The organism is Enterococcus sp. DIV1067f, from assembly GCF_050543505.1.
GTDB classification, from domain to species: Bacteria; Bacillota; Bacilli; order Lactobacillales; family Enterococcaceae; genus Enterococcus_D; species Enterococcus_D entomosocium.
The window spans coordinates 652,501-710,171 of record NZ_CP172940.1 but is presented as its reverse complement, the minus strand read 5'-3'; the positions used below and the strand labels follow the sequence as shown (position 1 = coordinate 710,171).

Sequence of the window (57,671 nt, the reverse complement as noted above, 5' to 3'; positions counted from 1 at the left end):
TATCAATTCTTAGATGAGCAACACTTTACTTTCAAATCATTTATGGCTGCTTACAAGTTTTATTCACAATATGCATTAAAAACGAATGATGGTACCGCGTATCTTGAGCGTTACGAAGATCGGGTGGCGTTCAACGCCCTTTACTTTGCGGATGGGAATGAAGAGTTAGCCATGAGCTTGGCAGATGAAATGATCTACCAACGTTACCAACCAGCAACCCCTTCTTTCTTGAACGCAGGACGCAAACGTCGCGGTGAATTAGTTTCTTGTTTCTTGATCCAAATCACTGATGACATGAACGCGATCGGTCGTGGGATCAACTCCGCACTGCAACTTTCACGGATCGGCGGCGGTGTCGGGATCACATTATCAAACTTGCGGGAAGCTGGCGCGCCTATCAAAGGCTACGAAGGTGCAGCAAGTGGTGTGATGCCTGTAATGAAATTGTTTGAAGATAGCTTCAGCTATTCAAACCAATTGGGTCAACGGCAAGGGGCTGGTGTGGTCTACTTGAACGTCTTCCACCCAGACATCATCAGCTTTTTATCAGCGAAAAAAGAAAATGCAGATGAAAAAATCCGTGTCAAAACCTTATCATTAGGTGTGATCGTACCTGACAAATTTTACGAATTGACGCGTAAAAATGAAGAGATGTATCTCTTTAGTCCGTACAGTGTCGAAAAAGAATATGGCGTACCATTTTCTTATGTCGATATCACCAAGGAATACGACAACTTAGTCATGAATCCACGGATTCACAAGACTAAAATCAGAGCTCGCGATTTAGAAAATGAAATTTCTAAATTACAACAAGAATCTGGTTATCCTTATATCATTAATATCGATACAGCAAACCGCAGCAACCCAATCGATGGCAAGATCATCATGAGTAATCTTTGTTCCGAGATCCTTCAAGTTCAAGCACCATCTGAGATCAACGGCAAGCAAGAATACGAGGTTTTAGGAACAGATATCAGCTGTAACTTAGGTTCCACCAATATCGTGAACTTGATGGACAGCCCTAACTTTGGGAAATCTGTTCGAGCAATGACTCGTGCCTTGACCTTCGTTACTGATGCGTCTGACATTGACGTGGTACCATCGATCCAAAATGGGAATGCCTTGAACCACACGATCGGTTTAGGCGCAATGGGCTTGCATACCTATTTTGCAAAAAATCAAATGGAATACGGTTCACCAGAATCCCTTGAATTTACTGATCTTTATTTCATGTTGTTGAACTATTGGACATTGGTTGAAAGCAATGCCATCGCCAAAGAAAAAGGCGAAGTTTTCCATAACTTTGAAAAATCAGCTTATGCAGATGGCAGCTACTTCACTGATTATATCCAAGGTGACTACCAACCAAAATCGGAAAAAGTCAAAGCATTGTTTGAAGGCGTCTTTTTACCAACTGGTGAAGATTGGGCAGCCTTGGCACAAACCGTCAAAGAAACCGGCTTGTATCACCAAAACCGCTTAGCCGTTGCACCAAATGGTTCGATCTCTTATATCAATGATACGAGTGCCAGCATCCACCCGATCACTCGGATGATCGAAGAACGCCAAGAAAAGAAAATCGGCAAGATCTATTATCCAGCACCTTACTTGAGCAATGAGACGATCGGCTACTACAAATCAGCCTACGATATGGATATGCGCAAAGTGATCGATGTTTACGCAACTGCTCAAAAACACGTCGATCAAGGGATGAGTATGACCTTGTTTATGCGTTCAGATATTCCAGAAGGTCTTTACGAATGGAAAGAAACGACAAAACAAACCACCCGTGATTTGAACATCTTGCGTCACTATGCTTTCCACAAAGGGATCAAATCGATCTACTATGTACGGACCTTTACAGATGATGCAGAAGAGATCGGCAGCAACCAATGTGAAAGCTGTGTCATCTAATCCAACTTTTGCCTGAAAACGAACCAATAGCCTGCCCCTGCTCTCTATTGAGAGCGGGTCGGCTGTTGTCTTGATACGATTATTGGAGGAACCGACTATGGGTAAGACTTACTATGAAGCAATCAACTGGAATGAGATCGAAGATATCATCGATAAATCCACTTGGGAAAAATTAACAGAGCAATTCTGGTTAGATACGCGGATCCCTTTATCAAATGACCTTGATGATTGGCGGACGCTATCACCATTAGAAAAAACGACGGTGGGCTACGTCTTTGGCGGCTTGACCTTATTAGATACCGTTCAATCAGAAAGCGGTATGGATCAACTGCGTAAAGATGTCCGCACCCCACATGAAGAAGCGGTCTTGAACAACATCCAATTTATGGAATCTGTCCATGCAAAAAGCTATTCATCGATTTTCAGCACCTTGAATACAAAAGCGGAGATCGCCGATATTTTTGAATGGACCAATACCAATCCTTACTTACAAAAGAAAGCCGAACGAATCAATGAGATTTACAAAAATGGGACACCGCTAGAGAAAAAAATCGCCAGTGTGTTTCTAGAGACCTTCTTATTCTATTCAGGTTTCTATACACCCCTTTACTACTTAGGTAATAACAAACTAGCGAACGTAGCGGAGATCATCAAATTGATCATTCGTGACGAATCCGTTCACGGCACGTATATCGGCTACAAATTCCAATTAGGTTTCAACGAATTACCAGAAGACGAACAGCAAAAGCTGAAAGACTGGATGTACGACTTGTTGTATGAGTTGTATGAAAATGAAGAGCGTTATACCGAAGAATTATACGATGAGATCGGCTGGACCGAAGAAGTCAAAACCTTCTTGCGTTACAATGCCAATAAGGCTTTGATGAATCTAGGACAAGACCCGCTTTTCCCAGATACCGCCAACGATGTCAATCCAATCGTCATGAACGGTATTTCAACTGGTACCAGCAACCACGACTTCTTCTCACAAGTTGGGAACGGGTATCTGCTTGGTTCCGTGGAAGCGATGAAAGACGATGACTACTTCATCGGACTTGATTGATCTGCTGACAAATAAACACCTTGTTTCTCGCCAATTGAGGGTGAGAAACAAGGTGTTTTTTAGTGAGCCAGCTGGTCTTTGATAAAGGTCAACGTTTCTGTCAAACAGGCCTGTGCTTGGGGCAAGCTATAATCAAATTGGTATTCGTGGGTCACCGTTTCCGAATCCCCTTTGTAAAAGCGACTCGTCACGGGAATATCAAGAGCTTGCAGCTGGTTGGCAAAGGCAATGCCTTGGTCTTCAAAGGAATAGGCATTGCCATCCGTGATATACGTTGGCGGAAAATCAGCCGTCAATTTATCCACCAGTGAGATCTCCTGCAGTTGGGGACTTTCTTGCCATTCTTTTTTGCCTAATAACGACCAAGCCACCGTTTTGACAAAGAATTTCATAAAGCGATCATCTGAAGAAGTCCCGGCGATCTGCTTCAAATCAAGCGGTCCGCAATAGGAAATAAACCCTTTCAGGGCCGATGCAGGAATGTCTTGATCAAAGGACATTTCCTTCGCATACGCTGGATTGGTTTGCAGCGCCACATATTGCCCAGCGATTTGGGCTCCTGCAGAATCCCCGCCGAAGAAGAGTTGATCGAAATCCAGCATGGGGTATGCTTGGGCATCTGCTTTGATCGAGTCTACCGCTTGGGCTAATTGTTTGACCTGTCCCGGATAATGCAGACTTGGTGCCCATTCATAATTAATCGAAACCACAGCGGCTTGGGTTTCATCGACGACATAGGTCGCAAACTCTTTGACCCCTTCTTTATCTCCACCGACATAGCCGCCCCCATGGATCCAAAAAATGACTGGAACAGGGCCTTGTGCCTCTTTGGGATAATATAGATCAAAGGTACTACGTTGATAGTCCGATTGATACGTCAAGTCCTGTTTGACCGTCACATTCGGCAAACTTTTTTGATAAGCTGCCTCACCCTTGATGGTCACTTCTTGGTTAAACAGATGACCGATCAAAAAAGCCCCCGGTCGTGGGGAGAGTTGAAAAGCCAGAAAAACGGCAGCTAAGAGTCCGATCAGGACCATCGCCACCCACATGAAAAAGCGCAGAATTTTTTTCACGCAAAAGCTCCTTCCTTCGTTCTGTTTCAGCTTTTTCATTTAACCATGTTTTTTTAGCAAATTCAATGACAATCGCTAAAGATTAAAAAAGGATGATACCAATAGGTATCATCCTTAAAATAACATCGTTTATAATGGCAACATCATAAACAAACCAGCTGCGATCGCTGCACCGATCATTGGACCGATGATTGGTACTAACGCATAGCCCCAATCGGAAGTCCCTTTGTTTTTGATTGGTAAGATTTGGTGAGCAATCCGTGGTCCTAAGTCCCGTGCCGGGTTGATGGCATAGCCTGTTGGTCCACCAAGAGACAGTCCGATCGCTAAGATCAAGATCCCAACAACGATGGGATTTAATCCATCCGTAAAGGTATTGGCACCAAAAGCCAATAAGCCAAAGACTAAGACAAAGGTACCAATGACTTCAGTGATCGTATTCGATACTAAATTACGAACTGCAGGCCCTGTTGCAAAGGTGCCTAAAATCGCGCCTTGGTCTTTTGTTTCATCCCATAATGGCAAGTAGTTGAGCCAAACAAGGATTGCTCCTACGATCGCACCAGCAATCTGCGCCAGCATAAACGGTATAGCCAAACTCCAAGAAAAATTCCCTGTCATCGCCATGCCTAATGTAACGGCTGGATTCAAGTGAGCAGGTCCCATGTACCCTGAAACGTATACGGCGATGGTCACCGCTGTTGCCCAGCCCATCGCGATCACGATCCAGCCAGAGGCTTCTGCTTTACTCTTTTTCAGATTGACAGCCGCACACACGCCATCCCCTAACAAAACCAAAATAGCCGTTCCTAGAAATTCACTAAAGATCTGGGTTGTTTCATTCATCTTTTTTTCCTCCTTTTAAGGCTGTTAAATCTGATTCTGCGATCACTTGGTTCATTTCTGCTACATAGGCTGCTTTTTCTTCTTCGCTCCAGCCAAAGAAGTCGGTCATAGCTGCGACGACACCGGCTTTGACTTCATCTAAGGTATCTCGCATAAATAGGATATGGTTGGTCCGACGCAATAGATAATCGACAGGCGTCAGAACCATTTCTTCATGCAAGGAATAGTTCAAGGCAGTGCTTTCTTTTTCATCTAAGCCCTCAAACTTCGTCTTGTAGTTCAACACTTGGGGAAGATTCGACCCATAAAGATGAGCCAAATACGTCGCATCTGCTTCATTGAACCCAGCGGCTTGCGCTTCGTCAGCCAACTTCGCTAATTCTCCCTCTACATTGGCTGCATCAAGCTCCCCACCAGAAACTGGGTACGTGGTTGAATCCACTAACTCGAAGGAAGCACCGCTTTCTTGAAGCAATTCATTGATCCGTTTGACTGCTCCTTCCGCCATCAAACGATAGTCGGTGATTTTTCCGCCTGCCAACGTCAATAGTCCGTCTTTTGAGCGTTCCAAACTGCTGCCGCGAGAAACTTGCGATGGATCCACTTTGCTGGCTTCTACTCGTTCTTGTGCTTGTTTTACGGCTTTTTCTACAACTGGTCGCTGCCGCTTATCTGCAAGATATTCTTTGACGCTTTCAACGATCTGCTCAAAGCTTTCATCCGATAGTTTGCCTTTACCGCCGCCATTGTAATCCGAACCACCATTATTCGTAATCAATGGACGTAGACCAGCCCAGCTCGCTTCGATATCATCAAGGGTGATTTGTGCATGTGGGAAGCGTTCATTCACGATGGTCAGTAGATAATCGACATCTTCTTGTGTGACCGTCGGATGGGCAAAATCGCCTTTATAGTCCGTATCGGTTGTGCCAAAATAGGTCTTGTTTTCTCTTGGTACCACGAAAACCATCCGACCATCATTTTTCCCAGTATCAAAATAGGTTGGTTGCGGCACTTTTAGTTTTTCCCGATCGACCACTAAATGGACACCTTTCGTCGGACGCATTTGTGGCGGCAGCTCATCATTCTTGTCTAATTGACGAACGATGTCTGACCAAGGGCCGGTCGTGTTGATCACGACTTTGGCGTGAACCTCAAAGCGCTCGTTTGTCAGTTGATCCTCCACTTCTACCCCATTGATGATGCCTTGCTCATCATGTAAGATGCCGACGACTTTGGCCTTACTGATCATTGCTGCCCCATCGGCTTGTGCTCGTTTGATGTTTTCGATCACCAAGCGGGCATCGTTGTTGCGAAAATCAAGATAGACTCCGCCACCAACTAAGTTTTCCGCCTGCAGCTGTGGTTCGCGTGCTAAGACCTCTTCTTTCGTCAACAGATAATTTTCGTATTTACTGCCTGTCACATTCGCTAAGCGATCATAAAGATCCATCGCCACTTTAACAGAAAACAAGGAGAAGGTTGCCCCCGGTTCATCGTAAATCGGTAAAAGCATCGGATCTGGTTTCGGGATATGTGGAGCAATTTGTTGGACGATCGCCCGTTCCCGCACGGTGTCAGCGACCACTTCCACGTCAAAGGTTTTCAAATAGCGAATACCGCCATGAACGAGTTTCGTGGACCGCGAAGACGTCCCTTCGGCAAAGTCTTGCATTTCCAAAAGAACCGTCTTCATCCCAGCCGCTGCTGTTTGAACGGCAACCCCTGCGCCGGTAATCCCACCACCAATGATCAACACATCATAGGTGGTCTTTGCCGTTTCTTGAATGGTTTCCTTCCGATCTTTCTGAGAAAAGGTCATGGCTTACTCGCCTTCTTTCTTCGCTTTGAATTTGAAGGTCTGAGTAGCCGCCACCGCTTGTTTCCAACCTTCGTACAAATTGTCTCTTTCTTCTGCTGGCATTTCTGGCGTAAACATTTGCCCTTCTTCTGCCATTGATTTCAATTCATCTAAGTCTTTCCAGAAGCCAACCGCTAGTCCTGCCAAATAGGCTGCACCTAATGCGGTTGTTTCCAGATTCGCTGCTCGTTGTACGTCAATGTCTAAAATGTCCGCTTGGAACTGCATCAATAAATCGTTTTTGGCTGCCCCTCCATCGACTTTCAGCAATGGGATATCGATACCGGAATCTTTTTTCATCGTATCGATGACGTCTTTTGATTGATACGCAACAGCTTGCAATGTTGCCCGAACAAAATCTTCCTTCGTCGTCCCACGAGTCAAGCCGAAGACTGCTCCTCTTGCATCTGAATCCCAGTAAGGCGCACCTAATCCAGTAAAGGCAGGTACCACATAGACTTCATTATCACCTTTTGCTTTGGCAGCTAGTTCTTCTGATTGTGGCGATGTCTCGATCATGCGTAGACCATCCCGCAGCCATTGGATCGCTGATCCAGCAACGAAGATACTTCCTTCTAAGGCATAATAGACTTTGCCGTTGATGCCATACCCGATAGTCGTCAGTAGGTCATTGTCAGACAATTGTGGTTCTTCACCAGTATTCATGACAATAAATGCCCCAGTGCCATAAGTATTTTTGATCATACCTTTTTCAAAGGCCATTTGTCCAAAGAGAGCGGCTTGTTGGTCTCCAGCCATTCCAGCGATTGGTACTTCACTGCCGTAAAAATGGTAGCTGCGGGTGTGACCATAGACTTCTGAGTTGCTTTTGACTTCTGGTAGCATCGAGCTTGGAATGTTCAAAAGATCCAAAATTTCTTGATCCCACTCTAATTTATGAATGTTGTAAAGCATCGTCCGACTAGCATTGGAGTAGTCGGTGACATGGACTTGTCCATCTGTCAGTTTCCACACAAGCCATGAATCGATCGTTCCGAAGAGTAGCTCACCATTATCCGCCTTTTCTTGTGCCCCTTCGATATTGTCTAAAAGCCAACGCACCTTGGTCGCTGAGAAATACGCATCAATGACTAACCCAGTTTTTTCATGGATCATCTCTGTATGGCCATCTACTTTTAATTGGTCAGCGATCGGTGAAGATTGACGGGATTGCCAAACGATCGCATTCGCGATTGGCTGCCCTGTCGTTTTATCCCAAACCACTGTCGTTTCACGCTGGTTGGTGATACCAATGCCGGCGATTGCTTCTGGTCGGATACCTGATTCAATAAATGCCCCTGCGATGACTGATTGGACAGAGTTCCAAATTTCGTTGGCGTTGTGTTCTACCCAACCTGATTTTGGAAAGTATTGCGGAAACTCTTTTTGTGAACTGCCGATTTTTTTCCCGTTACGATCAAAAATAATTGCTCTTGAACTAGTGGTTCCTTGGTCGATCGCCATTACATAATTTTTTTCTGCCATTTGATTCGCTCCCTTTGGTTTTATACGCGCTGTTTGTTAGCGCTTTCTGACTTGCTTTTATTTTAGCTGAACTTTTGCTATATGGTTCGTCAATTTTTTTTCAAATCTCTAAGAAATTGACGAAATCCACTATTTAAAGCGTTCACGGATCATTTTTTTGATTGTCTCACGATCATAAGCAGTCCCTAATTCACTGATTCGATAGGTCGGTGTTTTGGTCTCGATGGCGTAATTCGCCAAGATCAAATCATATTCTTGTTCTGGACGATAGCGTTCGACAACTACGCCATTCAAATTTTTGAGATACAGCAGCCACATATAATAGAGGGCTTCTTTAAATAGCTCATCCATTTTCAAGGCGATCCCAACACGAAATTCTCGATTGATTTGATAGTCGATGATCGTGATGACACTCAAGTATTTGACCATCGTCATCATCAGTAGACTATTTTTCTCGGACGGCTTGATATTTAACTCTGTTAAGGCCTTACCTAATAGTTCATGACTGATTTGCTGAATGTTGCGGCTGGATAACTGCGCTTCCAGCTGCCAAATATTTTCTCGATCAAAAACTTCCACATCCCCTTTGAAAAAATAGACGCGGCTGTGGATCTGCAGCAGGTGACCATAGCAAGTGGCTTCCATTTCACGAGGAACAAACGATGGGCGGTAAAGATGCAAAATATGTTCCAAAATCAAGGTATCCGTCAAGGCAGTTGGCGTAAACCGAGAACGCTGCAGCATATACACCTGCAGATCGTGTTCGGATAACACCGAGAACGACAACAAAAAAACAAAATGCAGCATCGCCTCCTCTTCTCTGACTTCTAATGCGTAATGGCCAAAGCCACGAAATACCAACTCACGTAATTGTTGAAACAAAGGGTCTTTCATGTAAGGTGCCATTTTCTCCCGTAAAACTTGAAAGGATTGAGTAGCAATTTTCAGTCGCGCTTTCATGATCCTCAGCCATAGGGACAAGCGCTGCTGGGCTTCTTTCGTAAAACGCATGTTCAGGCCGCGAGTGATCAGACCGACATATTTCTCATCGATCGGCAATGGCTGACTGTCAAAAGAATGAACATACCAAAAGAGTTCAAAATAGAAATAACGAATCTGCGTTTCTTCCCCAATCAGCTTTCCTTGCCAGATCTCTAATTCAAATTCTGCTAGCAAGCCATTTAGCTCTTTGATTTTGCGAAACAAGGATGACTCGCTGACCGCTAATTTTTGTGCCAGCTGGACAGTGGTCACCTCTTGATGCTGCAAAAGATGCTCGAGGATTTGAAATTTCAATGCTGACCGATAAAACGCCCATTCGATTTGATTGAGGGAAAAAGTGGGACTCATTTCAAAGACCAGGACACCTTTTCGATAATACAACTGACACTGCTCTTGGTAGTGAGCCAACTCATCTTGCAGCTCATCCACATACTTTTCCAGAGAAGGCTTACTGATGCCAAGATAGAGCGCTAATTCATGTAGCTCCATTTGACCGCCAACTAGTAAAAGTTTTTTGAGCAGCTGCAATTGTTTTGCTTCTTTTTTTTCTAATAACTGATCAAGTCTCATCGGCATCACTTCCCGACCATATGAAGGTTTGATCCAACACATTCGTGAACCGTGGATGGAAGAAAAAGTCTTTTTGGGTCAGCTCCTCCATCGTTGCCTGCTGCTCGATCGCAAATGCTAGTAAATTGAGTTTTTCCAAAATATTGGCTTTTGATAATAGCTGCGCACCAACGATTCGGCCGCTGGCTTGTTCGATCATCACTTTTCCATGGACCTGCGTCGAATCAAAAAGGGAAACGGTAGTCGTAAAAGTGTGACAAACGATCGGTGATTCATAGAAAAACTGATCCGACTCGGTCAAGCCGGTACTGGCTAAATACCACTCAAACAATTGTGTACCGACTGTCCGCAATCCACCACGAAACGGGGTCGTTTTGTTTGCTAGATTGCGAGCTGCCGCAATCCCTGAGCGAACAGCATTATTGACTAAGGGCATGTAGACCGTGTCTTTCGTAATAGCATTTGGAATTTGGATCAAGTCGCCGACCGCAAAAATATCCGTGGCAGAAGTTTCCAAGTAGGCATCTGTCCAGATAGTTTGATCACTGTGTAATTCAAAGACCGTAAATGCCTCTGGCAAGCGAGGATGAACGTTAACTGTCGTCAATACCAGATCGCTTTCATAACCTTGATCGGCGGTTTCGATCCGAAAGCCTGTTTCCGTTTTAACGACTGCCAAAGTTGGCTCCGACCAATGCAGCTGCAAGTTGGGGCTTTTTTCGATCTCCGTTAAAAAGGGCTGCAAAAAATCGCGATCAAAGTACTTGAACAAAGGATATGACATTGATTCGATCACACTGACTTTTTTTCCGATCGCCGTCAAGGTATTCGCCGCTTCCATCCCCGCTTGACCAGCACCGACGATGGTAATCGACTCTGCTTGGGGCAATTGCTGCAAGAAATGCTTCGCTGCTTCATATTCCTTGTAGGTCAGTGGTGCTTCTTCTGGTTGTGGCAAAACAGTGGAATCTTGACTGGAGCCTGCTGCCAAGACGAGTCGATCATAACTTAGTTCCCGTTTATCCGTTCGAATCCGATGATCCGAAGGAAAAATCTCCAGAAGCGTTTCTTCTAAGGCAACGTCGATCGTTTCTGCCTCCAGCTGCTCCTTCGTACAAAAGAATGCTTCTTCTAGCGAAGCGATCCTGCCTTCGATCAGCAATAACAAGCCGCTTGGAACAAACCCAAGATGGGCTTTTTTTTCTATCAGTAGAATCTCTGCGTCAGGGTATAATCGACGTGCTTCGCGGGCGCAGCTGACACCACCAAAAGACCCACCTATAATTATGATTTTCATTGGATCACCTCTCTCCTTTAGCTTAAATGAAACGCTCTCATTTGACGAGTAAAAAGCTATCTTCCTTACTATTATTTTGTTAACTGCGGTAAAATAAATGAGACCTATGCTACACTATACGCAAAGGAGTGTTCAAATGGTTTTCTTTTATCAATTCATGCTAGGATTGTTTGCCAGCATATTCGTTGCAGCGGCAGCATTCGTCTTTCAGTGGCTGACTATTTCTGGCGCACTGGCTGCGATTCTTTGCGGCACACTGGTTATTGGCTTTGGTCCGTGGTACAGCATCTTTTTGATTGGCTTTTTCTTTGCCAGCTCTGGCATCATTGGTCTTTTAAAGAAAATACGCCGTCAGCCAGAGTCAGCGGTGCTTGCCAAAGGTGCTCGCCGTGATGCAAAACAAGTCTTTGCGAACATCGCACCCAGTATCTTTGCGCTCCTGCTTGCCTTTGGGACGAAAGAACCGCTATTCCTTTGGGGATTTGTGGCGGGAATCGCTAGCTGTACGGCTGACACTTGGGGCTCAGAAATCGGCGTGCTGAGTCCAAGTCCACCGCGTCACTTACTAACGGGAAAAAAATTACCACCGGGACTTTCCGGCGGTGTCAGTTGGTTGGGAACTGCCGCTTCCCTAGCAGGGAGTCTCGCCATCACTGGTTTATTCGCAGCAGCCTTATGGTTGAACGGCAAGCCGTTCTCCCTTGATCTCTGGTTGACTTTGACTGCTTTAGGCTTTTGCGGTAGTCTTTTGGACAGCTTACTGGGCGCAGCGATTCAGGTGCGCTATCAATGCCCAGTCTGTCACCAATACACCGAAAAAAAAGTCCACCACGACGTTGCGACCAAGCAAGTCGGCGGTCTTTCCTTTGTAACGAATGAAGGGGTCAATTTGCTGACTTCAATAGTGATCGTTATTTTGACTGTGTGTCTCTTTTACTTAAAAATGTCTAACGCATCATAAAAAAGCAGCAAGGCATCTCACTAATGTGATGTGTCTTGCTGCTTTTTGATTAATGACTTTAGTCAGTTTCGTTCGCGTAGCGTACGAAACAAAAAAACCGCGCGTTTCTACGCGTGGACGAAATAGCTTTAGCGATAAAAAACTCCTTTCGATATACTAATAGTGGCTACCAACCGCATATCAGATCGAAAGGAGTTTTTTTATGTCTAACGACGATAAAAGTTTAGCACATACCAGATGGAATTGTAAGTATCACATAGTCTTCACCCCGAAGTATCGACGAAAAGTGATTTATGGAAAGTTAAGAGTAAGTATTGGTCAGATATTAAGAAAATTGTGTGAGATGAAGGATGTTGAAATCATTGAAGCTCATGCCATGCCTGACCATATTCATATGTTAGTAAGAATACCACCAAAGATTAGTATTTCTAGTTTTATGGGCTACTTAAAAGGACGAAGTGCAACCTTAATCCATGAAAAACATGCGAATTTGAAATATAAGTATGGGAATAAAAGCTTTTGGTCCAAAGGATACTACGTGAGTACGGTTGGGTTAAATCAAAAAACAATCGAAAAATATATTCGAGAACAAGAAGCAGATGATCGAATAAGAGATAGTATAAGTAAACAAGAGTATGTAGATCCATTTAAATAGTTAAAGAGAGATAGGGCTGTGAGCGGTTGGTGGTCATTTAAAAAGCCCCTTTTAAGGGGCTAGCGAGTGGTGAGCCCTTCTAGGGCTGTTAAAAAGCCACCCGTTTCACGGGTGGATATTTACTCAATACCCGTTAAGCAATATCCACCAAGCGGATCTTCGTGACATTTTTGTAGACAGACAATTCTTCGATCACTTCAGAAAAGCCTAGTCCTCGCGGGAGATCAATCGTATAAATGTTGGTATAAATGCGATAGTCTTCCATGAATTTGACATCAAAATTGACATCTTCGATCACGATATTTTTCTCTTGGAAGTACTCCGTCAAAAACTCTTTGGTCTCGGTGCGATGAATGTACTGGATCTCCAATTTCTTTGCTGTTGGTACGCGGACGATCCGCTTAACGATCGTCAATGCAAAGAAGATCCCGATAAAACTACTTAATGCGATGGTGTAAAAGCCCATCCCGATGGCAATTCCTAAACCGGCGATCGCCCATAAGGAAGCAGCCGTCGTCAACCCCGTCACCGAGCGCTTCGTCACAATGATCGTTCCGGCGCCTAGAAAACCGACCCCGCTGACGACTTGCGCAATCAATCGTGCTTCGTCCGAACGAATCACGCCTGCTAAATCTGGATGATCCAGCGCATCTCGCATGGCACCTGTGGCGATCTCCACTTGGATCAAAGCAATGACACAAGCCCCCATGCAAACCAAGATATGGGTTCTAAGACCAGCTGGTCGGCTTTTGTACTGCCGCTCGTACCCAATCGCGCCACCCATGACCATCGCCAACAGCAACCTCAGTGCTACTTCAGGAATGGATAAATGCATATCAACCATTTGCATCCCTCTTTTCTTCGTATTCTCTCTTTTAACTATAGCATCTCTGATGGAAAAAAGGAAAAAACATCGCTAGAGCAGCCAAATAAAAAAAGCCTCCTCAGAAATAAGCAAGATAGATCCGAACCATCGCTCGCAGCTGCGCTGGCATTACTGCACAAGCACAGGGGGAAGCTGCAAGGATGGCGCGTTTTCCTTCTGACTTATTTCTGAAAAGGGCTGATTTTGTTTTACAGGTTGCTGGCAGCAGCCTCATCGATGATCACGATCACGTCATCATGCTTTTGTAAAACAGAAGCTGGTAATTCGTTGGTTACGGGTCCTTCGATCATTTTTTGGATTGCATCCGCTTTGACTTCGCCAAATGCCATCAAAATGATTTTTTTGCTTTGCATAATTGAACCGATCCCCATGGAAATCGCCGTCGTTGGGACGTCTTCGACTTTATCAAAGTAGCGTTTGTTGGCATTGATGGTTGATTCAGTCAAGTCAACGACTGAGGTCGTTCCTTCAAAGGATGCACCAGGTTCGTTGAAGCCGATATGTCCGTTTTGACCGATACCCAAGATTTGGATATCAACTGGGTGATCCGCAATCACGCTATCGTAGCGTTGGCATTCTGCTTCTAAGTCTTCCGCTTTGCCGTTTGGTACGAAGGTTTCTTTGAATGGTTTTTTATTGAATAAATGAGCATTCATGAAGTAGCGATAGCTTTGTTCGTCTTCGCCGCCTAGTCCTACGTATTCATCTAAGTTGACTGAAGTCATTTCTGAAAAATCAACTTCACTGGCAGTCATTTCTGCATAAAGGGTCTCTGGCGTGCTTCCTGTTGCTAAACCTAGCACTTTGGCGCCATTTGCCATACCTTCTTGTATCAATTCAAAAGCTTTCTTTCCGCCTTGAGCAGCATCTTTAACGCGAATAATTTCCATGATCAGCGCTCCGTTTCTATTTGGTATAGTCCAATAATACCACAGGTTGTGTTTGATTACAATAATTAGTCTAGACCAGATGACGATTTTTTCTTTATCACCAATCAAAAAAAGACGAGCTCTGGAATGAGCTCGTCTCTACTCGTATTCTACTTGCTTACCAATTCGTATAAACATCAATACCGCTATGACCGACACCTGTGTCATAGACTTTATAGGCACCTAAAGATGATTGACCAGTCGATCCTTTCGGTTGATTGTCGCTGGCAACAACGATGTACCCATCGGCATCACGGATCGTTCCGTCAGAGGCTACATGGCGTCCAGGGATGTTCAATCCGCCTCCTGGCAAAACTTTTTGTGAGTAGTACGATTCTCTCACACCATTGAAGTAGTTGATCCCATCCACTGGATTCAAGACTCCAGAACCAGCACCAGGAATGCTTGAACGGGTTTGACTCACGTTAGCAGTCGCTGTAGATTCACTTTTTTCTGTGCTTTCTTTCGTACTTGTTTCTTTGTTTTCTACTGATTGGCCATCGTTAGAAACCAACAATGTTTCGCCATCAAAAATCATATTTGGATTTTCGATCGAATCATTCAAAGCTAAAAGGTCTTCGATCGTTGTTTGATAAGTAGCAGCGATCCCAGATAGGGTGTCTCCTGGTTCGACAACATGGGTTTGTTCTGCTGCTGAAACAACTGTTCCTCCAACGAATAAACCAAATCCTGCAACAACTGTAAATGCAAATTTTTTCAAATGAAAAAACCTCTCTTTTGATTATTTGTCCCGCTATCGGGCACAAGTAAGAGAATAACATTACAATGTTGCAGGAAGGTTTCAGAAATGTTTTTCATTATCACAATTGTTAAACAGAAAATTACAAGCTTTTTGATAATAAACAGTAAACTTACAATATTGTTATCCATTTCGATGAATGATTTTGGCTCCATCATGCTATAGTAAACCCAGTAATTGAAAGGATCGATGCACATGAAAAAACTACTTTTGACGCTTGGCGTTTTGATTTTAGCAGTAGGTGGCTATTTTGGCTACACTTACTATACAACAACTTATCAAGGGATAACGGCCTATGCCATCACGCCCAACAAAGTCCCAGAAAAGACCCAAACGTACAGCGATTCCGGTGAAAAAATCGATGGCTCCTTTACGTATAAGTACACGTTTGAGTTTGTTAAGAAAAACGGCGAGAAAGAACTCATGACCTATGATCTTTCTGGTGAAAATGTGAAGCCATTCGCGCCAAATACCTTAGTCAAAGCAGAGATCAGTAAAACCCGTGTCATCTCGGGTCCCAATGAAGTCCCTCAATCAGAAGTCCCAGCAAAAATACTGTCTGAGCTGGAAACCTTTGACGAATAAGGACTTCTTACAAGAAACTTTCTACTTTTTAAGGTTCATTTTACTTTGACCGGCTATGCTAGCTTTATACCAAAACTATTTTTCTTCCTCTTACCAGTCCTCGCCCGACTGGTATTTTTTTATTTTTTCCCAATGATCAGGCAAAATTTACGCGCCTTATAGACAGAACCGCTCTAGCTTCGCAATGTTTTTCTGTTCAAATTTTGATCAACCAGTTATTGACTATCGGAAATAAATAAACCGAGAATTATTAGGATAAAAGCTGAGTTCATCATAAAAAAACCGCTAGATTGTTTATCTCTAGCGGTTTTCTTGCGATTTTAGTATAGTTCCAAGTATTGTTCTCTTTCCCACTCGGAGACTGTTTGGCGGAAGGCTGCCCATTCTAATCGTTTTGCTTCGACAAAGTTGGCATAGATGTGTTTGCCTAAAGCATCGATCATCACTTGATCTTTGCGCAATGCTTTGATGGCATTGTGGATCGTTGATGGCAGATCTTCGATTTGTGCTTCTGCACGTTCTGTTTCGTTCATGATGTAGATGTTGCGGTCGACTGCTGGTGGTGGTGTCAACTCACGTCTAACGCCATCAAGTCCTGCTTGCAGTAAAACAGCCATTGCTAAGTATGGGTTGGCTGATGGGTCAACCGAACGCAATTCCAAACGCGTTGACAAGCCTCTTGATTCTGGTACCCGAATCAATGGTGAACGGTTGCGTCCTGACCATGCCACGTATACAGGCGCTTCGTAACCTGGCACTAAGCGTTTGTAAGAGTTGACGGTTGGGTTGCAGACAGCTGTGTAAGCACGGGCGTGTTCGATCAAACCGCCTAAGAAGTGATACGCTGTTTGGCTTAATTGCATTGGCCCTTCTTCATCAAAGAAGACATTTTCATCGCCTTTGAACAAGGACATGTTGCAGTGCATGCCTGAACCGTTGATGCCGAATAATGGTTTTGGCATGAAGGTTGCATGCAAGCCGTGTTTACGAGCAATGGTTTTCACGACAAGCTTGAAGGTTTGGATGTTGTCACATGCTTCCACTGCATCCGCATATTTAAAGTCGATCTCGTGTTGCCCTGGTGCCACCTCATGGTGAGACGCTTCAACTTCAAAACCAAGGCTTTCTAATTCTAATACGATATCGCGACGGCAGTTTTCCCCTAGATCGGTTGGGGCAAAATCGAAGTAGCCGCCTTTGTCGTTTAATTCCGTTGTGATTTCGCCTGCTTCATCTAATTTGAATAGGAAAAATTCTGGTTCAGGTCCAAGATTGAAAGAAGTAAAACCAAGGGATTGCATGTCAGCTAATGCCCGTTTTAAGTTGCCGCGAGGGTCGCCTGCAAATGGGGTGCCATCTGGATTGTAGATATCACAGATCAAACGAGCCACTTTGCCATGTTCACTTTCCCAAGGGAAGATCATCCATGTCGACAAATCAGGATACAGATACATGTCACTTTCTTCAATACGGACAAATCCTTCAATAGAAGAACCGTCAAACATCATTTTGTTTTCCAGTACTTTATCTAATTGACTTACAGGTACTTCAACGTTCTTGTTTGTTCCTAAAATATCAGTAAACATCAAGCGTAAAAAGCGCACGTTCTCATCCTTTACGATTTGTTTGATGTCTTCGGCAGTTCTTTCAAATTTTGGCATAGTATCCCTTCCTTTTTCCCAATTCTTTTTTTATATCACAGCAATGATCTACAAATGTTCTACATTCGTGGACCTTTTTGCTGGTATGGCTGTTGTTGATTCAATCCACCTTGAGCCAAGAGTTCATCATAAAAAATTCGACGAACATCTTCATCGGTCAGCGGCGGTTTGTTCTTCGCTTCTTTTTCTTTGGCAACTTTCATTTCATAAACTCGTTTGATCCCAGCCATGTTCAGTCCATCGGAAAGATAGTCTTTGATCTCTAGCAAGGTATCAATATCATTCAGCGAATACATGCGTCGATTGCCATCGCTGCGTTCCGGGTGGATCAATTCTTGTTCTTCGTAATAACGAATTTGACGGGCGGTGAGATCGGTCAATTTCATGACTGTTCCGATAGGAAAGACTGACATTGAGCGCCGCAATTCTTTTTCCCGCATAACTTGGCTCCCCTCCGTTTCAATGATGCTGCGTAACTTTATGGAAACTATACCAATTCTTTTTTTGCGTGTCAACCCCTCATGTTAGAAAAAGTGACATGAATGCAAATTTTTTTGATTTTTTCATTAGGTCCTTGATTTGATCGTATGTTCAAGCAGTTGTTTTTATGGAAGAAATGGTGCTTTAGCCAAAAATGTTCGGTTTTTGCGTTCAAAGCAAGCCAAACCACTTATACTTCATAATTTTGTCACGACAAAAAAACGGTGCATCGGTTGCACCGTTTCTGCTTATTCCTGTTCTTGCGCCATTCTGCGTAGTGGATAGGTATCCTCCAGCGCAAATCCTTTGATATGATAGGTCTGTGTTGCTTCATCGAAGGCATTGCTCAAAACTAGTGACTCCCGTTTTAAACGATTCAGCGCATTGCCTTCATCGGCTTGCAGAACCAGATGATAAGGCTGCATGATCTGCATCAACTCCATTTTGATCGCCTGAGTCAAGCGTTCTTTGCCTTTGGTACTCTTTGCCGAAATCAAGACGTTGGGAAAGAGCGTTGGGACAAACTGATCGGCGTCGATGCGATCCGCCTTATTATAGACCGTCAACATCGGTAATTGGGTCAAAGAAAGTTCTTCCATTAACTTCAAGACGGTCTCCTCTTGCTGAACCCGTTCTTCGGAACTGGCATCGACGACATGCAGCAAGAAGTCCATGTTTTGACTTTCTTCCAGTGTGGAATGAAACGCATCGATCAATTGGGTCGGCAATTCTTGGATAAAGCCAACCGTATCGGTAATGGTGACTTCAAATCCTTCCGGCATCCGCCAGCGTTTCGTCAAAGGATCGAGTGTTGCGAACAGCTGGTCTTGTTCATAGGTATCCGCACTGGTTAAAATATTTAAAATAGTTGATTTTCCGGCATTGGTATAACCAATCAAGCCCATTTGAAAGACTTGGCTGTCTTTGCGCTTTTGGCGTGTCCGGTCTCGATGGGCGGCCACTTCCTTCAATTCCCGTTTGATGATGGTGATGCGGTTGCGGATGTGTCGACGATCGGTCTCCAGCTTGGTTTCCCCTGGCCCTCTCGTTCCGATTCCGCCCCCTAGCCGAGACATGTTCTTTCCTTGCCCTATCAAACGTGGAAGCAAATAATCCAGCTGCGCCAATTCTACTTGTAGCTTTCCTTCTTTGGAACGGGCACGCATCGCAAAAATATCGAGGATCAGCTGGACGCGATCAATCACTGGCACTTCTAGCGCATCACCGATCAACTGGCTTTGCCTTGGTGTCAGTTCATGATTGAAGATCACTAGATCTGCTTCATGTGCTTCTGCCAACTGCTGCAATTCCGCAACTTTCCCCTTGCCAATCACGGTTTGTCGATCGACTTGCTGCCGTTTTTGCACCAGTGAAAAAACAACTTCGCCATTGGCGGTTTTTGTTAAGCTTTTCAATTCTTTCATTGACGAATCAAAATGAAGATAGTTTTTCTCCGTTTCTACTCCGACAAGAATCACACGTTCTTGGCTCATCTTTTCTCCTCCAACCATTGGTTGATTTCTGTTTCAAGGGTACGTTGTTCTTCAGGTTGTCTCACTAAATCAATCCATCGGGGCTGTGCTCGGTTATTGAACCACGTCAGCTGCCGCTTGGCGTAGCGGCGTGAGTTTTGCTTGATTTGCTCAATGGTTTCATCCAATGTGGCCTGCCCGTGAAAATAGGGCAAAAATTCCTTGTAGCCGATCCCTTTTGCGGCTTGCGTTTCTGGATACTGCAAAACAGCTTTTGCTTCTTCGATCAAGCCTTGATCCATCATTAAGTCCACTCGCTGATTGATTCGCTGGTATAACAATTCTCGCTCAGTGGTTAAACCGATCATGAAGAAATCGTACAAAACTTGCGGTGTTTCTTTTGGTGCAGCAATACTTTCGCCAGTCATTTCAAAAACCTCCAACGCACGAATCACTTTCCGCTCATTGTTGTAGTGGATCTTCGCTGCTGCCAAGGGATCGACCGCCTGCAGCTTTTGCCACAGAGCTTCTTTGCCGATGGCTGCTGCTTCTTGTTCATAGCGCTGACGAATCGTTGGGTCGCCTTCTTCTGCCCCTAAACGAAAGTCATACAAAAGCGCTTGGATGTATAGCCCTGTCCCCCCCACAACGATCGGCAGCTTTCCTTGCTGCTGGATCGTCTCAATGGCCTCACGCCCCATTTGCTGGAAATCAGCCGCAGAATACGTTTCCGTCATTGCACGAATATCGATCAAATGATGAGGAATCCCTGCCATTTCTTCCTTCGTCACTTTCGCGGTACCGATATCTAATTGTCGATAAATTTGCATGGAATCCCCGCTGATGATCTCCCCATGGTATTTTTGAGCTAATTGGATACTCAAGGCGGTTTTACCGACTGCGGTCGGTCCCACGATCACTAAGACTTTTTTCATCCTTTTGTTTCCTCGCGGACCTGCTGCACAATTGCCCGAGCGTTTTCTGGAAAATCGGTGATGATCCCGGTCAACCCCAAAGCCAAGCAGGTGCGAATCGCCGCTTCTTCATTGACAGTCCACGGACGGATCGCAATCGGAAAATCAGTCAAGACCGTTGCTGTCTCTTGGACCCAGCGATAGGCCGGATGAATTCCTTCGATATACGGTCGGCTGAGCGCCAACGGTGGTTTGTCTTCCCCGCGTCCCATAATAAAATCAAGGATCGCATCCGGTTCGATCGCATGCATCCGATCCAAAGTCTCGATATTAAAGGAACAATACCAATGAGTAAAAGGCCATTCTTGGCTATTCAATAAATCGGATACTTTGGCTTCGATTCCTTCATACTCATAATGATCGGTTTTTAATTCGATCGTCAAAATGCCACGATAATTCTTCGCTGCAAGTAAATCCAACACTTCTTTTAGCGTGGGGACTTTGGCGGCTTGGAATTCCTCAGAAAACCAGCTGCCGGCATTGAGTTCTTTTAGTTCAGCAACCGTCAGGTCACAGATCCGACCTTTGCCGTTGGTCGTTCGATCAACCGTTTCATCATGCATGACGATCAAGCCGCCATCTTTTGATAGATGTACATCTAACTCAATGATATCAGCTTTGACCCGCACCGCTTCCGCGAATGCCGGTAGCGTGTTTTCAGGTCGGTTGCCGCTACTCCCGCGGTGGGCAACGATTTGTACCATCATTCTTTCACTCCATTCTCACTCTTTATTTTACCATGGAATCTGCTAGAACCAAAAAGCCTCTGTTTGTTTTGATCCTTTTAAGGGGACAGCGCTTTGTTTCGGTCAAAGAAAAACACTCTTACTATGATCGCAGTAAGAGTGTGTGTGATCAGTTGAAAAAGTGCAATCGTCGATACTATGGTTTGGTTACCTTAACCAAGGCGACCGACTGACCAGAAGAATCAAATCGTTTTTGAAAAATAGGTCAACGGTTCGCTCGTCATGTTTTTCATTTGGTTTTTACGCTCATTGACCATTTCAACCAATTGATCAAGGAAATTTTCCATAATGATCCGACCGCCTTTATACGTATACCCACCGATCTTAACGGTTTCCTCTGGCGACAAAATCACCCGACGTGTCCCGATTTTTTTGAAAAATTCTTCCAAGAAAAAATTCGGTAGATAAAAACTGTTTTGCGCCGCAAAAGATTGTAGATAGGCAAAATCATCGATGGTGATATAACAGTCGTCAAAGGCATCAAAGCTGACATACTCATCCATCAGCATGACCCGTTTTTGTAGAATCTCACTGATTTTTTGATTCAATAAAACCAGCGTTTCGATTTCTTTGACTTTATGCTCCAACAAACGGCGTTGTTTTTCTTTTTGTTCCTCATACCGTATGCGTAAATTAAAAATGATGGTTACTAACAATGCGCCCACTAAGACGCCAATCAAACCTGCTATTGCTACTGCCATTCTTCGATCCTTCCTCATTCCTTTTTTAATATTGTATCATATTTGAAAGTTTCGCAAAAAAGATAACGAACTTTTTATTTGACCTTTCTTGACCTAATCGGTATACTATCTCTTAGATATTGCGAAAACTTTATGCTAAACTATATCTATAACGATTTTTAGGAGGACTATCACTATGAATTTAATTCCTACTGTCATTGAACAATCATCTCGCGGTGAAAGAGCGTATGACATCTATTCTCGTCTATTAAAAGACCGGATCATTATGTTGAGTGGTCAAGTAACCGATGACTTAGCAAACTCGATCATTGCTCAGCTTTTATTCTTAGACGCGCAAGATTCTGAAAAAGACATCTACTTGTACATCAACTCGCCTGGCGGAAGCGTTACTGCTGGTCTAGCGATCTTTGATACCATGAACTTTATCAAAGCCGATGTCCAAACCATCGTTATGGGGATGGCTGCTTCTATGGGTTCATTCTTATTGACCGCTGGTGAAAAAGGCAAACGCTTTGCGTTACCAAATGCCGAAATCATGATTCACCAACCATTAGGTGGCGCACAAGGTCAAGCAACTGAGATTGAAATTGCTGCCCGCCACATTTTGGCAACCCGCGAACGTCTGAACAAAATCTTGTCAGAACGTACTGGTCAACCAATCGAAGTGATTGAACGCGATACCGATCGCGACAACTTCATGACCGCACAAGAAGCCAAAGACTACGGCTTGATCGACGAGATCATGGAATCAAACAAATTGAAATAAGCTTGCATAAAAAGGTGTACGAAGCAATTCGTACACCTTTTTGCGTCTTTTGGTTCATCGTCAGACTTCGCCATATTGGCCTTGTTGGTAAGCATGCCCATTTTCCACGTAATGCGTGATGTTTGCCTGATTTTTGGCGATCTCTTCTTCTGTCAACGGACGGATCACTCGTGCCGGACGACCAAACGCCAACACATTAGGAGGAATGACGGTTCCTTCCGTCACTAACGAACCGGCACCTAACAAACTATTTTCGCCGATCACGGCATGATTCAAAACGATCGAGCTCATGCCGACCAGCGCCCCTTTTTTGATGGTACAGCCATGGAGCATACACTGATGCCCAACAGTCACATCGTCTTCAACGATCGTCGGGGCATCGTGATCAACGTGGATGATCGTTCCATCTTGAATATTGGTACGCGCGCCGATTTCGATTCGATTGGCATCGCCTCGAATCACTGCTTGAAACCAGACCGTACTATCTTTTCCTAGAGTCACGTTTCCTACGATCGTCGCATTTTTTGCCACAAAACAAGGTGTCGCTTGCGGCGAGGCGGGCGAAACTGTTTTTTGGGTTTCATTCCCTGATTGTTCTTTGTCCATCAACTTCTCCTTCCAATCCATAAACGGATCTGCGCTTTCTTTTTTCACTATAGCACCACCCTTGCTACAATGCAAAAAGAGCGCCAGTCAGACTGGACGCTCTTTTCGGCTTACTCGGCTTCTTCTGAAAATTGACTTTGATACAGTTGGCTATAAAAGCCGCCAGCTGCCAACAAGGTCTCGTGATTGCCTTTTTCAATGATCGACCCTTGATCCATCACTAAGATCAGATCCGCTTCACGAATCGTTGACAAACGATGGGCGATCACAAAGCTGGTACGACCTTCCATCACTTTATCCATTGCTTTTTGAATCAGCGCTTCTAAGCGGGTATCTACCGAACTGGTGGCTTCATCGAGAATCAAAATCTTCGGATCAGAGATGACTGCCCGGGCGATGGTCAACAATTGTTTTTGTCCCAAAGAGACATTGTCGCCTTCAGAATTGATGATCATCTCGTAGCCATCTGGCATCGTACGAATGAAGTGATCCACATTGGCGGTTTTCGCTGCATCAACGACTTCATAATCGGTGGCATCTAATTTCCCAAAGCGAATGTTATCGCCGATCGTGCCTTCATACAACCACGCATCTTGTAAAACCATCCCAAACAGTGAGCGGACATCGTGACGTTCCATCTTCTTCGTGTCGATGCCGTCGATCTTGATGGCCCCTTCATTGACATCATAAAAACGCATCAACAAATTGATCAAGGTTGTTTTCCCAGCACCTGTTGGTCCAACGATCGCCACAGTTTGTCCAGCTTTGACTTCAAAGTTCAAGTCTTTGATCAATGGTTTTTTCGGATCATAGGCAAAGCCGACATGTTCAAAGGTCACGTCGCCTCTGATTTGTTCCGGCAATTGGATATCGGTTCGATTGACTGGCTCTTCTTCCTCATCTAAGATTTCAAAGACCCGTTTTGCTGCTGCTGAGGCACTTTGCAAGACGGAAGACAACTGGGTAATGTTCCCCATTGGCTGACTGACTTGCCAAATGTATTGAATGAACGCTTGCAGCTGACCAACAACGATCACGCCGCTGATCACGTAAAAACTACCCATGACTGCCATTGCGATATAGGTAAAGTAAGCAGTCATTTGCACCAGTGGCATCATCAATCCTGACACAAAGGCAGAACGAAAGCCATAATAGCGCAACTGGTGGTTAACGTTTTTAAACCCTTCAAGTGTTTGCTTTTCCCGTCCATACACTTTCAACACACTGAATCCAGTCATGTTTTCTTGTACGTAGCCGTTCAGATCTCCTAACGCATTTTGCATGCCTTGGAAGTCCTTTTGCGACTTTTTGACGATTGTGCGAGAAATCAATAAGGAGGCTGGGATCATGATCAATGAAACCAATGCCATGTAAGTATTGATATAAAACATCATAGAAACCGCCATAATGATTCCTAAGAAGGCATTGACGATCCCGATCAAGGCTTGCTGCATCGCACCGCTGACGGCATCCACGTCATTGGTCACCCTTGACAGGATATTCCCTTGCTGGTTGCGGTCGAAGTAAGAAACGGGCAGACGATTGATTTTTTCTTCAATGTCTTGCCGCAAATCTCGCATCGCAGATTGGACAACGTTGGTGATCAGCAGCCCTGACATCAATTGTGAGAAACAGTAACCGACACCAACGACTGCGATCCAGATCAAGCAAAGGATCACGTAATCAAAATTAACGCCTTCGCCTGCAGCGATGTTGCGGCTGATCTCTGTCGTCGGTAATCCAGAAACATACGGCATTGCCGCATTGAAGCCGACGGTTGCAACTGTAAACAGCAAGACTAGGATAAATTGTACTTTGTACGGTTTGATGTAAGCACCTAACCGTTTTAAAGAAGAGATTGCTTTCATTGTGCCAACTCCTCCTCTGATAATTGTGACGCCGCAATGTCGTAGTATACTGGACAAGTTTGCAGCAGTTCTTTGTGGGTACCGATCCCAACCACATCGCCTTCATTCAAGACGACGATCTTATCGGCATTCATGATCGTTCCTACTCGTTGAGCAACGATCAAAACGGTCGATTCCGTGGTTTCTTTTTTCAAGCGTGCCCGCAATTTTGCATCCGTTTGGTAATCCAATGCAGAAAAACTATCATCAAAAATATAGATCTCTGGTTGGCGAATCACCGCACGGGCAATCGCTAGACGTTGTTTTTGTCCGCCAGAGAAGTTGCTTCCGCCTTCTGCCAAATGAGCATCAAAGCCATCTGGTGTGCGAGAAATGAAATCGGCCGCTTGCGCAATCTCGGCTGCTCGTTCCAGCTCTGCTTGCGTGGCATCTTCTTTCCCATAGCGCAGGTTTTCTGCGATCGTCCCTGTAAATAGCAACGCTTTTTGAGGGATAAACCCGATCTTGTTGCGCAAAGTCGTTAAACTGTAATCCCGAACGTCAACGCCATCCACCAAGACTTGGCCTTCACTGACGTTGTAAAAACGCGGAATCAATTGGATCAAGGTCGATTTCCCGCTCCCGGTACTACCGATAAACGCCACAGTTTCACCTGGTGAAGCGGTAAAGCTAACATTACGAATCACTGGACTTTGGGCATGTCCCGGATAAGCAAAGGTAACATTTTTAAATTCCAAGAAACCTTTTGTCTTAGTTTCTGTCACTGGCTGTTCTGACTCTTTGATTTCAGAAGTCGCATCTAACGCTTCTTGGATTCGGCGAGCAGAAACGGCCGCTCGTGGATACATCGTAAAGACGGTCGCAAACAGCATGAAAGAAAACAGCGCATGGAAGATGTATTCGATAAACGCAATCAAGTCACCGACTTGCAGTTGCCCTTGATCGATTTGAATACTTCCCGTCCAAATAATCAAGATCATCACGATATTGAATAAGAAGAAAAAGCCCGGTTGTGCCGTTGCCATCAAGCGAAACAAGCTGCGAGAACTAGACGCATAGGCTTGGTTGACTTTGACAAAGCGTTTTTCTTCAAATTTTTCATTGACGAAGGCACGGATCACTCGTAAACCAGAGAGATTTTCCCGCAAAATGCCATTGATTTTATCTAGATTGGCTTGTTGCTTGGTGGATAATGGTTCCGAGATTTTGGCAATGGCGATGACTGCCATCAGCAATATCGGCAATGCCCCCAAAACATACAACCCTAGTTGTGTACTTGTCCGCATGACCATGTACAAGCTGACCACAAACATCATGGGTGTCATCAAACCCGTCCGTAAGATGCTTTGCATAAACAGCATGATTTGATACGCATCATTGGTCACACGGGTGATCAATGATGAAACCCCGATTTTTTCATATTCAGTATGTGAATAGCCTTGGACTTTTTCAAAAAGATCGTCACGAATATCTGCCACAATGTTAGTGGTGATACGTGACGTGAAATAGCCTAACAAAATGTTCATCGTGATCCCCACAATGGTGATCGCGATCATCGCCGCACCCATTTTCCATATGTAGTCGCGATCACCAGCGGCGATCCCTTTGTCGATCATTCTTGCCAATAACGTCGGCAAACCTAATTCAATCAAAATAAAACCAAAAACACAGATGAAATTAAAAACCAGCAGTTTTTTGTTTTTCATCGTATAGTGCCACATTAATTTCAAAAAATCCCCTCCTTTTTTACTTCATTACTTCTACTATAGCATAGGAATATTCTTATTGTAATGCACTTTCAACGAAAAAAAGTAAACTTCGGAAATAGTCGTTTCATTTTCTTTCAGTAAGCCTTTTCAAAAATGACGTGTTTCTATACTTATTCGTTTTTCTGTGATAAACTAGTGATACTTGTAGTGGAACGACTTACAAACCCGGTGAATTTTTTATGACGACATTTGGAAAGCAAAGACGAGGCTTTCTCTTTTTTCTCACAACGATTGTCTGAAAAAAGCATGCAGCGGCTCTCGAAGCCTTCTTTTCAGGTCACTTTATTCGGACCTCGATTTTGTGATGCAGCGAATTCATCAACCAAATAGACTACTGCGAAAAGCAGATAAAGGAGAAAAGATATGATTTACAAAATTTATTACCAAGAAACAAAAGACCGCAACCCAAAGAGAGAACAAACCCACTCTTTGTACATTGAAGCAGACGATGCAGTGATCGCACGCCGTCTAGTGGAACAAAATACCCCATACAACATCGAGTTCGTTCAAGAACTAGATGAAAAACATTTAGCTTACGAAAAAGAAAACGCTGATTTCAAATTAGCGGAGTTTTAAGATGAAAGTTTCGCTGAAAAATAATGAGACCGGCGTATTCGGCGTCGGTGGACTTGGCGAAATCGGAAAAAACTGTTATGGGGTTCAATTCCAAGATGAGATCATCTTAATTGACGCGGGAATCAAATTCCCCGAAGATGAACTGCTTGGGATCGACTATGTCATTTCCGATTATAGCTACATCGTTCAAAATTTACCGAAAGTCAAAGGCTTGATCGTTACTCATGGTCACGAAGACCATATTGGCGGAATCCCTTACTTGTTGCGGGAAGCCAATATCCCAATCTATGCGGGACCATTGGCACTTGCTTTGATCACCAACAAATTAGATGAGCATGGCTTATTGCGGGACGCGGAATTACACGAAATCAATGAAGATACGGTGATTCGTTTCCGTAAAACGTCCATCAGCTTCTTCCGAACGACCCACAGTATCCCTGATGCTTTAGGTGTCGTTGTCAAAACGCCTTCTGGCAATATCGTCGCAACTGGCGATTTCAAGTTTGACTTTACGCCTGTGGGCGAACCAGCAAACTTGCACAAAATGGCAAAAATTGGTGAAGAAGGCGTCCTTTGCCTCCTTTCCGATAGTACCAATGCAGAAATTCCAACCTTTACCAAATCAGAAAAAACGATCGGCAGCTCGATTCAAAAGATTTTTGAAAAAATCGATGGTCGGATCATTTTTGCCAGCTTTGCTTCCAATATTTTCCGGCTCCAACAAGCTGCAGATGCGGCGGTTGCGACTGGACGTAAAATCGCCGTTTTTGGACGCAGTATGGAAAATGCGATCGTCAATGGACAGCGCCTTGGCTATATCAAGGTGCCAGATGGTACATTTGTGGAATCTCATGAGATCAATCGTTTGCCTGCAAATGAAACGATGATCCTTTGTACGGGTTCTCAAGGAGAGCCGATGGCTGCTTTGAGTCGGATTGCCAACGGGACTCACCGTCAAATCCAAATTCACCCAGATGATACCGTGATTTTCTCAAGCTCACCGATTCCAGGAAATACCACGAGTGTCAATCAGCTGATTAACTTGCTGTTGGAAGCTGGCGCAAACGTGATCCATGGCAAATTGAACAACATCCATACTTCTGGTCATGGTGGCCAAGAAGAACAAAAACTGATGTTGCGTCTAATGAAGCCAAAATTCTTCATGCCTGTCCATGGGGAATTTCGGATGCTGAACATCCACACCCAACTGGCACAAGATGTCGGTGTACCAAAAGAAAATTGTTTCATTATGGAAAATGGTGACATGTTGGCCTTAACAGCGGATACCGCTCGCTTGGCTGGTCATTTCAATGCCAATGATGTTTATGTCGACGGCAGCGGTATCGGTGATATCGGGAATGTCGTCTTACGAGATCGTCGTATTCTTTCAGAAGAAGGCCTCGTCTTAGCGGTAGCGACAGTCGATGTGGCGAAGAAAGAAGTTCTTGCTGGACCAGATATCCTTTCTCGTGGGTTTGTTTACATGCGGGAATCCGGCGAGATGATCAACGAAGCCCAACAAATTCTCTTCCGTGCGTTGCGAGAAGTCTTGAACCAACCAGACCCAACAGAGCACAAATTAAGAGAAGCGATGTCATCGGCTTTACAGCCATTCCTATTTGAAAAAACCGAGCGTCATCCAATGATCCTTTCAATGATCATGACACCGGATGATTTATAGTCTCACATGCAAGGGGAGTTCTCAGGTTACTGGGAACTCCCCTTTTTCCTTTCCGTTGCAAAAAGCAAAAAAAGACCATCGAATCGATGGTCTTTTGGGTTTTTGATTTCAAAGTGCTCTTACTGGCAGTTTGTTTGAAAGCTTACGCTTTGTTTACGTTAACTGCTTGAGGTCCACGATCAGAATCTTCCACGTCGAAAGTTACTGCTTGACCTTCTTCTAAAGTTTTGAATCCTTCACCTTGGATCGCTGAAAAGTGTACAAATACGTCTGTACCGTCTTCGCGAGAGATAAAACCAAACCCTTTTTCAGCATTGAACCATTTTACTGTACCTTGTTCCATTATAAAAAAACCTCCTCGTGCATAAGCACTTAATTATGTGTAACATTGCCTTTGTGCGATAGAGGCCTAACGTGCGTTTCAACATCTATTCAGCAAACAAAATTACAATAATATTTTACACTTGCCCGTATTTTTTTGCAAGACAGACGATTAGACAATTCACCTTTATTTTTAATAATGTTCGCAAATTAGCCGTTGTGTCAGCAAATTTCTTGATGCCAGAGGCCTTCTTCTCGCAAACTAACATAGGCATTGTCGCCAATAATTAAATGATCCAGTAGTTCGATCCCCATCAAGTCTCCGCACTTGATCAAGCGGCGTGTAAACAGCAGATCTGCCTCTGAGGCTTGGGGACTACCGCTGGGATGGTTGTGAACGACGATCACTCGTGCGGCACTGTAGCGTACCGCCCAATGAAAAATCTCCCGTGGGTGAGCGATCGACTGATTCAACGATCCGATGAAGATCGTCTTTTTTTGAATGATCTCATTTTTGGTATTCAAATAAATCCCGAGCAAGTGCTCCTGACGAAAGTCTTTTAATTCTTGGATCAGCTGATGAGCGATCGCCATACTGGAGTTGATCTTGCCGTACTTTGGTTGAACAGACCGCTGGATCCGCACACCTAATTCAATCATCGCTTTGATCTCGATGGCTTTGGTTTGTCCGACGCCGCGAATTTCTTGTAATTCATCGATTGTCGCTTCTTTTAATTCATACAATTCTTCAAAACGATTCAAGACACTAGCCGCTAATTCCAAGACATTTAGGGGCCGTGAGCCAGTCCGCAACAAAATTGCCAACAGTTCTTGGTTCGAAAGGGCATCAACCCCATATTGCACTAAGCGCTCTCGTGGGAACGAGCTTTGGGGAATCTCTGTTTCATTGATCATAAAAAAACTCCTTTGCGTCGGTCTAATAAAAGATACGCAAAGGAGAGAGTATTTCATGAATAAGATGCGCAAAAAATCACAGTTAAATCGAAAAAGCCGTTTCTAGAAAATCTGGGACATCCTCTAGTGAAGGCAAGACTTTCAAGACTTTTTCTTCAATGATGGTCGTCGGCGCGATCAAATCGGGAATCATAATGACTGAGATCCCTGCCCCATGAGCAGCATGAATACCGTTAGCCGAATCCTCAAGGATCACCAATTCTTCTTTTGGTACCGCCAGTAATGCATGAGCTTTTTCAAAAATCTCAGGATCTGGTTTTGCCCGTGTGACATCATCAAAGCAGACGATCTTAGGAAATTCCGCCGTTAAGTCTGCTGCTTCCAGCAAGGTGTCGATCACTTTGCGCTGGTTACTAGACGCCAACACTCGGGGAATCTTTTTCTCATCAAGATAATGCAATAACTCGTGGATCCCTGGCTTCAATTCAGCCTCGCCCCGTTGGAACATTTCCAACGTTTGCTGAAAAGCCGCTTGAATAAATTCTTCAATCATCTGATGACCAAAGGCTTCATCGAATCTCTCATGATAAGCTGCCCAGACTTCTTCATCCGAAACACCTACATAGGCTAGGTATAACTCTTTTGTATAGGGAATACCCATTTGATCCGCCACGATTTGAGTCGCTTGGTAATAAAGCAGCTCCGTGTCAAAAATCAAGCCGTCCATATCGAAAATCACACCACGTAACTTAGCCATTTCTTCCTCCTATTGCCAATAACAATTCACGAACTTCTGAAACAAAATACAAGGATCCTGTCACCAGCAGCAAATCTTCATTGGTCATTTTTTCTAATAATTCTGCCAAGCCAAACTGCCATAAAGAAACGGTTGAGATTCGTTTGCTATCGATTTCCTGATAGCCGTCTGCTAAATGCAATGCTTTGGGAAAATCAAAGGTCGTTAAATAAATCTCGGCTTGGGGAATCGATAGCAATTGCTGAAGCATCTCATTGACGTTTTTGGTTTCAAGCGCTGAAAACAGTACATGGATGCGATAGTCGCTGAACTCTTCTTTCATCGTATCTACTAAACGAGCCATGGCGTGTACGTTATGGGCACCATCGATAATCACTAGTGGCTCACTACTGATTCGTTCCATCCGGGCGGGCCAATAGGCTTTTCGCAAGCCATTGCGAATCTCTTTGGCTGAAAAGGGCAGTTGCCGCAGGTCGCAATACAGGCTGTATAATTGGATCGCAACACCGGCATTTTCTGGTTGATGGCGGCCTAACATCGGTGTTTTCAAGCCTTTGATTTTGCCATGCTCATTTTCAAAATCAAATAATTCACCCCATTCTTCATCGGGACGACGATAGGTCACACGGTACTCTTGCCCTGCATGACAAGCGGGTGCCTGTGCTTCTGTAGCTTTCAAATCGATCACCGAAAGCGCACTTTCAACGATATTGCCAGTAACAAGGGGTGTTTGCGGCTTGATGATCCCTGCCTTATGGGCAGCGATCGCTTCAATGGTATCCCCTAAGACATCCATGTGATCCATGCCGATCGTCGTGATCGCGGTCAAAATAGGAGAAATAACGTTGGTACTATCTAAGAGTCCCCCTAAGCCAACTTCAATAATCGCAACATCGACCTTTTTTTCTTCAAAATAGCCTAATGCCATAGCGGTAATGATCTCGAACTGGGTAATGCCCGTCAACGTTTCATCGCGATCAATTTCAGCAACCAGCGGCTGGATTTTTTCCACCCAAGCGACCAAGTCCTCATCTGATATAAATTGTCCGTTGATTTCAATTCGTTCATTGAACGCTTCAATGTGTGGGGAAGTAAAGGTCCCCACTTGCTGCCCAGCTTCTTCTAAAAGACTGCGCAAATAACTGACGGTCGATCCTTTGCCATTCGTACCGGCGATATGGATCATGGTCACCTTTTTTTCAGGATTACCCATCCGTTTTAATAATGCTTCGACACGCATCAATCCAGGTCTTTGCCCAAATGTCAAACGCGAATGGATCCACGCTGTTGCTTCTTCGCTTGTCATCTCGCTCACCTCGCTCCTATTTTAACAAAAAATGAACGGCTTTCCCAATTTCTTTCCTTTAAACGAGAAAATTGTTCGCCCTGTTTCTATTGAATAAGCAAAAACAAGCATCTCCGAAAGATGCTTGTTTGCGTGTGATGTGCTCATCCTATTGGATTGTGCGTAATTGTTCGATCCGTTCTTGAACGGCTTTTTGTTTTTCAAGATAATCGGCTTCTTTGCTGCGTTCTTGTGCCACGACTTCCTCAGGCGCATTGGCAACGAAGCGTTCGTTCGCCAGTTTGCCTTGTACCCGTTGAACTTCTTGGGTGAACTTCGCTAGTTCTTTCTCCAAACGCGCGATTTCTTCTTCAATGTTGATCAACCCAGCTAGTGGCAAGTAGATCGTCGCACCTGATAGGATGGCAGACATCGCCAATTCAGGGGCTTGCAAGCTGTTAGAGATTTCTAGTTCTTCTGGATTACAGAAGCGTTCGATATAGTTTTTGTTAGCAATCAAGAATTCTTCGATTTCAGGCTCATTTGCTTGGATCAGCAAAGTGATTGGTTTCGAAAGTGGTGTATTTACTTCTGCTCGGATGTTTCGAACCGAACGAATCAATTCTTTCAACACTTCCATCCCTTGCGCCGCTTTTTCATCCGTCCATTCTGGAGCCACTTGTGGATACTCAGCAACGACTAATGATTCCCCTGTATGCGGCAGCTTGCTCCAGATTTCTTCTGTAACAAATGGCATGATTGGGTGCAACAAGCGTAAAATTTGATCAAGAACATGGACTAAGATGCTCTTGTTAACTTGTTTCGCTGCTTCATTGTCACCATATAACGTTTCTTTCGACATTTCAATGTACCAGTCACAGAAATCATCCCAGATAAAGTTGTATAATTGACGACCTGCTTCACCAAATTCGAAGCGTTCAAAAAGGTCAGTGACTTTTTCAATCGTTTCATTCAAGCGCGTCAAGATCCAACGATCCGCCACTGATTTTTCACCAGAAAAATCAATGTCTTCTGCAGTCATTTCGCTGACATTCATTAAGACAAAACGGGAAGCATTCCAAATTTTATTGATGAAGTTCCAAGCAGCATCCATTTTCTCATAGCTGAAACGCACGTCTTGTCCCGGTGCAGAGCCATTTGATAAGAACCAACGCAATGCATCAGCACCGTATTGTTCAATGACTTCCATCGGATCGATCCCGTTTCCAAGAGACTTACTCATTTTGCGACCTTGTTCATCACGGATCAATCCGTGGATCAAGACATTTTCAAATGGTCGTTTGCCAGTAAATTCCAAGCTTTGGAAAATCATACGGCTTACCCAGAAGAAAATGATGTCGTAACCAGTTACTAATGTATTCGTTGGGAAGTAGCGTTGGAAATCTTCATTGTTTTCATCTGGCCACCCCATCGTTGAAAACGGCCATAAAGCAGAACTAAACCATGTATCCAATACGTCTGGATCTTGCTGCCAATTTTCGGCATCTGCTGGCGCTTCAAGTCCTACATACATTTCCCCCGTTTCTTTGTGGTACCAAGCTGGGATTTGATGGCCCCACCACAACTGACGAGAGATAACCCAGTCATGGACATTTTCCATCCAACGTAAGAATGTTTGGTTGAAACGTGGCGGATAAAAGTCCACCGCATCGTCGGTTTCTTGGTTGTCGATGGCTTGTTTTGCTAATGGTTCCATTTTTACGAACCATTGTGTCGATAAACGAGGTTCGACTACTACGCCTGTCCGTTCTGAGTGACCTACGCTATGGACCATTTTTTCGATTTTGATCAGACGACCTAACGCTTCTAAATCTTTCACGATTTGCTTGCGAGCAGCAAAACGATCCATGCCTGCATAGGTACCTGCTAAGTCATTCATTGTTCCGTCATCATTCATGACATTGACCCGTGGTAGGTCATGGCGGTTACCGACCTCGAAGTCATTCGGGTCATGGGCAGGAGTGATTTTTACGACCCCTGTTCCAAATTCTTGGTCCACGTACTCATCAGCGATGATTGGGATCTCTTTATTGACCAAAGGCAAGATCACTTTCTTACCAATCAATGCTTGATAGCGTTCATCTTCTGGATGAACCGCGACTGCTGTATCCCCCAACATCGTTTCTGGGCGAGTCGTTGCGATCTCCACCACGCCGCTGCCATCCGCTAATTCGTAAGACATGTGGTAAAAAGCACCTTCGATGTCTTTGTGGATCACTTCAATATCAGATAATGCCGTGCGGGCTTGCGGATCCCAGTTGATGATGTACTCGCCACGATAGATCAAGCCTTTTTCATATAGCGTCACGAAAACTTTACGAACCGCTTCGGATAATCCATCATCTAATGTGAACCGTTCACGGCTATAGTCTAGGGATAAGCCTAGTTTCGCCCATTGTTCCCGAATGTGACCGGCATATTCTTCTTTCCAATCCCATACTTGTTCAACAAATTTTTCCCGACCAAGGTCATAGCGAGAAATTCCTTGTTCCCGCAGCTTTTCTTCTACTTTGGCTTGGGTAGCGATCCCGGCATGGTCCATTCCTGGCAGCCATAAGGTGTCATACCCTTGCATCCGTTTTTGACGAATGATGATGTCTTGTAACGTGGTATCCCAGGCATGACCTAAGTGCAATTTTCCTGTTACGTTTGGTGGTGGAATCACGATAGAATAAGGTTTTGCTTCTTTGTTGCCGCTTGGTTTAAAACGGTCATGCTCTAACCAATCTTGGTAACGCCCGGCTTCTACTTCTTGGGGATTGTACTTGGTGGATAGATTCTCAGTTTCTGTCATAGTTGGTCCTCCTAAAGTTACGTTTTTTAAACGTAATGGTTGGTGTGGTTTTTTGGTGCCTGTTGCTGGGTAAAGCACGAAAATGTTCGAATCGTTCAGGATGAGTGCAGTGGTAGAGATGATTATCCGTTGTTTGTTGACGCCTCGTTTGTTGTTCGTAAAAAGTACGTTTCTTACAGAGGTCATGGCTCACTTCCGTGATCCTCTATTGTGTCTTAGGGCCTTTGGCAACCGATCTAGCTCGCTTCGTGAACCAATTTTGGTGACTTCGAGTACTGTTCATCATCTGCTCTGTCCCACTTTGTGGGCCAGTCGCAGTGATTCACAGCAAAAAGCGCCCTAATGCCGAGGCATTAGGGCGCTGATACGCGGTACCACCTAAATTGCAGATTGCTCTGCCACTTTGACGTGAGGTAACGTTCACGACGCGCTTGATCTTACTGTGCGGCTTTGTCTGCAAGAAACAAACCGTGGTTCGGATCAAAGACCTTCAAGCTACCTTTTCAGTGTCTGGGGAAGTCTTGCACCGACCGACTTCTCTCTGACCGCCAGGGTCACTGATACTCCTCTTGAACATTGTCTTGCTATCATAGATTCTTGTTTCATCTTGCTACATTCTACAATGAACTTTTTTGAAAGTCAATTAGAGGTTTGCTTTCGCTGCATCGATGGCTGCTTGATAATCTGGTTCGTGGGAGATCTCAGGCACGATCTCAACGTGTTGAATCACGCCTTCACGGTCTAAAACGAAAATTGCTCGGGCAAAATGACCGAAGTCTGGGATCATGATTTGATAGGCCTCACCGAAGGTATTCGCCGGATCATGAAGCATGATCATGTCGACGCCTTCTTGGCCGCACCATTGTGCTTGTTCTTCTTTTGTATTGTTAGAGATCGTTACAAAATTTATATCATCCAATTGACTTGCTTCTTGGTTGAAACGCTTGGTCTGCAACGCACAGACACGTGTCACGATATCGGGAACCACGCTGATGATCGTTGGTTTTCCTAAAAAATCAGTCAGTGTATATTCCTTGTCCTCTAAACTTTTCAAGCGAAAATCAGCTGCTTTATCCCCTACTTTTGGTTGGTTGCCGGGCATCTCATAAACCGTTTCTTTGCGTGTAACTTGCATAACATCTCTCCTATAGCATTTTCTCCCAGTATAAGAAAGATTGTCAAAAAACGAAAAGGATTTGCTCAGACTTTCGATTTTTGCGAGTAGGTCGTATCAAAAAAAATCAATGTTTGCAATTCTGTCGTCAAATCAATGTATTGGATATTGACGTCCTTTGGCACGATGACGGGATCAGGGGCAAAATTTAAAATCGCTGTGATCCCAGCATCCACGATCGCATCGATCGCCATTTGTGAATAACGGCTAGGAACGGTCGAAATCGCTACTGTGATCCCTTTTTCTGCTACGACTCCCGCCAATTGGTCCATTCCATAGACATAACGTCCACTAATGGTCTGGCCAATTATTTCTGGATCATTGTCAAAAACCGCGATGACGGAAAGATTTTCATTTCTGCGAAAATTGTTGTTAGCTAACGCTTTTCCTAAATTTCCATAACCAATCAAGGCAATTTTTTTCTCCTCATTGGTTTCTAAAATATAGCTCAAAACCTCAATCAAATAAGGAACATCATAGCCATAGCCACTTCTGCCTAATTCTCCTAAATGAGAAAAATCTCGGCGGATCGTGGCTGAAGGAACTTGCGTGATTTCTGCAAACTCTTTTGATTTGATTCGCTGAATGCCAGAGGCATCCAGTAATTTTAAATGTCGTAAATAAGCTGGCAAACGTTTTGCCGTTGCTTTTGGAAGTTTTTTATCTCTTAGTGCTTCCATCCTGTCCACCCTCCTTGTTAAATGATTCACATATTGAGTGTAGCATGTTCCATTTTCAATAGCAAGAAAATATTCACAAACTCTCTCACTCGATGAAAAACGACCACAAATGTTCCAAAACAGTTGTGGTCGTAGCATTAAAACCGGGGTTCTATTATAAAAATTCAGCGAATTCGGTTGCTATTTTTTCTTGATTTGCCGTGATTACTTCTAGTTTCAACCCAGCCATCGCACGTTCCATCATCCCTTCGATATCGAGACGCTCTTCATATTGATGTACTTTATCCAGTCTTGGGCGTGTCTTTGGTTGAGGGGGGGCAAAGATTGTGCAGCAATCCTCAAAGGGCTGGACCGATAACTCAAAGGTATCAATGGCTTCGGCAACTTCAATGATCTCCAATTTGTCCATCGTTGCCACTGGGCGCACGATTGGCGTATTGGTTACTTCATTGATGGCGACCATGCTATGCAAAGTTTGTGAAGCGACTTGTCCTAATGATTCACCATTTAAGATAATCAAGCCATGACGAGCCTCACGAATCGCATCTGTCAAACGCAGCATCATCCGACGGGTGATGGTCATCCAATAGCCTTGTGGCACACGGTTTTTGATTTCTTCTTGGATTTCCGTAAACGGAACTTCGATAAATTGGATGCTTCCCACATAAGGCGCAAGCTTCTTCGTTAAATCTTTGGCTTTTTGTAATGCTTGTTCACTCGTATAAGGAGGACTTGCAAAATGGACTGCTTCGATCTCAACACCGCGTTTCATGGCAAAGTAGCCTGCAACTGGCGAATCGATACCACCAGAAAGCATCAACATTCCCTTACCGCTGGTGCCAACGGGTAAGCCGGCTGCTCCTTGGATCGTTTCATAGGACAGATAGGCGCCATCGACCCGTATTTCCACCCGCAGATTGATGTCTGGTTTTTTCATTTGGACTTTGACATCAGGAAAACGGTCGATCACCGCATTACCTAAGGTCAAATTCAACTGGTTGCTATCTTGCACAAACGAGTGATCGCTGCGCTTAGCTGTGATTTTGAAGGTCTCAACACCGGTGTAGATCTCTGCCATAACGTCTTGAACGGCTTTCTTTAATACCTCAATGTCTTTTTCAACCCGAATACTAGGGGAAAAGTTTTGAATCCCAAAGACTTTTTGCAGCTTAGGAATGATCTCTTGGCTGTTTTCACCGTTCAATAGCAAGTGCATGCGATCTCGCTCGGCATGAACTTTGACATGGGGATAATCGGCTAAGGTACGTTTGACGTTTGAAGCTAATTGCATAATAAAACTACGACGATTTTTGCCCTTTGTTGACAGTTCGCCGTAACGAACCATGATTTCTGAATAATTCACGAGAAAACTCCTTTGATTTGGATTGATTTTATAGTGCTATGTCGTGCTTAATTGATTTTCGAAAATTTTTGGTACAACTGGTGGAAGACGATCAGAAACTGCTCGACTTCTGCCATCGTATTGCTCTCATCTAAACTGATACGAACAGCGGATGTCGCTAACTGTTCCGGAACGTGCATCGCATGAAGCGTACTGCTGGCCATCTTTTTACGGGAGGAACAAGCGCTCGTCGTCGAAAGATAGATCTGCTTTTCTTCAAAGGCATGGACTAAGACTTCTCCTCTGATCCCTTTTAATGAGAAACAAAGTATATGTGGCGCAAACCCTTCAGTGCCAGAAAAAAGCGTAACTTTCTCATAGCCAGCCAGTGCTTCTTGCAAATAGCCTTTTAATAATTGAACATGGTTCGGCTTTTCAGCCTTGTGTTCCGTCGCTAAACGTAGGGCTTTTGCCATGGCAACGATTGCTGGTACATTTTCGGTACCGCTGCGCTGGTTTTGCTCTTGCCCACCGCCAGTCATCAATGGCGCCAACTTACGGCCTTGTTTCCAATAGATAAATCCGGCGCCACGAGGTCCGTGAAATTTATGCGCAGAGAACACAGCAAAATCGACCCGCTCATTGAACCATTGCTCTTGCGGCACCTTTGTGATGGCTTGGACAGCATCCACATGGAAATGGATCGTTGGGTAGTCCGCTAGCACGGCTGCGATCTCATGGATCGGTTGGATCGATCCCACCTCATTATTGACCGCCATCACCGAAACCAAAATCGTTTCTTTGCGAATCATGTTTGCTAATTCTGACACGTTGACAAAGCCTTGAGCATCAACAGGGACCACACTGACCTCAAATCCTAATTCGGCTAATTGAGCCGCTGTTTCACTGACGGCAGGGTGTTCAATACTGGAAATAATCAGGTGATTCCCATAGGCTTTTTTCGCTAAAGCAGTCCCTTTGATGACCCAGTTGTCTCCTTCGGTCCCCCCACTGGTAAATGCGATCTCTTTGGAAGAAACGTTTAACAGATCGGCGATCTGCTGACGTGATTGCTGTAGCAGGCGATTGGCTTGATTTCCTAAATCATGCAGGCTTGAGGGATTGCCGATGATTCGCTGACTGACTTGGACATATGTATTTAAAGCTTGTGGATAAATAGCGGTTGTTGCACTGTTGTCAAAATAGATCAATGATAGGACCCTTTCTCTAAAAAAATTCTTTCCCATTATAACTGCTCTTGGGCTGAGTTTCAAGGTGACTCGCTGGCTTTGGCTTTATTTAAAGGAAACTTTCCCTTCCTTCGTAAGCGTTAATCATGCAGCGAGCCATTCTTTCCATGAAAAAAGCCAGTCAGTTTTTCACTGCTGGCTTTCGTATTATACTAAGTCGCGGTTATTGAAGTAGAAGTTTTCGATCCGTTTGAAGGCACCTGGTTCTACTCGTTCCAACGCTGTGCCGATTTCATCTAGCGCATCTTGATAGCGATATTCTTTACTGAACAAGTAAAGTGATTTGTCGATCGCTGCCTTGATATCTGGATGAGAATGACGATAGCGGTTGGCATATTGCATCATTTGCTCAGTCAATGCCGCAGCATCCACCAAGTCTTTCGTTTGTTCATCTAAAAGATCAAGATCTTCTTCACAGACAGAAACCAATTTATTGATTTCTTGCATGTTGATGCGAATCTTGTTCAATTCTTTGCCTAGTTCTTCCACCCGATCTGTTGCCACGAAGAAGAATTCTAAGTACTCACCTGGCAAACCAGGTAAGCGTTGCTTCTCAACAAACCGCTTCAAGTTGCGTAGACGGAATTCGAAGCTTTCCACTTTTTCTTGCGCAACTTTTTCGCCACGACGTAATTCCGCAAGGGAATCATCGATTTCGACTTGCTGGCTTTCCACATCATCCAAAATCTTGTAGGCATCTTTGTAGAAGCTTTGCACTTCTGAATAAGGAATTTCGTGCTTTTCTAATTGTGGTAGGTACTCGTTATTGCGACGAGCCAATTCGTCGACTTCCGTTTGGAAACCACGGACGCGACCTAACTCATTATGATTCAATGTATAGCTTTGTGCCGTATGATCCAACTCGATCAACAACTGACGGTTGTTCTTCGTTGCGTGGTCAATATAGTCTTCAATGATTTGGCGATTTTTCATGACATATTTCTTGGCATTGATCTCACGTTCCATCACCGTATACAAGGCATCGATATCACTTGCAGTATCACGACTTGCCACTTCAACGGAAGCGACTTCTGTTTTCGCTAGATCGTTCATGGAGTTTTCAACTCGTTTTTTCACACGGTTGATTTCTTCTTGGAAGTTTGCTTCTGGGAACACATATTTTTGTTCTAATAATTTTTTGTAGCCATCTTGGATTTCTTTCAACTGATCTGGGAAGGTACGGTTTAATTCTTCGTAGGCCGCTGGGATCCGTTTCATTAAGTCTTCTACTTCATAGGTGTGTTTTTCTGCTTGGTCTAACACTTCCCGTGCTTCCACAGGATCGCCTGAAGTATTTAAGGTAACAAATTGGGTGAACTCAATTTCAATGTTTTTGATTTGTTTTTGCAGCTCATTGTAAGCAGGACCGAATTCTTCGCCTTGATCCCGTAGCTTCTTCTTCAAGTCTTCGTAAACGTCCAACGCTTTTTGGACTTCCAGTGAATTTCGTTCTTCACTTTCTCGTAATTCTTTCAAGCCGGCGCGAATCTCTTCTACTTGGCGTTCCATCTCATCCATGGTCGCTTCCGCTTGAACGATCGCCCCTTTTGCTTTGAAAAAGCGGATGCGTTCGTTTAGTTCTTCCACTTCAAAGATTTGACTCTCAAGTTCAGCAAAAGATTTTGTGGAGATATCTGTCCATTGTTGGTTCCACTCACGGAAGGTGTTTTGACTTTGACCAACCAAGTGCATTCTTTTTACTTCATCGACTTCTTCGATCACCGGTAAGTCAAACAGATTTTCTTTGCGTTTTTCCAAGTCATTTAGCTTTTCTTGGTTTTTCTTCCGCATGAAAAAGCCAATTGCATACAAGACCGCTGCGATGATGATGATGGCAATGACAATTCCAAAGATGATATTAGTTCCCATTTTGTGGTTCCTCCAATTTTCAAATATACATGTTTCGTCTAAAATCTGCTGATCAGCAGATTGATTAATAAGTTCATTGAGTATAAAAAGGACAGACAGTCCCTTTATAAAAAAGCATCTACGCTAGATTATAGCATAAAGAAAAAAATCAAGCATTAGATTGAGGCAAAAAAGATCGACTTTTTTCGCATCGAATAAAATCATTCACGGCTTTTCCATCGATAATGAAAACAAATCGTGAAATTTACATCAACAAGTGACTTTTTTTCTGATTTTTCCGATTTTTTTCAAGAAACCGCTTGATTTCTCCCTATTGAAACTGTACTCTAGTAAAAAGCTTGAACAGGAGTAATGTCAAATGAAAGTAGCGAAATTCGGAGGCAGTTCCCTTGCCTCAGCCGAACAAGTCGAAAAAGTTGTTGCGATAATTGAAAGTGATCCTAAAAGACGGTTTGTTGTTGTTTCAGCGCCTGGTAAGCGTTCCAGCGACGATCAGAAAGTCACCGATCTGTTACTAGCAGTCTGTACCCGTCTGTGTGCCCAAGAAGAAATCACTGATTTAATAGAAGAAATCTATGCCCGCTATACAGCGATCGCCGCCCCCTTTGGTATCGAACAAGTCCATTTAGACCGCATCTGGCAATCATTGGCGGCTTTTCAAACACTGCCTACTCAAGACAATCCGCATCTTTATGATACGGTCTTGGCAAGCGGCGAAGACAACAATGCCAAATTGATCGCTGGGATTTTACAAAGCCGTGGGTTAGCTGCTCGCTACATGAATCCGCAAGAACTTGGGTTGCTAGTGACGGATGAACCCCAAAACGCCCGTATCTTGAACAAATCGTACGCTAAGATCGCACAATGGCGCGATAGTCCTGAAATCTTAGTGATTCCTGGCTTCTTTGGTTACACAGAAGCCGGCGAAATCTGTACCTTCTCTCGAGGGGGATCTGATATTTCTGGTGCCATCGTGGCGGCTGGTCTGCAAGTAGAATTGTACGAAAACTTTACCGATGTCGATGGGATTTTTTCTGCTCATCCAGGCTACGTTCATCATCCAGAGTCCATCAAAGAAGTGACTTACCGAGAAATGCGGGAGCTGTCTTATGCCGGCTTTACTGTTTTGCACGATGAGGCGTTGATGCCTTCATACCATGCGAAAATTCCCGTGGTGATCAAAAACACCAATAACCCAAGTCATCCCGGCACCTTGATCACCAACCAAAGAGACAATTTGGATCAGCCGGTGATCGGCGTTGCCAGTGACGAAGGCTTTTGTATGATCTATATCCGCAAATACTTGATGAACCGCGAAGTTGGGTTCACGTTACGGGTCTTAGAGATTTTCCGGGAATTTGATTTAAATTATGAACACATGCCTTCAGGAATCGATGATATCTCGATCATTATGCGCTCCAACCAGTTGAATCCAGTATTGGAAGAAGAACTGCTGCGCAAGATCGCCTACGAGATCGATCCCGATGAACTGCGAATGACCCACGATCTATCCATGGTCGTCGTCGTTGGTGAAGGGATGCGTCAGCGGGTCGGGATCACTGCCGACAGTACCGCTGCCCTTGCGCGGAAAAATATCAACTTAGAGATGATCAACCAGGGGTCCTCTGAGGTCAGCATCATGTTCGGCATCCACAAAGAACAAGAAAAAGCCGCTGTCAGAACCCTTTACTACACTTTCTTTGATTAAACCAAACGTGCCAGTTGCACCACTCCTTTTGCTGATAAGCAATCGGAACGGGCAACTGGCACGTTTCTTTATTATTCTGACGATTCTTGGGCTTGCGCTTGTTTTTGTGCCAATTGGCGTTTGATTTCTGCCTTGATTCGCGGTTCAGGAGCAAACCGTTCTTCCCAATCGCTAGGCTTCATGACTTTGTGGGTCTCAGGATCATAATGGGGCTGCCCATCTGGAAAAAGTTTCCCCATGTTGGCGTCATGAACGATAGCCAGGATCGGCGCTGGATCGACCCCTACCAGTGAAAAAGAGCCATAGGTAAAATACAGCAGATCACAGAGCGCATCGACTTGTTCTACTAGGGAATCACTGACAGGCTGTTGTTTGGCAGCCAGCTTGGCTTGGGCTTGATCAATTGCTTGATGCAAATGGGTCAACCCTGCTTGAAAGGTCTCTTCGTCATTGTTGCTGGCAGCATAAAGGAACTCAACTAATTCTTCAATTTTAAAACCAGCACGAAACTGGGCTTTTTCCGCTGAAAAAGCTTGTGGATATGGCGGTCGTGTTGGATCAAAGGTTTTATGAAACTCTTCCGTCATTTCAAATGGACTCATTTCTCTCGCTTCTTTCTGCTTTTTCTAATGGTTCTGTTTCATGGTTCTGCGCTGTCTCCTACGTTGCTTCATGGATTGGCTACACCTTGTTTATTTTTTTTAATTCAATCCCTTGCTTGGGCATCCTCGGCAATGATCCCAAAATGGATCAAGGCTTTCTTGATGCCGTCATGATCGTTGGTGTCCGTCACAAAGTCAGCACTGGCTTTGGTGATGGGCTGGGCATTGCCCATCGCAACCCCGATCCCCACACCTTCTAACATTTCCACATCATTAAAATGATCCCCAAAGGCCATCGCTTCTTCCATCGCGATTCCTTCATAGGCCAAAAATTCTTTGATCCCTTTGATTTTCGAACCGTTTTTCGGCACGATATCAACAGAATAGGCATTGGATCGCTTAAAATCACATTGCGGCAGCTTGGAGCGTAATTTTTCGCGCTCTGATTCAGGGCTCAGCATAATGCACTGATAGATTGGCTCTCGTAAAATGTCCAATGATTCATAACGTTTGGCGTTGCGATTGGGACTGAAGCGCTGCAAGACTTTCTTTAAAAAGCCGACGGGAAATTTTTTCGGTACATAGCGCAAATAGCGCTGCATGACGGGTGATTGGCTTAAACGGATCGTCAAGCTGCCAGCCACTTGCGTTTCTCCGCCAAACATGACTTGACGATAATTTTCATCGGCGTATTCTACGATCGCTTCCAGCGTTTGTTTTGGAAAAGGTTTGGCATAAATCAAGGTTTCCTTCGTGTAAACATATTGGCCGTTATAGGTGATAAACATGTCTAACGACAAGTAATCGATCACCTTCTCTAAATCAACCGGACCACGTCCGGTGGCAATGCCGCAGAGGACGCCATTGGCTTGGGCTTGTTTGATGGCTTCACGGGTACTGGCAAGCGCCTTGCCGTTACTGGCAATCAGTGTGCCATCAATATCAAAAAAGATTGCTTTTATCATATGACTCCTCAAAATAATTTCAACTGATTAGGATTTAATGCTTCGTAATCAATCTGCAGCGCATCGATCAATGCGCGAGCATTGTCAGCGGCGTCACGACCGGCATTATTATTGAAGACCACTGCGACTTCTTTGGCATTGGCTTCGATGGCTTGAATCGCTTGTTTTAACTCCGTTAGTTCGGCTTGGTCATAGCGATACAAGGTCCGCAGATTTTTGGCATCTGGCCCCGTCGCTGTCCAGCCGCTGTCGTTGCGTCCATGAAAACGGCACAGGACAAACGCAGGATTGGTCACGGTTGGATCAAGGGGAATCGTGGTCGATAGCTTTTTCGGCTGATCAACGACTACTAAGGAAAACTGTTTTCGCTTCATATAATCGATCATTCCCGGATACAGTTTCGGCTGATACCAGCTGCTGTCTCTCAGCTCAATCGCCACTGGGTAACCCGCAAACCATTCTCGCACTTGATCTAAATAGGCGACATTTTCTTTCGAACATTTAAAGCTGTTGGGAAATTGCGCCAATAGGCAAAACAGTTTGCCCGCTTCTACCATTGGCGCGATCGCTTCTTTATAAAGCTGCAGCGCTTCGGTCATGGTCAACTGATCTGGCAAATCCCCTTGGGTGGTCACACTTTGATGGACTTTCAACACAAAGCGGAAATTTTCGGGAATCTGGGTCAACCAATTGCGCACGTCTTTTTCTTTTGGCAAAAAATGATAGGTGGTATCCAGCTCAACTAACGGAAAATAACGGGCATACTCAAATAATTTCGAGTTTTTTCTTTGCACGAGACTGCCATGTTCACTAAATGTGGTACAACCAATTCGAATCATTTTTTCCCATCGCTCCTTGTTTTCTTATTTTAATAGTATACAATAGTTTTGAGTTAAGAGTAAATAAATCATTGCAGGTGATGAAAAAATGAAACGAATTCTCGTGTTGCACACTGGCGGCACCATCGCCATGAAAGAAGATACCCTGACAGGCGGCGTCAGCCCCGATGTCAGCAATCCGCTGATGGATGCACCGATCCACATTGATGACGATGTTGAATTGATCGTCGAAGACATTTTTAATATTCCCAGCCCTCATATGACGCCAAAAGAAATGCTGCAGCTGAAAGAACGTATCCAGCTGGCGCATTTAAGCGGTGTCGATGGGGTCGTGATCACTCACGGAACCGATACGCTGGAAGAAACGGCCTTCTTTTTAGATACCACGATCGGCGGTCAGTTACCGATCGTGGTGACTGGTGCCATGCGCTCAAGTAATGAAATCGGCAGTGACGGGCTTTATAACTTTGAAAGTGCGATTCGGGTCGCCAAGTCCCCCGATGCCATAGGAAAAGGTGTCTTAGTCGTCATGAACGATGAGATCCATTCCGCACGTTATGTTACGAAAACCCACACCACCAATATTGCGACGTTCCGCACCCCGACATTAGGTCCGATCGGCTTAGTCACAAAGCACCGAATCTTGTTTATGCAAGAGCTGTTAAATAACCGCCATTTGGATGTTGATCGTGTCGATGGTTTGTTTCCGATCGTCAAAGCCTATGCTGGGATGACCGGGGAATTGTTCGATGCTTTAGCCGACTCGCTGATCGATGGACTAGTGATCGAAGCTTTAGGCGCTGGCAATCTGCCGCCTCAAACCATTGAGCCTTTGAAAAAACTGATCGCTAGAAACATTCCGGTCGTCTTAGTTTCTCGCTGCTTCAACGGAGTTGCCGAGCCGGTCTATGACTACTTAGGCGGCGGGATCGAATTGCAAGCTCTTGGGGTGATTTTCTGCAATAGCATCAATAGCCAAAAAGCCCGCATCAAATTGTTGATAGCGAAAAACCGTGGGTTGACCATGGATGAGCTTCCTGATTTCATGGAGAATTGACCAAACAAAAACCCTTTTGCCATTCCGTTAACGGAGGCAAAAGGGTTGTTTTATTTTTCTCGCCAAGTAAAGATGGCTTCGCAGTAAGTATCCTCACCGATCTTGATCTCGTGGATCGTTTGCAGCGGCACAGCCTCGCCGGCTTCATCGACTGTCTTTTCATTGATTTGAAAATGGCTTTCGATCAAATGGCCGTAAGCAACTTCCCGATCAAAGCGGATCGTCACTTGTGTCACTTCATGTTTTGTTAAAAACTCATAGCCTAAGACGTCCATCAGCCAATTGAAATACATGGCGTTGTTGACATGCTGATTGCTATCGATATCGTAGAAACGCACCCGATACGGCAAAAATTGTCCTTGCGTGATAGTGGTGATCTTCGGATAGCGTTTGATTCGCTTAATTTTTTCACTGCCAAAAGGTACCACGATCTCATCCGGAACACTGCTGACTTTGCGCGTCTCCGGGTCCATCAACGCAAAAACCGCTTCGATTTTGACCAATTCCGTTCCGTCTTCTGCCAATAACCAAAAGTAACGGTAGCAGAAAAACTTATTGTATTCTCTCGCCTGGGTCGCCACTTGGATCTGCTCCCCTACGCGCGGCAAACGAGTTACCGTTATATGATAGCTGGTAATGATCCAGGTCAAGCCATAACTAGCGATGACTTCCGGTCCGCGGTTTAACGCCGCACTTTGTTCTTCTGATGTCTTGATGGCAATGCCTAGCATGGCTGGAAACGTCATCGTTTGGTTGACATCACATTCATAATACGCCACTTCATGCGTGGTTTGATACTTTGCTGCCATAGTTCTAATTGCCTCCTAAAAACGACTCAATATTTCATCGACAGTTGGTCCATAACTTTCGCCAAATTGATTCAAATGGACCAATAAATAATACAATTGATACACTGGCAGTCGCTCTTTCCAATTCTCATCTAATGGATAGACTTCTTGATAGCCTTCCAAAAATTCCTGACGAAAACCGCCGAAAAGCTGGGACATCGCAATATCCATTTCTCGATCCCCATAGGCGACTGCCGGATCAAGAAACACTGGTTCTCCTTGTTGATCGAACAGCACATTCCCCCGCCAAAAATCACCGTGTAATAAAGCAGGTGTGACGCTGCGATCACGCCAATTCTCATGCAAAAATTCTTTCAAACGCAGATAAGCGGCTTCCCGTTTGGCATGCCAGTGATTACCCAGCTTCGCTAATTCGACTTGCACATCCAAACGGCAGACTGTGTAAAAATCAAGCCAATCGGTGGTTTTCGGATTGACTTGCGGCAAAAAGCCGATGTAATTGTCTTCGTAAAAACCAAAAGACTCCTGCGTCTGCTGATGAAGCCGAGCCAAGCATTGGCCTAAGCGCCGCTGCTGTCCTTCCCCACTATCGATCCATTCCATCAATAAAAATGCCCCCACTTCGGTCTGACCGAGGCGTTCGATTTTTGGCACCCGCACGAAAGGGGCTAATTCAGCTAAGCCATTGATTTCTGCTTGAAAGAACACCGATGAAACATGAGGATGGATCTTTAAAAAATAGCGATTTTCTGCTGTCGTGAAACGATACGTTTGATTGACATCCCCACCACTGATGGGTGTCAGCGAGCCGGGCATCCCGATTGCTGCGAACAATGCTTCCTCCATACGGATCTCCCTTTCTTTACTCAGTCAGTTGGGCAGTCAAATACGCTTGTTCCTCTTTCGTCACCCCTAGTCCTTGCAGGAGATACTGATCGACCGAACCGAAATACTGATCGATCGCAGCCAAACTTTCCTCAAGAAAACTCTCTTTGGCACTCATCAAAACCGTAATCGCCGTTAACAGCTCTTGCGGCAAATGCTGGGTCATTGGGGCAAATTTTTCTTTTAGCATTGGGGCTAAATAGCGATTGGTCGCTAAATAATCTTCTTTGATCGTCGCTGGTGCCACAGCCAACACATGCAGCAATAAAAAGGCGCCAAAGCCTGTGCGATCTTTGCCCGCGGTACAGTGGAACAAGGTTGCTCCTTTACCTTCCGCATTGTCGATCACATGATCAAAGAACTGCCGATATTGTTGGCGGGCATAGTCGCTTTCAACAAAGTGACGGTAGACTTTTTTCATCTGCTCTTCGGCATCTTCCCCATCTTCCAAGCGCTGCTTCAAGCTTTCTGGCGACAAGGAAACCATCGTTTCGTCTTCTTTGAAAATAGGTAAAAAAAGCTGCTTTGCTGTGGCGATCGGTCGATCAGGCTGTGCATTGGCTTCAGCGATGGAGCGAAAATCAATGACCTGATTGACCCCATAGTTTGCCAGTACTGCTTGATCTGAAGCAGTCAATTCATTGATCGCCGCACTGCGGATCAATTTTTTTCGTTTGATCGTCGTGCCGTTTTTCGTTTGATAGCCGCCAAGTTCTCTGACGTTTGCCGCTCGTTCTAGTTGAATCAATTGTGTCATTGCTTATCCCTCCCGCGATGTTCTAGTTAAAAGTATAGCAGAAACTTCGCTATTAAGGGCACTGAAACCTAGATTTTTCTACAAGCTGAGCTTTAACGGACAAAAAAAGAAAGACCACACGTAGTCTTTCTTTGCTTTCGGTTATTATAAAACCTTTTCTACTCGGCTTCGATCACGGCCGCAGAATCATCTAAGATCGAACGATCCAGTTCGTTGATACGGCTGCTGGTCACCATTCCAGCAACCATACTGTCGCTGACATTAACAAGTGTCCGTGCCATATCGATCAATGGTTCAACGGAAATAACTAAGCCTACGATGGCGATCGGCAAATTCATTGATCCTAAGACGATCAATGAAGCAAAAGTTGCGCCACCGCCGACACCGGCAACGCCGAATGAGCTGATTGTAACAACGGCAACTAACAGCAGGATAAACTGCCAATCAAAGACATTGATTCCAACCGTTGGTGCAACGATCGTTGCCAACATCGCTGGATAAACACCCGCACATCCGTTTTGACCAATCGATAAACCAAAGCTGCCTGCAAAGTTAGCCGTGGCTTCATCAACACCTAACGCTTTGGTTTGGGTTTCGATGTTCAATGGCAAGGCACCGGCACTTGAACGAGAAGTAAAGGCGAAGCTCAAGACTGGAAAAGCCTTTTTGAAATACGTTACTGGATTGACCCGTACAGCGATCAGCAATAATGAATGAACGAGTAAGACCAAAATCAAAGCGGCATAAGAAGCGATGATAAATTTCCCTAAGTTCAAGATGGCTTCAAAATCACTTGAAGCTAATACGTTAGTCATCAATGCCAAAACCCCATAAGGTGTCAGGCGCAAAACTAACGTGACGATACGCATCACGATTTTATATAAGCTGTCCATCAAATTCGCAAAAGTTTCCGCTTCTTTCGGTGATTTGCGTTTGACACCAAGAAAGGCAATCCCAACAAAGGCTGAGAAAATCACGACACCGATCGTACTTGTCGAACGAGTACCAGCAAAGTCGGCGAAGACATTACTTGGGATGAAAGAAACGATTTGTTGTGGGATCGATAGATCTTGGACTTGTGTCGAACGTTCCGCTAATTCTGCGATCCGCGCTGTTTCCGTTGCTCCTTCGGTAAAGCTGGCACCGTCAAGACCAAAGACCATGACCATCACGATCCCGATCAAGGCAGCGATCGCCGTTGTCCCTAGCAAAGTCGCAAGAACCGTAAAACTGATCTTCTTGATTTTTTCGCTTTCTTTCATCTTGGTGAAAGCACCAACGATCGAAACGAAGATCAAGGGCATGATCAGCATTTGCAAGAGGGCCACATAGCCGCTACCGACCATCGTGATCCAGTCAAGAGCTTGCGTGACAACATCAGAGCCTGTCCCAAAAATCAGCTGTAGCACACCACCAAAAACGATCCCGACGAACAACGCCGCAAAGACCCGCGTTGAAAACTTCAGGTGACGCTTTTGCAATAAGTAGAACCCATAAATAAGGGCAGCAAAAAGTAGAACAACAATAATAGTTAACAGATTTGTCATTTGAATCCTCCTTTTGTTCAATAAACATGACAAAGTCTGTCAGAGGAAGTAAAGGTTCCCAGTGACCATTCTTCAACAGTTCACTCTAATGAGACGTGTGGCATCATTAGTGACTATTCCATTTTAAAGAAGTTTGCTTCATCTTACAATAAATAAGTTCCCACTTTTCTGGGATGGTACCGCTTTTTTGTCAGTAAATAAAAAAAGAACCGTTGCCACACTCCCATGCTGCTAGGATTTCTGCTTTCCTAACAGTTAGATTGCGGCAACTGGTTCGTTATTTTTTCATTTCGTCTTTTTGAAAAATTTCAGAAAATATTCAGGCAATCATTAGAAATTGCTGACTTACGCCAAAGCGCCCATTGGATCCCAAGGTGCTAAGACCGTTGGTTCTGCTTCAAAGGCAGCCAATTGTTCTGCTGTCAGGAATTCTTTGCGAACCACGATTTGATAGGTGTATTCATCCATCCATGCATCGCTCATGACGAAGAAGCCATTCGTTCCGACTTTTTCACCCCAGCTGTTTTCGACTTTCCATTTGGTTGATTCGCCGTCGATCAAGTCAACGCCAGTCAAGACCATCGCGTGGGTCATTAAGCTTTCGCCAAAATCTAAGCGTTCTGCTTTGGTCATCGTAAAGTCGATATCAAATAAGTCGTTGATATCATAGGCATCTAATGCCATGATCCCAGTATCTCTGGTAGAAGATTGACCGACATCACAACCGAACCACACGGACTCTCCTTGTTCCAATTGAGCGATCGCTAATTTTTTGAAGGTCGGCATATCGACGTTCAAGTATTTGACTTCTTTGCCGCCAACCACGTTGCCTAGCATTTCTACGGTATACGATTGATTGTAAGGTTTGTCGGCAGTTGGTGCGTTGATGATACTGACATAATCGTCAAGGTCCACCCCGACATATTTTTCATAAAAGCTTTGTGGTGTTAAGTTGCGATCAATATGATAGTTTTTGTCTTCATCACGGTATTCAAAATCAAAGGTTTCTGGCGGTGTGCCTAAAGAAGTCGCTAAGAAACGATAAATGTCTTCCAACATCGCTTCTTTGGCTGTTTGGATGTCTTCAGCTGTTTTGCCTTCTGCTACTAGCTGACGCAAAGCAACCGCATCTTTACGCAGTTTTTTGTTTAAGTAATTGTTTAGATCACGAGAATTAGAAGAGTTGCTGCTTTCTGGCATGACCGTTTTTGGCACGACACCATATTTTTGGAAAATCGAAACGATCATGTCCCATTGCCCACCATCTTGTTGTGGGGTTTGCAATAAGAAAGCAACTTTGCGACTTGTCAAAGGCTCGTTGGCAGTTGCTAAAATATTTTCATAGAAATAGTTGGCTTTTTCGTATTTGTCCCAAAAGAAGGTATGGTTTTGAGACAATTCAAATTCTTTTAAATTGAAATCATTCAACATCTTATGACGGAATGTATTCAATGCGGCAAACATCCAGCAGCGGCCTGATTGTTTTTGGTTTGAGACTTTCCCTGTTGTCACATCGACTGAGAAAACCGGGACATTGTTGACTTTTGCTGACACGTTTTCTGCAGAAGCGGTGATCCCATTTTTCACAACACTCCGTTGCAGTGCCGTTTGTTTATTATTGTCTTGATACGCTTGCGCAAAGGCAGCGGTGGTCTTTTTTGAAATTTCTGACATATTTCTTCATCCTTTCACTTTCCGTTCCTTCCATTTTACGCCTCTGCCTCTCAAATAACAACCTCTCAAATAACAACCGCTCCTAGAAAAATGAAAGGATCATCTTTCTAAGAGCGGTTGCTCGTATCAAGGATTTAAAGGGTTAGCATCAAAAGCAAAAAGCCAAGTAAAACAAAGGATAGTCCTCGTTCAAATCGTGCATACAGGAAGCGGATCGGGCGACTAGCTAGCAAGATCGTCAGTAAAACACTGGCTAACACCAACGTCACAAAGCCTAATACCGACAGATTCAAGTCGGTGATGGCTAATGCCCGCAAGCCCTTGATGAAGATCCCCTGTAAAAGATAGACCAGCAGTGTGTTTTTGCCCCACTTCGTAAAAAACAGGTGCTCTCTGGGCACGAGGCTCAGAAAACCGATGATCCCCATCAGCCCGATCACGAAAAAGACCGCACGCAAGGGACCGCCGAACAACGGGTAGCTCAAGTAATCGTCATAAGGCTTGGAACCAAAAACCATGTACTTGTTCATCCCATGAAAAAACGCGATAAAGGTGTAGATGATCGGTAGGAAAAGCAAACTGATGGTTCGAATCTTTGGTTTCAATAAAAAGCGCATCTCATTTTTGGGAAAATAAAACCCGATAATGAAAAACGGCAAAAAGACAAAGGTCCGCTGCAAGGTCAACACTTGATTTAAAAACGGCACGTAGCCAGCAAAGATGCTCAAGCCAATACTCAGCAGGATCGCCTGCTTTTTGGACATTTTTTGAAAGATCAACAGCGAGAGCTGCCAAAAGAAGATGCTAAGCAAAAACCAAAGTGCCCATTGCGGATTCAACAGTTGGATTTTTAGCGACTCCCGTAGACCGATCAACCAGTAATAGACGGTGTAAAACACCTGAAAGAAGACATAAGGCAGCAAGAACTTTTTCATCAACTCACGAAGCTTGTGTCCCTTCGTCAACGGTTTGGCAAAGTACCCAGCCAGAAAAACAAAAGCTGGCATGTGGAAAGTGAAGATAAAATAATATAGGTCATGATAAAACTTCTGATCGCCGATAAAAGGCTGCAGCAAGTGACTGAAGACGACCAAGATCATCAGTAAAAATTTTGCATTATCAAAGTAAGCCGTTCTTTGCGATTGGCTCATAAAAAGTTCCTCCTCTAAGTTGTATCTGTCAAAGGATACCTGATCCATGAAACAGAACTGTAACAAGCTATTTACTTTTTTCTAACGATTCTTGTTCATTTGATTACCAGTTGCTATTTTGTATAGTTTGTATTAATATATATAATACAAAGGAGCTGTTTTCGATGATATTTGATATTCAAACCCAAAGCAACCAACCCATCTACCAGCAGTTGCGGGAACAGATCATTGTCGGTATCGCAAAAGGCGATTTGGCCGCTGGCGAATTGCTGCCATCCGTCCGTCAATTAGCCGAAGAGATCGGCATCAATACCATGACGATCTCAAAAGCCTACAATTCCCTCAAAGAAGAAGGCTTGTTAGTCACAGATCGACGCAAAGGAACCGCCGTTGCCGCGCCACCACCGTTTACTTCCGGACAAGAAGCGGAGTATCGCCAAAACTTACAGCTACAGCTAGCAACCGCTCTCTTACACGGCAAAAGCAAGCAAGCGCTTTTAACGGATGTTCAACAACTTCTGGACCAATTTCCTGAAAGGAATGAATGCAAATGACTTATCTTTTTTTCATTATTGCCCTCGTCCTCTGTGGGACGACCGCATTTGGTTTACGCTTGATCAGTAAACCCCACAAAAATGTTTTACTCGAAAATACCCTTGCCCCTGAGCATCTGGATGATCCTAGCGTCCACAGCTTGATCACAGAATTTCGCAAGCGTATCTTACAAGTCGTTGGTACATTTAGTGTAGCAAGTCTCCTTTTTTTGTTCAATTTATCTGACTCCATCATCCTTACCCTGTTCTGGCTTTATATGGCCGCTTTGCTGGGGACAGCTTACTTGGTGCAAGTACATTACATCGGAAAAATGCGGCAATTGATCCTTACCAATGGATGGGAACTACCCATCGATCCGATTCGGATCGATACGAAACTCGTTCAAACCAAAAATAAGCGGATGCTGCCGTGGTATAGCCTCGTTCCTGCGGGGATTTTGTTGATGATCAGTTTGTACCAAGCATGGCAGTTGCCTGATCTTTCTACAGGATACTTGATGGGCGGTGTCTCCTTAGCAATTTTTGCGCTGTTCCTCTATCTCTGGGTGATCATCAGCCGCTTACCCGTTCGCGGGATCAGCGGTGATTCAGCTATCGACCAGCACATCAATGATTTAACAAAGCGCTATTGGTCCTTATTGATCGCTGTCACTTGTACCATTACACTGCTCTTATTGACTGTCCCGCTGGCGTCCATGTCCGCCACTGGAGCATTCAGTACTATCCTCTTAGTGCTCTTTGTTGTTTTGGTGGTTTTCTTGATCGTCTTTACCTTCTTCTTGTTGCTAGATCTGCGTAAAAAACAAGATCAGCTCTTAGAACCGGCAGCACAACCGCGCTATTATGGCGAAGATGCTTACTGGCGATATGGTTTTTACATCAATCCTAATGATGCGCGACTGTTCGTTCCTGACCGTGTTGGGATGAATATCGGCATCAATTTAGGCAAACGCAGCGGACAAATCGTCGCAGGCATCACCGCTGTCTTCTTACTTGTGTTAATGGTCGGTACCATCATTCCAATGTACCGCTTAGATTTCGCTCCTGATGCGATCACCGGTGAAGTGCAAGGACAAGAAGTCACCTTTGATGCACCAATGACCGGGAAAACAACGGTCTCTTTGGCAGATATAGAAACGGTGGAATTGATCGAAGCTTTGCCATCGCCTCGTGTTCGTACCATGGGTGTAGGAACCGCCAGTTACCAAATCGGTCAGTTTACCGTTGCCGGTGAGCCTGCCAGAATGTTCGTCGACACAAAGGTGACGCCCATTTTAAAAGTCACTACTAACGATGGCCCAATCGTTTTTTACACAAATAAAAAAGCCGCCGAAACGACGGATTTATACGAGGAACTAGTACAGAAGATTTCCTCAGCGGAGTGAGTGTTCTGGAAAAAAACTGGGGAACCCATTATCCCCAGGCTATCCACAACCAACAAAAGAACGGACTCTTTCCAACAAAAAAACGACCTTCCGAAACGAAGGTCGTTTTTGATACTCCGGCAGTAGGACTCGAACCTACGACATCATGATTAACAGTCATGCGCTACTACCAACTGAGCTATGCCGGAAGAATCTATCTGTACTATACCAAATAGTCAGATAATTTAGCAAGAGCAAAAATCAATTTTTTGATCCTTTTTTTCAAGAAAATCCCCTTTTAGAAACTTCCCTTCCCGCAAAGCGTTTTTCTCAAGAAATATCCGAAAATCTCATTGACAAAGTAGCGCCTTTACGGTATTCTATATCTTGTGTTAAATAACACGCCGCTTTAGCTCAGTTGGTAGAGCGCATCCATGGTAAGGATGAGGTCGACGGTTCAAGCCCGTCAAGTGGCTTTGGTAGGACAACGTTTGTCGAACGTTGTCTTTTTTTGTACATCTAATTCCCAATATATAGCGATAATTTCTAAAGTTAACAATTCGTATTGCCTCTAATTACTTGCGATATACAAAAGAAATAAGATCGTAAAACCCAATAGTACGAAAGATACAACGGCTTTCACCATTCTCGCTGCATCTTTAAATTTGAACAAGAGCGTATAAAGATTAATAAAGTAAATGATCGACAGGACTGCTTCTTGCGAATATTCCTTCACTTGGATCAAGCCTAACCATATACTCAGCAAAAGAATCGAAAAAACAACCTAATAGTTTTCTGCAACACGCTTCATTTCATTCTCCTTTCCAATGATAGCCACTTGCAACCAGCTGAATCATGGAAACTCAGTAAATTATCAGCCCCTCTCTCCAATACTTTTCCTACATCCTTTGCTTATTAAAAGTGTAACAAACTTTCTCTTCTAATGGTCAAACTTGTTCAATTTACATAGTTATTCTTTGTTAAAAAGATTAAAATGGGTTTTCAATCGTTACTCACAGCTCAATTTTAGGCACTTCTTTTTTACAACAAAAAACCCGCTCTCCTAAAGCTAAGAGAGCAGATTTTTCAACTAAACTGAATTTTTTTGAAAGGAGATGCTTGACGCTGACTTAAAAAATAACATATTTTTTCCGTTTAATTTAAATTTTTACTTCACGACCAGCACCGTACATTTCGAATGATTAACGACATAATCGGTGGTTGAGCCCACGACAGCTCGGGTCAATGTGCCTTTACCAGTTGCACCGATAACGATCAAATCAATTGGATACAATTCAGTCGCTGCATGAATGATAAAACGTTTTGGATCACCGACTTCAACGATCACCTCAACATCTTCCACCCCATGTTGATTGGCATCATAGATTTTTTTCAACATATCCGTTTCCACACGTAATTTTTCTTGATCAAAAATTTTCGCAAAAGCATAGGCACTTGTGGATAACTCAGCATTGTTGATAACAGAGAGGACATACAATTTGGCTTTGTTCCTACGGCAAATCGCGAGTGCTTCTTGGAACGCTTTTTCTGACTGATCCGACCCATCTAAGGCTAAAAGTACATTTTGAGAATTACGTAACATCCAAATCGCCTCCTTTTCTTTATTTTACCACAAAAAATGGAAGCGTTACAAAAAAGGACGAGGTCTACTCGTAAGAGACCTAAAACTTCCTTTAAGATTTGTGAAGGTCCTTACTTGGTTCCGCAATTATGCAGTAAAATAAGAAGAACAATGATTCGAGGTGAAAGAAATGCGCTCTTTTTTCCATGCTGCAGTCACTGTGCTCTTGTACTTAGGGCTTTTCTTGCTGATAATCGGTATTATCGCCTTTTTCTTGCTAAAACTTTAAGCTTGGTTTGTTGAAAAGCAAGTTGCTGTCACATCCCTAAGAGGAGTGATACACTTGGTTTATCAACAATTATCGAAACGAACAGCTTGCTGCTCACTCGTTTCAAAAAGGAGATCATGCAAAATGGACTTACATATTACCCCTAATGCCGCTGCTCGCTTTCCAGAAGGACACGACTTATATATTCTGACGAGTAATGACGGATCGAACCAATTTTCTTCAGCAGCTGGATGCTGTATGATCGGCGAACGTTTTTTGATCACACCGATCGACGAACCGTTAGACCCATA

At 44.2% G+C, this 57,671-nt stretch carries 51 protein-coding genes, 2 tRNA genes and 1 other annotated feature (2 of these 54 only partly in view); of the genes, 14 read left to right on the top strand and 39 right to left on the bottom strand.

From position 1 onward, the window contains the following. A protein-coding gene (gene nrdE, locus IGJ42_RS03285) for a class 1b ribonucleoside-diphosphate reductase subunit alpha (RefSeq protein ID WP_086333039.1) crosses the window boundary here: on the top strand, window positions 1-1,914 show its 3' portion. Its footprint begins 246 nt before the window's first position; only the last 1,914 of its 2,160 coding nucleotides appear in the window; its start codon lies off the left edge, out of view; the stop codon is at window positions 1,912-1,914. A 97-nt stretch (window positions 1,915-2,011) separates the two neighbouring features. Next, window positions 2,012-2,977, top strand: coding sequence for a class 1b ribonucleoside-diphosphate reductase subunit beta (nrdF, locus tag IGJ42_RS03280; protein ID WP_005225180.1), 966 nt, complete (start codon window positions 2,012-2,014; stop codon window positions 2,975-2,977). A gap of 59 nt (window positions 2,978-3,036) precedes the next feature. On the opposite strand, the gene IGJ42_RS03275 is transcribed toward nrdF, so the two are convergent. From IGJ42_RS03275 to IGJ42_RS03250, 6 genes are all read right to left on the bottom strand, one after another. Then, window positions 3,037-4,092, bottom strand: a complete 1,056-nt coding sequence (locus IGJ42_RS03275) for an alpha/beta hydrolase (protein ID WP_086333038.1) — start codon at window positions 4,090-4,092, stop codon at window positions 3,037-3,039. Window positions 4,093-4,182: 90 nt separating this feature from the next. Then, complete coding sequence (locus IGJ42_RS03270) at window positions 4,183-4,899, bottom strand: MIP/aquaporin family protein (protein ID WP_005237471.1); 717 nt, start codon at window positions 4,897-4,899, stop codon at window positions 4,183-4,185. Continuing rightward, the gene (gene glpO, locus IGJ42_RS03265; protein WP_086333037.1) at window positions 4,892-6,721 is read right to left on the bottom strand and encodes a type 1 glycerol-3-phosphate oxidase; all 1,830 of its coding nucleotides are present in this window, start codon (window positions 6,719-6,721) and stop codon (window positions 4,892-4,894) included. The genes IGJ42_RS03270 and glpO overlap by 8 nt, the downstream gene beginning before the upstream one ends. A 3-nt stretch (window positions 6,722-6,724) precedes the next feature. Continuing rightward, complete coding sequence (glpK, locus tag IGJ42_RS03260) at window positions 6,725-8,245, bottom strand: glycerol kinase GlpK (protein ID WP_086333036.1); 1,521 nt, start codon at window positions 8,243-8,245, stop codon at window positions 6,725-6,727. A gap of 129 nt (window positions 8,246-8,374) precedes the next feature. Next, window positions 8,375-9,817, bottom strand: coding sequence for a helix-turn-helix domain-containing protein (locus IGJ42_RS03255; RefSeq protein WP_086333035.1), 1,443 nt, complete (start codon window positions 9,815-9,817; stop codon window positions 8,375-8,377). After that, window positions 9,807-11,114 carry an NAD(P)/FAD-dependent oxidoreductase gene (locus tag IGJ42_RS03250; protein WP_086333034.1) on the bottom strand — a complete coding sequence of 436 codons (1,308 nt, stop codon included), beginning with the start codon at window positions 11,112-11,114 and terminating at the stop codon, window positions 9,807-9,809. The genes IGJ42_RS03255 and IGJ42_RS03250 overlap by 11 nt, the downstream gene beginning before the upstream one ends. A gap of 136 nt (window positions 11,115-11,250) precedes the next feature. Here IGJ42_RS03250 and IGJ42_RS03245 point away from each other — a divergent pair, with 136 nt between their 5' ends. Together IGJ42_RS03245 and tnpA are read left to right on the top strand one after the other, a co-directional pair. Continuing rightward, window positions 11,251-12,075 carry a DUF92 domain-containing protein gene (locus IGJ42_RS03245; protein ID WP_086333033.1) on the top strand — a complete coding sequence of 275 codons (825 nt, stop codon included), beginning with the start codon at window positions 11,251-11,253 and terminating at the stop codon, window positions 12,073-12,075. A gap of 202 nt (window positions 12,076-12,277) precedes the next feature. After that, on the top strand, window positions 12,278-12,730 hold the full coding sequence (gene tnpA, locus IGJ42_RS03240) for an IS200/IS605 family transposase (RefSeq protein WP_008382269.1): 453 nt from the start codon (window positions 12,278-12,280) through the stop codon (window positions 12,728-12,730). A 133-nt stretch (window positions 12,731-12,863) separates the two neighbouring features. Here tnpA and IGJ42_RS03235 read toward each other — a convergent pair whose 3' ends face one another. The 3 genes from IGJ42_RS03235 to IGJ42_RS03225 all read right to left on the bottom strand — a co-directional run bounded on the left by IGJ42_RS03235 (window position 12,864) and on the right by IGJ42_RS03225 (window position 15,266). Further along, window positions 12,864-13,574 (bottom strand): MgtC/SapB family protein, encoded by a 711-nt coding sequence (locus IGJ42_RS03235; RefSeq protein ID WP_008377072.1) that lies wholly within the window; start codon window positions 13,572-13,574, stop codon window positions 12,864-12,866. Window positions 13,575-13,804: 230 nt separating this feature from the next. Next, window positions 13,805-14,506, bottom strand: coding sequence for a glucosamine-6-phosphate deaminase (gene nagB, locus IGJ42_RS03230; RefSeq protein WP_005225171.1), 702 nt, complete (start codon window positions 14,504-14,506; stop codon window positions 13,805-13,807). A 157-nt stretch (window positions 14,507-14,663) separates the two neighbouring features. Continuing rightward, window positions 14,664-15,266, bottom strand: coding sequence for a LysM peptidoglycan-binding domain-containing protein (locus tag IGJ42_RS03225; protein WP_016620555.1), 603 nt, complete (start codon window positions 15,264-15,266; stop codon window positions 14,664-14,666). A 234-nt stretch (window positions 15,267-15,500) separates the two neighbouring features. Here IGJ42_RS03225 and IGJ42_RS03220 point away from each other — a divergent pair, with 234 nt between their 5' ends. Further along, complete coding sequence (locus IGJ42_RS03220) at window positions 15,501-15,890, top strand: DUF1093 domain-containing protein (RefSeq protein ID WP_005237494.1); 390 nt, start codon at window positions 15,501-15,503, stop codon at window positions 15,888-15,890. A gap of 320 nt (window positions 15,891-16,210) precedes the next feature. Here the strand turns inward: IGJ42_RS03220 and glnA are convergent, their stop codons facing one another. The 6 genes from glnA to IGJ42_RS03190 form a co-directional block, all read right to left on the bottom strand. Beyond that, window positions 16,211-17,551 (bottom strand): type I glutamate--ammonia ligase, encoded by a 1,341-nt coding sequence (glnA, locus tag IGJ42_RS03215; RefSeq protein ID WP_005225167.1) that lies wholly within the window; start codon window positions 17,549-17,551, stop codon window positions 16,211-16,213. Between the two features lie 59 nt (window positions 17,552-17,610). Further along, entirely contained in the window at window positions 17,611-17,991 is a 381-nt protein-coding gene (locus IGJ42_RS03210; RefSeq protein WP_005225166.1) for a MerR family transcriptional regulator, read from the bottom strand. Between the two features lie 288 nt (window positions 17,992-18,279). Then, on the bottom strand, window positions 18,280-19,524 hold the full coding sequence (gene hflX / locus IGJ42_RS03205; RefSeq protein WP_005225165.1) for a GTPase HflX: 1,245 nt from the start codon (window positions 19,522-19,524) through the stop codon (window positions 18,280-18,282). Continuing rightward, window positions 19,521-20,438 carry a tRNA (adenosine(37)-N6)-dimethylallyltransferase MiaA gene (miaA, locus tag IGJ42_RS03200; protein ID WP_008377061.1) on the bottom strand — a complete coding sequence of 306 codons (918 nt, stop codon included), beginning with the start codon at window positions 20,436-20,438 and terminating at the stop codon, window positions 19,521-19,523. Before miaA ends, hflX begins: the two co-directional genes overlap by 4 nt. Further along, a complete protein-coding gene (locus tag IGJ42_RS03195; RefSeq protein WP_016611940.1) occupies window positions 20,435-21,184 on the bottom strand; it encodes a glycerophosphodiester phosphodiesterase in 750 nt (249 codons plus the stop codon). Before IGJ42_RS03195 ends, miaA begins: the two co-directional genes overlap by 4 nt. 221 nt (window positions 21,185-21,405) lie before the next feature. Continuing rightward, window positions 21,406-21,924: a hypothetical protein gene (locus IGJ42_RS03190; protein WP_008377057.1), complete on the bottom strand. Its 519-nt coding sequence runs from the start codon at window positions 21,922-21,924 to the stop codon at window positions 21,406-21,408. Between the two features lie 175 nt (window positions 21,925-22,099). Here IGJ42_RS03190 and clpP point away from each other — a divergent pair, with 175 nt between their 5' ends. After that, window positions 22,100-22,690 carry an ATP-dependent Clp endopeptidase proteolytic subunit ClpP gene (gene clpP, locus IGJ42_RS03185; RefSeq protein ID WP_005225161.1) on the top strand — a complete coding sequence of 197 codons (591 nt, stop codon included), beginning with the start codon at window positions 22,100-22,102 and terminating at the stop codon, window positions 22,688-22,690. Window positions 22,691-22,750: 60 nt separating this feature from the next. On the opposite strand, the gene IGJ42_RS03180 is transcribed toward clpP, so the two are convergent. The 3 genes from IGJ42_RS03180 to IGJ42_RS03170 form a co-directional block, all read right to left on the bottom strand. After that, on the bottom strand, window positions 22,751-23,344 hold the full coding sequence (locus tag IGJ42_RS03180) for a gamma carbonic anhydrase family protein (RefSeq protein WP_016611938.1): 594 nt from the start codon (window positions 23,342-23,344) through the stop codon (window positions 22,751-22,753). Between the two features lie 62 nt (window positions 23,345-23,406). Next, on the bottom strand, window positions 23,407-25,164 hold the full coding sequence (locus IGJ42_RS03175) for an ABC transporter ATP-binding protein (RefSeq protein ID WP_005237514.1): 1,758 nt from the start codon (window positions 25,162-25,164) through the stop codon (window positions 23,407-23,409). Further along, window positions 25,161-26,894 (bottom strand): ABC transporter ATP-binding protein, encoded by a 1,734-nt coding sequence (locus IGJ42_RS03170; protein WP_430615926.1) that lies wholly within the window; start codon window positions 26,892-26,894, stop codon window positions 25,161-25,163. Before IGJ42_RS03170 ends, IGJ42_RS03175 begins: the two co-directional genes overlap by 4 nt. Window positions 26,895-27,296: 402 nt before the next feature. On the opposite strand from IGJ42_RS03170, the gene IGJ42_RS03165 reads away from it, so the two are divergent. Together IGJ42_RS03165 and rnjA are read left to right on the top strand one after the other, a co-directional pair. Beyond that, window positions 27,297-27,509: a DNA-directed RNA polymerase subunit epsilon gene (locus tag IGJ42_RS03165; RefSeq protein ID WP_005225157.1), complete on the top strand. Its 213-nt coding sequence runs from the start codon at window positions 27,297-27,299 to the stop codon at window positions 27,507-27,509. A gap of 1 nt (window position 27,510) precedes the next feature. Continuing rightward, window positions 27,511-29,190: a ribonuclease J1 gene (rnjA, locus tag IGJ42_RS03160; protein WP_005225156.1), complete on the top strand. Its 1,680-nt coding sequence runs from the start codon at window positions 27,511-27,513 to the stop codon at window positions 29,188-29,190. Window positions 29,191-29,332: 142 nt separating this feature from the next. Here the strand turns inward: rnjA and IGJ42_RS03155 are convergent, their stop codons facing one another. From IGJ42_RS03155 to ezrA, 10 genes are all read right to left on the bottom strand, one after another. Then, entirely contained in the window at window positions 29,333-29,533 is a 201-nt protein-coding gene (locus IGJ42_RS03155; protein ID WP_005225155.1) for a cold-shock protein, read from the bottom strand. Between the two features lie 200 nt (window positions 29,534-29,733). Then, complete coding sequence (radC, locus tag IGJ42_RS03150) at window positions 29,734-30,426, bottom strand: RadC family protein (protein WP_429947066.1); 693 nt, start codon at window positions 30,424-30,426, stop codon at window positions 29,734-29,736. An 82-nt stretch (window positions 30,427-30,508) separates the two neighbouring features. Continuing rightward, window positions 30,509-31,183 carry an HAD family hydrolase gene (locus IGJ42_RS03145; protein ID WP_016611929.1) on the bottom strand — a complete coding sequence of 225 codons (675 nt, stop codon included), beginning with the start codon at window positions 31,181-31,183 and terminating at the stop codon, window positions 30,509-30,511. Beyond that, window positions 31,176-32,489, bottom strand: a complete 1,314-nt coding sequence (locus tag IGJ42_RS03140; RefSeq protein ID WP_139960552.1) for a bifunctional folylpolyglutamate synthase/dihydrofolate synthase — start codon at window positions 32,487-32,489, stop codon at window positions 31,176-31,178. Before IGJ42_RS03140 ends, IGJ42_RS03145 begins: the two co-directional genes overlap by 8 nt. A gap of 148 nt (window positions 32,490-32,637) precedes the next feature. Beyond that, window positions 32,638-35,283: a valine--tRNA ligase gene (locus tag IGJ42_RS03135; protein WP_061053800.1), complete on the bottom strand. Its 2,646-nt coding sequence runs from the start codon at window positions 35,281-35,283 to the stop codon at window positions 32,638-32,640. A gap of 351 nt (window positions 35,284-35,634) precedes the next feature. Next, window positions 35,635-35,869, bottom strand: a binding site (T-box leader). 57 nt (window positions 35,870-35,926) lie between these two features. Continuing rightward, complete coding sequence (tpx, locus tag IGJ42_RS03130) at window positions 35,927-36,418, bottom strand: thiol peroxidase (RefSeq protein ID WP_008377033.1); 492 nt, start codon at window positions 36,416-36,418, stop codon at window positions 35,927-35,929. 65 nt (window positions 36,419-36,483) lie between these two features. Next, window positions 36,484-37,137, bottom strand: coding sequence for a redox-sensing transcriptional repressor Rex (locus IGJ42_RS03125; protein ID WP_061053798.1), 654 nt, complete (start codon window positions 37,135-37,137; stop codon window positions 36,484-36,486). 154 nt (window positions 37,138-37,291) lie between these two features. Next, entirely contained in the window at window positions 37,292-38,500 is a 1,209-nt protein-coding gene (gene thiI / locus IGJ42_RS03120) for a tRNA uracil 4-sulfurtransferase ThiI (protein WP_139960554.1), read from the bottom strand. Window positions 38,501-38,547: 47 nt separating this feature from the next. After that, the gene (locus tag IGJ42_RS03115) at window positions 38,548-39,690 is read right to left on the bottom strand and encodes a cysteine desulfurase family protein (RefSeq protein WP_139960556.1); all 1,143 of its coding nucleotides are present in this window, start codon (window positions 39,688-39,690) and stop codon (window positions 38,548-38,550) included. 186 nt (window positions 39,691-39,876) lie between these two features. Further along, complete coding sequence (gene ezrA / locus IGJ42_RS03110) at window positions 39,877-41,598, bottom strand: septation ring formation regulator EzrA (protein WP_016611694.1); 1,722 nt, start codon at window positions 41,596-41,598, stop codon at window positions 39,877-39,879. A 358-nt stretch (window positions 41,599-41,956) separates the two neighbouring features. On the opposite strand from ezrA, the gene IGJ42_RS03105 reads away from it, so the two are divergent. Continuing rightward, complete coding sequence (locus IGJ42_RS03105; RefSeq protein WP_005237529.1) at window positions 41,957-43,306, top strand: aspartate kinase; 1,350 nt, start codon at window positions 41,957-41,959, stop codon at window positions 43,304-43,306. A gap of 71 nt (window positions 43,307-43,377) precedes the next feature. Here the strand turns inward: IGJ42_RS03105 and IGJ42_RS03100 are convergent, their stop codons facing one another. The 3 genes from IGJ42_RS03100 to IGJ42_RS03090 all read right to left on the bottom strand — a co-directional run bounded on the left by IGJ42_RS03100 (window position 43,378) and on the right by IGJ42_RS03090 (window position 45,712). After that, window positions 43,378-43,908 (bottom strand): haloacid dehalogenase, encoded by a 531-nt coding sequence (locus IGJ42_RS03100; RefSeq protein ID WP_005237530.1) that lies wholly within the window; start codon window positions 43,906-43,908, stop codon window positions 43,378-43,380. 104 nt (window positions 43,909-44,012) lie between these two features. Further along, window positions 44,013-44,873 carry a Cof-type HAD-IIB family hydrolase gene (locus IGJ42_RS03095; RefSeq protein WP_016611697.1) on the bottom strand — a complete coding sequence of 287 codons (861 nt, stop codon included), beginning with the start codon at window positions 44,871-44,873 and terminating at the stop codon, window positions 44,013-44,015. 8 nt (window positions 44,874-44,881) lie between these two features. Continuing rightward, a complete protein-coding gene (locus IGJ42_RS03090) occupies window positions 44,882-45,712 on the bottom strand; it encodes a DUF72 domain-containing protein (protein WP_139960555.1) in 831 nt (276 codons plus the stop codon). A gap of 88 nt (window positions 45,713-45,800) precedes the next feature. Here IGJ42_RS03090 and IGJ42_RS03085 point away from each other — a divergent pair, with 88 nt between their 5' ends. After that, window positions 45,801-46,769: an asparaginase gene (locus IGJ42_RS03085; protein ID WP_005237533.1), complete on the top strand. Its 969-nt coding sequence runs from the start codon at window positions 45,801-45,803 to the stop codon at window positions 46,767-46,769. 50 nt (window positions 46,770-46,819) lie between these two features. Here IGJ42_RS03085 and IGJ42_RS03080 read toward each other — a convergent pair whose 3' ends face one another. The 6 genes from IGJ42_RS03080 to IGJ42_RS03055 all read right to left on the bottom strand — a co-directional run bounded on the left by IGJ42_RS03080 (window position 46,820) and on the right by IGJ42_RS03055 (window position 53,592). After that, on the bottom strand, window positions 46,820-47,578 hold the full coding sequence (locus IGJ42_RS03080; protein WP_086333031.1) for an acyl-ACP thioesterase domain-containing protein: 759 nt from the start codon (window positions 47,576-47,578) through the stop codon (window positions 46,820-46,822). Between the two features lie 15 nt (window positions 47,579-47,593). After that, complete coding sequence (locus IGJ42_RS03075; RefSeq protein ID WP_086333030.1) at window positions 47,594-48,424, bottom strand: fructosamine kinase family protein; 831 nt, start codon at window positions 48,422-48,424, stop codon at window positions 47,594-47,596. Between the two features lie 16 nt (window positions 48,425-48,440). Further along, complete coding sequence (locus IGJ42_RS03070) at window positions 48,441-49,220, bottom strand: tyrosine-protein phosphatase (protein ID WP_086333029.1); 780 nt, start codon at window positions 49,218-49,220, stop codon at window positions 48,441-48,443. Between the two features lie 158 nt (window positions 49,221-49,378). Further along, a complete protein-coding gene (locus tag IGJ42_RS03065) occupies window positions 49,379-50,767 on the bottom strand; it encodes an L-cystine transporter (protein WP_008377011.1) in 1,389 nt (462 codons plus the stop codon). 345 nt (window positions 50,768-51,112) lie between these two features. Beyond that, window positions 51,113-52,441, bottom strand: a complete 1,329-nt coding sequence (locus IGJ42_RS03060) for an aminopeptidase C (RefSeq protein ID WP_005225135.1) — start codon at window positions 52,439-52,441, stop codon at window positions 51,113-51,115. 134 nt (window positions 52,442-52,575) lie between these two features. Continuing rightward, window positions 52,576-53,592 carry an acyltransferase family protein gene (locus IGJ42_RS03055; protein ID WP_422705396.1) on the bottom strand — a complete coding sequence of 339 codons (1,017 nt, stop codon included), beginning with the start codon at window positions 53,590-53,592 and terminating at the stop codon, window positions 52,576-52,578. A 164-nt stretch (window positions 53,593-53,756) separates the two neighbouring features. Between IGJ42_RS03055 and IGJ42_RS03050 the strand changes: the two genes are divergently transcribed. Beyond that, window positions 53,757-54,146: a GntR family transcriptional regulator gene (locus IGJ42_RS03050; RefSeq protein WP_005237540.1), complete on the top strand. Its 390-nt coding sequence runs from the start codon at window positions 53,757-53,759 to the stop codon at window positions 54,144-54,146. Continuing rightward, window positions 54,143-55,531, top strand: coding sequence for a hypothetical protein (locus tag IGJ42_RS03045; protein WP_008377002.1), 1,389 nt, complete (start codon window positions 54,143-54,145; stop codon window positions 55,529-55,531). The genes IGJ42_RS03050 and IGJ42_RS03045 overlap by 4 nt, the downstream gene beginning before the upstream one ends. A gap of 114 nt (window positions 55,532-55,645) precedes the next feature. On the opposite strand, the gene IGJ42_RS03040 is transcribed toward IGJ42_RS03045, so the two are convergent. Continuing rightward, window positions 55,646-55,719, bottom strand: a tRNA-Asn gene (locus tag IGJ42_RS03040). 194 nt (window positions 55,720-55,913) lie between these two features. On the opposite strand from IGJ42_RS03040, the gene IGJ42_RS03035 reads away from it, so the two are divergent. Further along, window positions 55,914-55,986: transfer RNA gene (locus tag IGJ42_RS03035), tRNA-Thr, on the top strand. A 692-nt stretch (window positions 55,987-56,678) separates the two neighbouring features. On the opposite strand, the gene IGJ42_RS03030 is transcribed toward IGJ42_RS03035, so the two are convergent. Next, complete coding sequence (locus IGJ42_RS03030; protein WP_422705397.1) at window positions 56,679-57,113, bottom strand: universal stress protein; 435 nt, start codon at window positions 57,111-57,113, stop codon at window positions 56,679-56,681. A 391-nt stretch (window positions 57,114-57,504) separates the two neighbouring features. On the opposite strand from IGJ42_RS03030, the gene IGJ42_RS03025 reads away from it, so the two are divergent. Continuing rightward, window positions 57,505-57,671, top strand: the 5' end (the start) of a protein-coding gene (locus IGJ42_RS03025) for an iron-sulfur cluster biosynthesis family protein (protein ID WP_008376995.1). Its footprint extends 190 nt past the window's final position; only the first 167 of its 357 coding nucleotides appear in the window; it begins with the start codon at window positions 57,505-57,507; its stop codon lies off the right edge, out of view.

Coding starts and splice junctions, on each gene's coding strand:
- IGJ42_RS03175 (WP_005237514.1), bottom strand. CDS start 25,164: ATGAAAGCAATCTCTTCTTTAAAACGGTTAGGTGCTTACATCAAACCG.
- IGJ42_RS03070 (WP_086333029.1), bottom strand. CDS start 49,220: ATGACACAATTGATTCAACTAGAACGAGCGGCAAACGTCAGAGAACTT.
- IGJ42_RS03140 (WP_139960552.1), bottom strand. CDS start 32,489: ATGACAAGCGAAGAAGCAACAGCGTGGATCCATTCGCGTTTGACATTT.
- IGJ42_RS03050 (WP_005237540.1), top strand. CDS start 53,757: ATGATATTTGATATTCAAACCCAAAGCAACCAACCCATCTACCAGCAG.
- radC (WP_429947066.1), bottom strand. CDS start 30,426: ATGATCAATGAAACAGAGATTCCCCAAAGCTCGTTCCCACGAGAGCGC.
- miaA (WP_008377061.1), bottom strand. CDS start 20,438: ATGAAAAAAGTCTTAGTGATCGTGGGACCGACCGCAGTCGGTAAAACC.
- IGJ42_RS03135 (WP_061053800.1), bottom strand. CDS start 35,283: ATGACAGAAACTGAGAATCTATCCACCAAGTACAATCCCCAAGAAGTA.
- IGJ42_RS03060 (WP_005225135.1), bottom strand. CDS start 52,441: ATGTCAGAAATTTCAAAAAAGACCACCGCTGCCTTTGCGCAAGCGTAT.
- rnjA (WP_005225156.1), top strand. CDS start 27,511: ATGAAAGTTTCGCTGAAAAATAATGAGACCGGCGTATTCGGCGTCGGT.
- nrdF (WP_005225180.1), top strand. CDS start 2,012: ATGGGTAAGACTTACTATGAAGCAATCAACTGGAATGAGATCGAAGAT.
- IGJ42_RS03275 (WP_086333038.1), bottom strand. CDS start 4,092: ATGAAAAAGCTGAAACAGAACGAAGGAAGGAGCTTTTGCGTGAAAAAA.
- IGJ42_RS03145 (WP_016611929.1), bottom strand. CDS start 31,183: ATGGCTAAGTTACGTGGTGTGATTTTCGATATGGACGGCTTGATTTTT.
- IGJ42_RS03085 (WP_005237533.1), top strand. CDS start 45,801: ATGAAACGAATTCTCGTGTTGCACACTGGCGGCACCATCGCCATGAAA.
- tnpA (WP_008382269.1), top strand. CDS start 12,278: ATGTCTAACGACGATAAAAGTTTAGCACATACCAGATGGAATTGTAAG.
- ezrA (WP_016611694.1), bottom strand. CDS start 41,598: ATGGGAACTAATATCATCTTTGGAATTGTCATTGCCATCATCATCATC.
- IGJ42_RS03080 (WP_086333031.1), bottom strand. CDS start 47,578: ATGGCAGCAAAGTATCAAACCACGCATGAAGTGGCGTATTATGAATGT.
- IGJ42_RS03165 (WP_005225157.1), top strand. CDS start 27,297: ATGATTTACAAAATTTATTACCAAGAAACAAAAGACCGCAACCCAAAG.
- IGJ42_RS03090 (WP_139960555.1), bottom strand. CDS start 45,712: ATGATTCGAATTGGTTGTACCACATTTAGTGAACATGGCAGTCTCGTG.
- glpK (WP_086333036.1), bottom strand. CDS start 8,245: ATGGCAGAAAAAAATTATGTAATGGCGATCGACCAAGGAACCACTAGT.
- hflX (WP_005225165.1), bottom strand. CDS start 19,524: ATGAGCCAAGAACGTGTGATTCTTGTCGGAGTAGAAACGGAGAAAAAC.
- IGJ42_RS03255 (WP_086333035.1), bottom strand. CDS start 9,817: ATGAGACTTGATCAGTTATTAGAAAAAAAAGAAGCAAAACAATTGCAG.
- IGJ42_RS03105 (WP_005237529.1), top strand. CDS start 41,957: ATGAAAGTAGCGAAATTCGGAGGCAGTTCCCTTGCCTCAGCCGAACAA.
- IGJ42_RS03125 (WP_061053798.1), bottom strand. CDS start 37,137: ATGGAAGCACTAAGAGATAAAAAACTTCCAAAAGCAACGGCAAAACGT.
- tpx (WP_008377033.1), bottom strand. CDS start 36,418: ATGCAAGTTACACGCAAAGAAACGGTTTATGAGATGCCCGGCAACCAA.
- IGJ42_RS03270 (WP_005237471.1), bottom strand. CDS start 4,899: ATGAATGAAACAACCCAGATCTTTAGTGAATTTCTAGGAACGGCTATT.
- IGJ42_RS03095 (WP_016611697.1), bottom strand. CDS start 44,873: ATGATAAAAGCAATCTTTTTTGATATTGATGGCACACTGATTGCCAGT.
- IGJ42_RS03210 (WP_005225166.1), bottom strand. CDS start 17,991: ATGCGGGAAAAAGAATTGCGGCGCTCAATGTCAGTCTTTCCTATCGGA.
- clpP (WP_005225161.1), top strand. CDS start 22,100: ATGAATTTAATTCCTACTGTCATTGAACAATCATCTCGCGGTGAAAGA.
- IGJ42_RS03155 (WP_005225155.1), bottom strand. CDS start 29,533: ATGGAACAAGGTACAGTAAAATGGTTCAATGCTGAAAAAGGGTTTGGT.
- IGJ42_RS03055 (WP_422705396.1), bottom strand. CDS start 53,592: ATGAGCCAATCGCAAAGAACGGCTTACTTTGATAATGCAAAATTTTTA.
- IGJ42_RS03190 (WP_008377057.1), bottom strand. CDS start 21,924: ATGGCAGTAGCAATAGCAGGTTTGATTGGCGTCTTAGTGGGCGCATTG.
- IGJ42_RS03075 (WP_086333030.1), bottom strand. CDS start 48,424: ATGGAGGAAGCATTGTTCGCAGCAATCGGGATGCCCGGCTCGCTGACA.
- IGJ42_RS03235 (WP_008377072.1), bottom strand. CDS start 13,574: ATGGTTGATATGCATTTATCCATTCCTGAAGTAGCACTGAGGTTGCTG.
- nagB (WP_005225171.1), bottom strand. CDS start 14,506: ATGGAAATTATTCGCGTTAAAGATGCTGCTCAAGGCGGAAAGAAAGCT.
- IGJ42_RS03220 (WP_005237494.1), top strand. CDS start 15,501: ATGAAAAAACTACTTTTGACGCTTGGCGTTTTGATTTTAGCAGTAGGT.
- glpO (WP_086333037.1), bottom strand. CDS start 6,721: ATGACCTTTTCTCAGAAAGATCGGAAGGAAACCATTCAAGAAACGGCA.
- IGJ42_RS03195 (WP_016611940.1), bottom strand. CDS start 21,184: ATGATGGTACAAATCGTTGCCCACCGCGGGAGTAGCGGCAACCGACCT.
- IGJ42_RS03245 (WP_086333033.1), top strand. CDS start 11,251: ATGGTTTTCTTTTATCAATTCATGCTAGGATTGTTTGCCAGCATATTC.
- glnA (WP_005225167.1), bottom strand. CDS start 17,551: ATGCCAAAATTTGAAAGAACTGCCGAAGACATCAAACAAATCGTAAAG.
- IGJ42_RS03045 (WP_008377002.1), top strand. CDS start 54,143: ATGACTTATCTTTTTTTCATTATTGCCCTCGTCCTCTGTGGGACGACC.
- IGJ42_RS03065 (WP_008377011.1), bottom strand. CDS start 50,767: ATGACAAATCTGTTAACTATTATTGTTGTTCTACTTTTTGCTGCCCTT.
- IGJ42_RS03030 (WP_422705397.1), bottom strand. CDS start 57,113: ATGTTACGTAATTCTCAAAATGTACTTTTAGCCTTAGATGGGTCGGAT.
- IGJ42_RS03100 (WP_005237530.1), bottom strand. CDS start 43,908: ATGAGTCCATTTGAAATGACGGAAGAGTTTCATAAAACCTTTGATCCA.
- IGJ42_RS03250 (WP_086333034.1), bottom strand. CDS start 11,114: ATGAAAATCATAATTATAGGTGGGTCTTTTGGTGGTGTCAGCTGCGCC.